Raw genomic sequence first — 54,864 nt, forward strand, 5'->3', positions numbered from 1 at the left:
TCGCGACCTCGGGATCGACCTCGACCTCGTGGCCGCGCACGGCGTCGACGGGATCATCACGCGCCAGGATGTCGAGGCGTACGCCGCCGAGACATCGGCCGCACCCCTCCCGGCGGCTCCGGCATCCGTTCGCTCGGTGGCCGCGACGACGGCGGACGAGCGGATACCGATCCGAGGCGTCCGCAAGCACACGGCGGACGCGATGGTGCGCTCCGCATTCACCGCCCCGCACGCGGCGACGTTCCTGACGGTCGACGTCACGGCATCCGTCGCGTTCGTCGCCGGCCTCCGCGAAGACCGGCGCTACGCGGAGCATCGAGTCGGGATCATGGCGGTCGCAGCGAAAGCCGTCTGCCTCGCGCTCCGGCGGACCCCGGAACTCAACTCGACCTGGGATGAGGCGGCAGGCGAGATCGTCCGGTTCGGACGGGTCAACCTCGGGATCGCCGCGGCGACCGAGCGAGGGCTCGTGGTCCCCTCGGTGAAGGATGCCGGCGCCCTGTCGCTCGTCGAGCTCGCTCGGGAGATCCGCACCCTCGCCGACACCGCGCGCGCGGGCAAGGCGACTCCGGCGGACCTGTCGGGCGGGACGTTCTCGATCACCAATTACGGGGTGTTCGGTGTGGATGCCGGAACTCCGATCCTCGTGCCCGGTGAAGCCGGGATCCTCGGACTCGGCGCGGTGCAGCGCCGACCGTGGGAGCACGACGGTGCCGTCGCCCTCCGCGACGTCATGACCTTGAGTTTGTCGTTCGACCACCGGGTGGTGGACGGGGCCGAGGCGGCCCGGTTCCTCACCGACGTGGCCGACGTGTTGCGGGAGCCGGGAAGGGCGATGGTGTTCGGATGAGTCTGCCGATGTCGGGATACAACCTCACTGAGGAGCAGGTCGAGCTGGCGGGACTCATCCGCTCGTTCGCCGACGAGGTGGTGGCGCCCGTCTCGTACGAGGCTGATCGCACCAAGACGCTGCCGCTGGACGTCGTGGCGCAGATGGGAGACATGGGGCTGTTCGGCCTGCCGTTCCCCGAAGAGGTCGGCGGCCAGGGCGGCGACTACGTCACCCTGGGTCTCGCCATCGAGGCGCTGGCCCGCGTGGACCAGTCGATCGCGATCACGCTGGAAGCCGGGGTGAGCCTCGGCGCCATGCCGATCTTCCGGTTCGGGACCGACTCGCAGCGCGAGGAGTACCTGCCCGATCTCCTGGCGGGTCGAGCGCTCGCCGGCTTCGGGCTGACCGAGCCGGAAGCGGGGTCGGATGCCGGGGCCACTCGCACGACCGCAAAGCTCGACGGCGGAGAGTGGGTCATCGACGGCGCCAAGCAGTTCATCACCAACTCCGGGACCGCGATCACCCGGTTCGTCACCGTCACTGCGGTGACGGGCGATCCCGGTGACGCGAAGCGCGAGATCTCGACGATCATCGTGCCGAGCGGCACCCCCGGCTTCGCCGTCGGGCCGGCGTACGACAAGGTCGGCTGGCATGCGAGCGACACGCACCCGCTCTCCTTCTCGGGAGTGCGGGTACCGGAGGAGAACCTCCTCGGGGAGCGGGGGCGCGGGTTCGCGAATTTCCTGCACATCCTCGACGAGGGCAGGGTTGCGATCGCGGCGCTCGCCACCGGTGCGGCGGAGGGATGCCTCGAGGCGGCGGTCGACTACGCGAAGAGCCGCGTGGTCTTCGGGGAGTCCCTCGGCAGCCGGCAGAGCATCCAGTTCATGCTCGCGCGCATGCAGCAGCGCGTGCACGTGTCGCGGCTCGCCTGGTTGCACGCGGCGCGTCTGCGTGATGCCGGCAAACCCTTCAAGACCGAAGCCGCCATCGCGAAGCTGACGTCGAGCGATGCCGCGATGGACAACGCCCGTGACGCGACGCAGATCTTCGGCGGCAACGGGTTCATGAACGAGTACCCCGTGGCGCGGCACTTCCGGGATTCGAAGATCCTCGAGGTGGGGGAGGGGACGACCGAGGTGCAGCTGCTCCTCATCGCCCGGTCGCTCGGACTCGCCTGACTCTCAGACGGGCAGCGCCGACGACGTCAGTAGCGACAGCCAGTCGTCCTCGACGCGGAAGGTGTGAGCCGACCCGTTGGCGAGTTTGTGGCCGGGCTCGGGGTATTCACCGGAGGTCGCGTGCGAGATCACGGTGCGGATGAGCGCACCGTGGGCGACAGCGATGACGCGCGGGGATGCCGGCTCGACCAGCGAGCGCGCGTCGGCGACGGCTTCCTGGATGCCCCGCAGCGCCCGGGCCGTCACGTCCGCCCAGGGTTCGGCATTCGGGACATCGGCCGTGTGCCAGGGCCCCCAGCGTTCGAAGACCTCGACGTCGGTGAGGCCTTCGGCATCCCCGTAGCCGCGCTCGCGCAGTGCCGGATAGGTGCGGGGTTCCGGGAGGTCGAGGATTCCGGCGATGATCCGTGCGGTCTCGTTCGCGCGGGAGAGATCGCTCGACACGACGACGGTGGGCGTGAGCGGGTCGAGCGCGGCGGCCAGTTCGAGACCCGCCGCGCGCGCCTGAGCGCGACCAGTGTCGTTGAGGGGGATGTCGCTGGAGCCCTGGATGCGGCGAGCGCGGTTCCAGTCGGTTTCGCCGTGGCGTACGAGGGTGATAGTCGTCACCTCTCGAGCGTACGTCGACCGCTTCGGCGGCTCAGACCGCGGCGAGCGCCTCGCCGAGGACCGTCAGCACCTCGGACGCGCCGGCGTCGATCTTCACGGTCGCGCGCTTGTCGCCGCGGGTCTCGCCCCGATTGACGATCACCACGGGAAGGCGGCGGCGGCGGGCGCGGTCGAGCAGACGAATGCCGGAGTTCACCACCAGCGACGATCCGGCGATGAGCAGTGCATCACTCGAGCGCAGGAGTTGCTCGGCCTCACGGAACTTCTCGAGCGGAATGTACTCACCGAAGAAGACCACCTCGGGCTTCAGCATCCCGCCGCAGACCGAGCAGTCGGGCACGATGAATCCGTCGCTCGCACCGGGCAACACGTCGCCGTCGGGACCCAACTCGACGTTCTCCGGCACCGTGATCCAGGGGTTGTCCCGCTCGATCCGGACGGCGAGGTCGCGACGGTCGAAGACCTGACCGCAGCGCAGGCACGAGACGCGCCGCATCGTCCCGTGGAGCTCGACCACTCGCCGACTGCCGGCGCGCACGTGCAGGCCGTCGACGTTCTGCGTGATGACGCCCGTCGCGATCCCGGCGCTCTCGAGGTCGGCGAGCGCGCGATGGCCCTGATTGGGAGAGGCGGCGGCGAAGGTCCGCCAGCCGAGGTGGCTACCGACCCAGTACCGACGACGGGAGGCGTCGTCGGCGAGGAAATCCTGCGCTGTCATGGGGGTGCGCACGGGGGCGCCCTTGCCGCGATAGTCGGGGATGCCCGAATCCGTCGACAGGCCGGCACCGGTGAGGACGGCGATGCGATGGCCGGCGAGCGCGGAAATCGCACGTTCCACGGCGGCCGTCGTCGCGGCATCCAGATCCAGCACGCTCATGGGCCTCCTCGGTGATCGAGCCTACGCCGTCGTCGTTTCGCGGAGGTCACGTCGGCCCCGTGACAGCATGGGCGGATGACCACGATCCGGATCGACGACGCGGGAGATCCGCGGCTGGCGGACTACCGCGGCCTCACCGACACCGCACTCCGGCGAGTGGCGGAACCGGCCGGGGGCCTCTACATCGCCGAGTCGGCCAAGGTCATCTCGCGTGCCGTCGCGGCGGGCCACCGCCCTCGTTCCCTCCTCGTGCAGGAGAAGTGGCTCGACGACGTGACGGCGCTCGCGGGCGACGCGCCCGTCTATGTCGTCCCCGACACGGTCGCCGAGCAGGTCACCGGCTTCGCGGTGCACCGGGGAGCGCTCGCTGCCATGCACCGCCCCGCAGAGCGCGACCCCGCACGCCTCCTCACCGACGCTCGAACCGTCGTCGTACTGGAGGACATCGTCGACCACACGAACGTCGGCGCCGCCTTCCGCGCGGCGGCGGCGCTGGGAGCCGACGCCGTCCTGGTCTCACCCCGCTGCGGCGATCCCCTCTACCGTCGCAGTGTGCGGGTGAGTATGGGAACGGTGTTCCAAGTGCCGTGGGCGCGTCTACCCGAGTGGGATGCCGCTCGTTCCCTGTTCGTGGACGCCGGTGTGCACCTCGCGGCGCTCGCGCTCGCCGCCGACGCCGTGTCGCTCGACGAGTTCGCCGCGGCGCGCCCAGCCCGCCTCGCCGTTCTCATGGGCTCGGAGGGCGACGGACTCTCCGCAGCGGCGCTCGCCGCCGCGGACACGGTCGTCACGATCCCCATGTCGGGCGGAGTCGACTCGCTCAACGTGGCGTCCGCCGCGGCGGTCGCGCTGTGGGCCCTCCGCTGACTCAGTCCCCGTGCGGGTGGCTGGAGAACGGGAGAGCCTCGGGGCGCTTCGCCGTGATCTCGTCGCCCGAGGACTGGTGCCGAAGACGCCGCAGCACCCAGGGCACGAAGTGTGTGCGTGCCCAGACGAGGTCGTTCGCGCGGGCAGCGCGCCACGTCGTCGGCGGAAGCGCCTCGGGAGCCATCGGCTGCAGCTCGTTCGGCACGTTCAGTGAGCGCAGCACCATGCGGGCGACCTCGTGGTGGCCGAGCGAGTTGTAGTGCAGGCGATCGTCGTCGAAGAAGCGCATGTCCTGCACCTCTTTGAGCGCCCACTGGTCGGCCACGATGCAGTCGTAGCGGTCTGCGATGGCGCGGATGTTCTCGTTGTAGATCGCCACACGACCTCGGATACCGCGGAAGACGGGGGTGAACTCGGTGTCGATGGCGGTGAACACGAGGAGTGTCGCGCCCTGCGACGAGAGGCGGGCGACGGCATCCTCGAACAATTCGGCGACGGCGTCCGGATCACCCTGGGGACGGATCACGTCGTTGCCGCCGGCGGAGAGCGTGATGAGATCGGGCTTGAGCGCGAGGGCCGGCTCGATCTGCGCGTCGACGATCTGGCGGATCAGCTTGCCCCGGATCGCGAGGTTCGCATACGCGAAGTCGTCGACCTGCGAGGACAGGACGGCGGCGACACGATCCGCCCAGCCGCGGTGCTGACCCGGGCGGTCGGGGTAGGGGTCGCCGATCCCCTCGGTGAAGGAGTCGCCGATCGACACCATTCGCCGCCAGGGATGGACGGTCGGATTGGGGATGTAGGGCGAACGGTTCTCGTCCGGGCCCGGGACGTTCTCGAGCATGGCACCTCCACATCGAGGCTACCCGCCGGAGGTCAGCAGTCCAGATCCCGGCGGGGACGACTGTCGGAATGCACGATTAGGGTGGATCGACGTGACGAGCGAGACGACGAACGAAGCGGGGGCGGCTTCAGAAGAGCCCCACTTCGGGAGTTTCGCCGCCGAGCATCTCTCCCCGGCGTTCCCGCAGCGCGCACCCTGGGGAACCGCGCAGAACCTCCGCGCCTGGCAGGCCGAAGCCCTCGAGCAGTACTTCGAGATGGACGGACCCGACGGCGTCGGCGGCGGGCCTCGCGACTTCCTCGCCGCCGCGACCCCGGGCGCCGGTAAGACCACGTTCGCGCTCCGCCTCGCGAGCGAGCTGCTCCGGCGCCGGATCATCGACCGCATCATCGTGGTCGCACCGACCGAGCACCTGAAGACCCAGTGGGCGGATGCCGCGGCCCGCGTCTCGATCCGCCTCGACCCGCGGTTCAGCAACAAGCACTTCTCGCCGGCGCGGCACTATCACGGGGTCGCGGTCACCTATGCGCAGGTCGCGGTCAAGGCATCCGTCCACGAACGACTCGTCCTCGACTCCCGGGCGCTCGTCATCCTCGACGAGGTGCACCACGGTGGTGACGCGCTCAGCTGGGGCGACGCACTCCGCGAGGCGTACGGGCGGGCGACGCGGCGTCTGCTCCTGTCGGGGACGCCCTTCCGCAGCGACACCGCGCCCATCCCCTTCGTCGAATACCACCCCAATGACAAGGGCATCCGTCTCTCGCGGACCGACTACAACTACGGTTACGGCCGCGCGCTCGCCGACGGCGTGGTCCGTCCCGTCCTCTTCCACGTCTATGCCGGCCAGATGAAGTGGCGCACGAAGGCGGGCGACGAGTACGAAGCCCACCTCGGTCAGGACAACACGAAGGACATCAACTCCCAGGCGTGGCGGACGGCGCTGAACCCGGAGGGGGAGTGGATCTCGGCCGTCCTGCGCTCCGCCGACAGGCGGCTCACCGAGGTCCGTCAGGACGTCCCGGATGCCGGGGGCCTCGTCATCGCGACGGATCAGACGGCCGCGCGCGCCTATGCGGCGATCCTCCGCGACATCACGGGGGAGCCGACGACGGTCGTCCTGTCCGACGACAAGGCGGCGTCGGGTCGCATCGAGACCTTCGGGCAGTCGACGACCCGGTGGATGGTCGCGGTCCGGATGGTGTCGGAAGGCGTCGACGTGCCCCGACTCGCGGTCGGCGTCTACGCGACCAGCGCATCGACACCACTGTTCTTCGCGCAGGCGATCGGTCGCTTCGTGCGAGCCCGCCGCCGGGGCGAAGCGGCATCCGTCTTCCTCCCCAACGTTCCGCAGCTGCTCGCCCTCGCGAACGAGATGGAACGCGAGCGAGACCACGCGCTCGACCGCGAGGAGAGCGACGACGACGGCCTCGAGGACTCCCTGCTCGAAGAGGCGGAGCGCGAGGACAAGGCATCCGATTCGCTCATCGAGGAGGGCAGCTACCAGGCCCTGGGCTCGACTGCGCACTTCGACCGGGTGCTCTACGACGGCAAGGAGTTCGGCCAGCTGGCCGTTCCGGGGACGCTGGAGGAGGAGGAGTTCCTCGGCATCCCGGGACTCCTCGAGCCCGAGCACGTGCACGAGCTCCTGATGCAGCGGCAGTCGCGGCAGACGCGCCACCGTCATGCGCGTGAAGCGCAGGAGAAGACGACCGCCGAGGCCACGGGCGAACCCGAGAACACGTTGCCCCCGGCCCTCCACCGGACGCTCCGCGAGCAGCGCCAACTCCTCAACAGCCTCGTCGGCCTGTACGCGCGCCAGAGCGGTGAGCCCCACGGGGCCGTGCACGCGGAGCTCCGGCGGGTGTGCGGCGGGCCTGAGGTCGCACGCGCCACCGTCGCCCAGCTGCAGGCGCGCATCGAGGTCCTGCGCCGTCGCGTCCACTCGTGACGCGATCTCCTTCGGAGCCCCGAAATGCTGGCAGTTCCGATGTTCTGACGGGTGCGGTCGTTGGTCGTGGCTACCGTGAGAGGGACATGAGCACGACGAATGCGACGCCCCTGCCAGACGCCACCCCTCGAATCCGGCGGCGGTGGGCTTCGTATCTCGCCGATGAACGGGCCGAAGCCCGGGTCTACCGCGAGCTCGCGGCGCGCCGATCCGGGGAGGAGCGTGAGATCCTCGAGGCGCTCGCCGAGGCCGAGGGCCGGCACGAGGCGCACTGGCTCGGCCTCCTCGGCGGCGAGCCCACGCGGTTGCCCCGAGCGTCGCTCCGGACCCGGATGCTCGCCGCCATGGCCCGCCGATTCGGCTCGATCTTCGTCCTGGCGCTCGCCCAGAATGCCGAGAACCGCTCGCCGTACGACGACGACCCGCACGCCACCGCGGCGATGCGCGCCGACGAGAAGATCCACGGCGAGGTCGTCCGCGGCCTCGCGGCGCGGGGACGGCTGCGTCTTTCGGGAACCTTCCGAGCCGCGGTGTTCGGGGCGAATGACGGACTCGTGTCGAACCTCGCCCTCGTCATGGGCATCGGGGCGACGGGAGTCGCGCCGCAGTTCGTCCTCTTCAGCGGCATTGCGGGCCTCCTCGCCGGTGCGCTGTCGATGGCGGCGGGGGAGTTCGTGTCGGTGCGCTCTCAGCGCGAGCTGATCGAGGCAACTCATCCGAACAACGACACCGACCACGTCCTGCCCGACCTCGACGTCGACGCGAACGAACTCGCCCTGGTCTACCGGACCCGCGGGTTGGACGAAGCGGCGGCTCTGGCGCGAGCGCGGAAGGTCATCGGGGCCGCGCAGGCGAGTGACCGGGCCACTCCCTACCGCCGTGCCGCGGAACCGCCCGCCGACCTGGAGTCCGTCGGCTCGGCCTTCGGGGCCGCGGCATCCAGTTTCGCGTTCTTCGCGTCGGGCGCCGTGATCCCCGTGCTGCCGTGGATCTTCGGGCTCTCGGGCGTCGCGGCCGTGGTCCTCGCCCTCGCCCTCGTGGGCCTCGCCCTGTTGCTCACCGGCGCGACGGTGGGGCTGCTGTCGGGTGCGCCGCCGCTTCGTCGCGGACTCCGTCAGCTGGCGATCGGATTCGGTGCGGCGGCGATCACCTACCTGCTGGGGCTTCTGTTCGGCGTATCCGCTGCGTAGGGGCGGTGATACCCCGCTCGATTATTCGGCGTGCACAGAACGTGCTACTGTCGATCCTCGGTTGCGAAACCGAAATCCCGGAGGAAACAACGGGAGAAAACTCTGCGCGGGTGGCGGAATAGGTAGACGCGCTAGCTTGAGGTGCTAGTGCCCGAATAGGGCGTGGGGGTTCAAGTCCCCCCTCGCGCACAGAGTGGAAATGGGTCCCGAAAGGGGCCCATTTCTCGTTTCCGGGCCGGCTCACGTCCCGCGGCTCTGGCCTTTGCCCACCGTGCGTCGGGCACGGCCGCGCGGGTAGCGTGGGCGCATGTCTGTTCACGACGATCTGCCCGAGGTCGCTCGCGTCGCCCGCGACCTGATCCGCTTCGACACGACCAACTACGGCGAGGGACGTGCGAACGGCGAGCGTGAGGCCGCCGAGTACGTGGGCGCGTACCTCGAGTCGATCGGGCTCACTCCGGAGTACTACGAGCCGGTGCCGCGCCGCACCAATGTGATGGCCAGGGTGCCCGGTCGCGACCCCGAGAAGCCCGCCCTCATCCTCCACGGGCACCTCGACGTCGTCCCCGCCGTGGCGGCGGACTGGAGCGTCGACCCCTTCGAGGGCGTCGTCAAGGACGGGATGCTGTGGGGTCGCGGTGCCGTCGACATGAAGGACATGAACGCCATGATCCTGACTTCGGTGGCGGAGCTGCTCCGGTCGGGCGAGCGACCCGAGCGCGACCTCATCCTCACGTTCTTCGCCGATGAGGAGAACGGCGGGGTCGAGGGCTCTCAGCTCGTCGTCCGTGACCGGGCCGAATGGTTCGCCGGCGCCACCGAAGCGATCAGTGAGGTCGGTGGCTACTCGATCGGAGTGGGGGATCAGCGGGCGTACCTGCTGCAGGTCGGCGAGAAGGCGCTCATCTGGATCCGCCTCCACGCGACAGGACAGGCCGGGCACGGCAGCCGCCACCACCCCGACAACGCCGTCACCCGCCTGGCCGAGGCGGTCGCCGCTCTCGGCCGCACCGGATGGCCGATCGAGCTCACCTCGACGACCCGTCAGCTCGTCGGCTCGCTCGCCGACCTGTCGGGCACCTTGGCCGACGATCCCGACGCGATCGCCGACACGGCGGGCGCGGCATCCGCCTTCCTCCGCTCCACCTTCCGGACGACTACCAACCCGACCGGTCTGACGGCGGGCTACAAGCACAACGTGATCCCGGATGCGGCAACCGCCGCGATCGACATCCGCACCCTCCCGGGGCACGAGGACGAGGTCCTCGCTCAGGTGCAGCGGATCGTCGGCGACGACATCCGCATCGAGGTCGTCCATCGCGACATCGGGCTCGAGGTGCCGTTCGCCGGAGACCTCGTCGACGCGATGGTCGCCGCGCTGGATCGCCACGATCCCGGAATCCCGGTCATCCCGTACCTTATGGGGGGAGGGACCGACAACAAGGCCCTCGCCGAGCTCGGCATCGCCGGGTTCGGGTTCGCGCCGTTGCGACTGCCCGCCGATCTCGACTTCACCGGGATGTTCCACGGTGTCGATGAGCGCGTCCCGATCGACGCCCTCGTGTTCGGGCAGCGCGTGCTCACCGATCTCATCCGCACGTACTGAAAGGCCCCCATGTCGATCCTCGACGCCATCATCCTGGGTATCGTCCAAGGCCTGACGGAGTTCCTCCCGATCTCGTCGAGCGCACATCTGCGCATCGTGGGAGAGTTCCTGCCCAACGCGCAGGACCCGGGCGCCACCTTCACCGCGATCACGCAGATCGGCACCGAGCTCGCTGTGCTGGTGTACTTCTGGACCCGCATCATGCGGATCATCGCGGCGTGGGCGAAGTCCCTCACCGGGCGGGTTCCGAGGAACGACCCGGACGCCCGCATGGGATGGATCGTCATCATCGGCACGATCCCGATCGGTGTGCTCGGCTTCCTCTTCCAGGACGTCATCCGCGACACGTTCCGCAACCTCTGGCTCGTCGCGATCGTCCTGATCGTGTTCGGCATCATCCTCGGCGTCGCGGACGCACTGGGAAAGCGTGTCCGCACCGAGAAGGACCTGACGATCGGCCACGGCCTCACCCTCGGCTTCGCACAGGCCCTCGCACTGATCCCGGGTGTCTCGCGGTCGGGTGCTACGACGACCGCCGGCCTGGCGATGGGCTACACCCGCCCGGCTGCCGCCGAGGTCGCGTTCCTCCTCGCGGTCCCGGCCGTGTTCGGCAGCGGGCTCTACGAGTTGGTCCAGGCGATCCGCGAACCCGGGCAGTCGCCCTTCACCCTGGGCGAGACCGCCATCGCGACGGTCGTCTCGTTCGGCGTCGGTCTCGCCGTGATCGCCTATCTGATGCGGTATCTGAAGCGCGGCAGCTTCCTGCCGTTCGTCCTCTACCGCGTGGTGCTCGGCGTCGTTCTGCTCATCCTGCTCGCCGCGGGAGTGCTGCAGGCCTACTGAGCCTCGCGGGCGTCAGCGGCGGGGATCGTCTTTCGGTCCTCGCGGTCCGTCGCCGCGGCGGCGGAGGTACCGCTCGAACTCCTGGGCGATGGCATCACCGGACGCTTCGGGCGAGTCCCATGCGTCGCGCGCGGTCTCGAGTTGATGGATGTACTCCGTCATCTCCTCGTCGTCGGCGGCGGCGGCATCCACGGATGCCTCCCACGCCAGCGCCTCCGCGGGCAGAACGCCGCGGGGGATCGAGGCTCCGGTGATCTCACCGAGCTTGTCGAGGAGCGCCAGCGTCGCCTTGGGCGACGGCGTGTGACCGGCGACGTAGTGGGGGATGCTCGCCCACAGGCCGGCGGTCGGGATGCCGGCGGCCTCGCCGGCCGCGGCGAGCGTCGAGAGGATGCCGACGGGACCCTCGTACGTCGATCGCTCGAGCCCGAGCGCACCACGGAGCTCCTCGTTCTCCGATCCGGCGAACACCGAGATCGGGCGGGTGTGGGGGACATCGCTCATCATCGATCCGAGCGCCACGATGCCGGTGATGTCTTCGCGAAGGGCGGCGTCGATGAACTCGGCCGAGAACGCCTGCCAGGCGCGCGCCGGCTCCGTGCCGGTGAGAAGCCAGAGGTCGGGACCGTCCTCACGGGGAGCCGCCGGCCGCCACAGCGTCGCGTCCGGCCAGACGAGTCGACGTGAACCGTCGGCATCCATCTGCATCTGCGGGCGCGTGTACTGGTAGTCGAAGTACAGCTCCGGATCGACGGCCAACACCTTCTCGAACGTCCCCGCGGTCCGCAACTGCGAGGCCGCAGCGGTCGCCGCCTCGCCGGCATCGTTCCAGCCGTCGACGGCGATCACGAGCACTCGCTGTCCCAGTCCCTGCACGGAGGTCCTCTCTGTCGGTACCCCCACGATACGCCGGTGGCCCCCGGCGGTGCGGGAGCCACCGCGTAGCATTGAGCGGTGATCTCCCCCCTTCCTGCCGCGGTCCTCTGGGACATGGACGGCACCCTCGTCGACACCGAGCCCTACTGGATGGCCGCCGAGACCCCATTGGTCGAACGGTTCGGCGGTACCTGGACACACGAGGACGGACTGGGGATGGTGGGACTCGGGCTCGAGGACGCCGCCCGCATCCTGCAGGGCGCCGGTGTCCGCATGGAGGTCGATGAGATCGTCGCCGACCTGACGGCCCAGGTCATGCGCCAGCTGCACGAGGACGGGGTCCCATTCCGTCCGGGCGCGCGCGAGCTGCTCCGCGAGCTTCGGGATGCCGGGGTTCCGACCGCTCTCGTCACGATGTCCATGAGCCGCATGGCCAAGGTCGTGACCGAGCTCATCGACTTCGACGCGTTCGACCTCGTCATCGGCGGTGACGACGTCGCCCGGCCGAAGCCGCATCCGGATCCGTACCTCCAGGCGTGCGAGGCGCTCGGGGTGGACCCCGCCGACACCGTCGCGTTCGAGGACTCGATCACGGGCGCCCGTTCGGCGATCGCCGCGGGGGCGGTGACCGTCGGCATCCCGAACATGGTCTCCCTCGACGAGGTCGGTGCCCACGTTCTGTGGCCGACCCTCGAGGGGCGGACGGTCGCCGACGTGGCGGACGTCCTCGCGCAGGCACGCCAGGGGGTCCGCGCATGAGCGTCGACCTTCGTCCGAGCGGCCCGTTCCGCCTCGGCGACCGGGTGCAGCTCACCGGCCCGAAGGGACGGTTGCACACCGTCACGCTCCGAGAGGGCGGCGAACTCCACACGCATCACGGCGTGCTCCGCCACGAAGCGATCATCGGACAGCCCGACGGCTCGGTGGTCGTCAACAGCGGCGGTCACGAGTACCTCGCCCTCCGCCCACTGCTGCGCGACTTCGTCATGTCGATGCCTCGCGGCGCGGCGATCGTCTACCCGAAGGATGCCGCGCAGATCCTCGCCTCCGCGGACATCTTCCCCGGGGCCACCGTTGTCGAAGCCGGAGTCGGGTCGGGGGCGCTGTCGATGTGGCTGCTCCGGGCGATCGGCCCCGCGGGTCGCCTGGTGTCCTTCGAGCGTCGCGAGGAGTTCTCCGAGGTCGCTCAGGCCAACGTCGAGACGTTCCTCGGCCACTACCCCGAGTCGTGGCAGGTCGTCGTGGGCGACCTTGTCGAACAGCTCCCGCAGGTGACCGAACCCGGCAGCGTCGACCGCGTCGTGCTCGACATGCTCGCGCCGTGGGAGTGCATCGACGCCGTCGCCGAAGCCCTGACGCCCGGTGGCGTCGTGCTCTGCTACATCGCGACGGCCACCCAGCTGAGCCGCGTCGCCGAGTACATCCGGCACTCCGGATTGTTCACCGAGCCCGAGGCGACCGAGACGATGATCCGCGGCTGGCACGTCGAAGGCCTCGCCGTCCGCCCCGATCACCGCATGGTCGCCCACACCGGCTTCCTGCTGACCGCGCGTCGGCTCGCGCCCGGCTCGATGCCCCCTGACGTCCGCAAGCGTGCGCTCAAGAAGCCCTCGTACGCGGATGCGGATGTCGAGACGTGGACTCCCGGCGCGGTGGGCGATCGCGAGATCACCGACAAGAACCTCCGCAAGCGCGTGCGCGATGCGCAGCGCGCCGCGGAGGGTGCGCGGCAGGCTGCCGGGGATCGCTCCGACGAGACCGTAGACTGAACCAATGCGTCAGATCCCCGCTGCCGTGGCCGTTCTCGGCCTGACCGCCCTGGCCCTCGTCGGGTGCGCCCCGACCGGACCCGCCGACAGCGGTTGCGAGCGCGTCACCGACCACGCCTCCTCCCTCGACCTCGTCGACGTGACGGGTGCCGAGGGCTCCCCGACGGCGAAGACGACCGACCCGGTCTACGTGTCGCGGACGTCCTTCACCGACCTCGCGAAGGGCAAGGGCACCCCGATCACGACGAGCAAGCAGGATGTGCAGTTGAGCATCACCCTGCTCAACGGGGCGACGGGTCAGACGGTGCTGTCCGCGCCGACGCGACTCATCCAGCTGAGCGTCCTCGAGCAGTCGTTCCCGACGATCGAGAAGGCCCTCGACTGCGCCCGCCCCGGCGCGCGGGTCGTTGCGGGCATCCCGGCGAAGGACCTGGACCCCGCCCTCGTCGACCAGATCGGACTGTCGAAGAATCAAGCGGCTGTCGTCGTCATCGATGTGAACACGGTCTTCCTGCCGGCGGCGAACGGCGTGCCGCAGTACGTCGACGGCAGCAACATCCCGACCGTCGTCCTCGCACCCGATGGCACCCCGGGCATCGTCGTCCCCGACGCCGCCCCGCCGAAGGATCTGATCGTCAAGACCCTGAAGAAGGGTGACGGCGAGAAGATCACCGCAACGTCGACCCCTCGACTCGCGTACACCGGCGTGCTCTGGAACACCGGAGAGGTGTTCGATTCGACGTGGCAGAAGGGCTCTCCGGTGACCCTTGCGATGGACAAGGTCGTCAAGGGCTTCTCGGAGGCGCTCGAGGGCCAGACCGTCGGTTCGCAGGTGCTCGTCGTCATCCCGCCGAAGCTCGGATACGGTGACAAGGCGTCGGGGTCCGTCCCGGCCAAGTCGACGCTTGTGTTCGTCATCGACGTCCTCGGGATCGACACGAGCGAGGACGCCGGTACCACGACACAGTGAGTCCCCGCGGGGCCGCGCGGCGGTCTCGCACCTAGGATTGCGATGTGTCCACCGATCCGATCCGCAGCGCCCCCGAGGAACGGCTCGTCAACCTCGTCGTCGCACTGTTGGCGACCGAGCAGGGGCTGACGAAGGACACGATCCTCTCGTCCGTGTCCGGCTACCGCGAGCAGGGTGCCGCCGGTGCGTCGAAGGATGCGCTCGAGAAGATGTTCGAACGCGACAAGGACAGCCTTCGATCTCTCGGCGTCCCCATCGAGACGATCGGCGACTACGCCGACCCGGACGATCTGCGCGAAGCGCGGTATCGCGTTCCCACATCGGAGTACGCGCTCCCCGTCGACATCGACTTCACCCCTGCGGAGATCGCCGTGCTGAACCTCGCCAGCGGGGTCTGGGGCGAGAGTTCGATGTCGGCGTCGGCCCGCAGCGGTCTCCGCAAGATCAGTGCGCTCGGCATCGAGGTCGACGCGCCCATCATCGGATATGCCCCGCGGATCAGTCTCCGCGAACCCTCCTTCGCCCCGCTGCAGCGTGCGATCGAACAGGGCCGGGTCGTCGAGTTCGACTACATCAAGGGCGGGTCGGATGCCGCGCATCGCCGCCGCCTGCAGCCGTGGGCGCTCGTCGAGTACGAAGGACGTTGGCACGTCTACGGGTTCGATCTCCTGCAGGACGCCGAACGCACCTTCCTGCTCTCGCGGGTCTCATCCGACGTGGTCGTGACGCGTGCTTCCTTCGACCTGTCGCTGCGCGACGGCGCGGGAGACAAGGCGATCACCGGGTTGACCGCCCTCGCCGGGCGTCAGCGCGGTCGGCTGCAGGTCGAGCCCGGCACCGAGGCGGCGCTTCGTCTGCACCGTCGCGCGATCACGGCGGATGACACGGGATGCCTGGTGCCCTACGTCGACGCCCAGATCTTCGCCGATGAGCTGGCTTCCTACGGTCCCGAGGTCCGTGTCATCGAGCCCCCGGTCCTCGTCGATCTGGTGGTGACGCGTCTGCGCCGCGCGCGCGAGCTCCATGACGAGGTGGCATCGTGAGCGCGCAGCCGCTGGTCGCGACCGACCGAGCGTCGCTCATCCTTCAACTCGTGCCCTATCTGATCTCTAAGGGCGAGGTCACCGTTGCTGAGGCCGCGCGGGACTTCGACGTCGCGCCGGACGAGATGCGTTCGATGGTCGAGAAGCTGACGGTGATCGGGCTTCCCGGCGACGGCGGCTTCTGGCAGATGGCGAACGATCTCTTCGACATCGACTGGGATCTGCTCGACGAGCAGGACACGATCTCCATCACGAATGCCGTCGCGCTCGAGCGGACCCCGCGGCTCACCGCCCGCGAGGCGGCAGCCCTCCTCGCCGGCCTGCAGCTTGCGGCGAGCCTCCCCGGCGTCGGCGACAGCGGTGTGGTTCAGGGACTCCTCGCGAAGCTCGCCTCCGGTGCCTCCAGCGCCCCCGCCGAGGTGATCGTCGCGACCTCCGGCGTCGACGATGTGCGGACGACGGTCGCCGAGGCCGTGCAGCGAGGTGTTGCGGTGTCGTTCGAGTATCGGGCTCCCGATGCGCCGGTGACGACGCGCACCGTGGACCCGGTCAAGGTCCACATCGCCGACGGGCAGTGGTACCTCCAGGGGTGGTGCCATCTCCGTCAGGCCGTCCGGACGTTCCATCTCGACCGGGTGTCGGACGTCGTCCTGAGCGAGATCGCCAGCACCCACGGAGCCGACGCGCTGCCGGGCCTGTTCGAGCCGACCGAGACGGACGTCGTCGTCGAGCTCCGCTGCCGCAAGGACGTGGTTCCGCTGCTGGGAGAGTTCGCCGCGCGCGCGGTCGTCCATGGCAAGGGGGAGTACCGCACGGTGAAGCTCCGCGTCGGCGACGAGCGCAGTCTCAAACGACTTGCCGCGCGTCTCGGCGGAGACGTCGAGATCGTCACACCGCAGCCCGCTCGCGAGGCAGCGCGCGCGTGGGCCGAGGCGGGGCTCGCCCTGTACACCTGAGGGTCCCCGTCCACCTGGGGCGGTTAGACTGACGTGAAACCCCGACCCAAGGAGCTTTTCATGGGCTTGCAAGGATGGCACCTTCTCATCGTTCTGGCGGTGATCCTGCTTCTGTTCGGTGCAGCGAAGTTGCCCGCACTGGCGAAGAGCGTCGGTCAGTCCGCCCGCGTCTTCAAGGGTGAGATGAAAGCGATGAAGGAAGAGGACGGACCGGCCGAGACGCCGGCCCATCAGCAGCCGCAGGCTCCCACTTCCGTCACCGGTCTGACGCCCCCGCCGGCGCAGGGCTCATCGCAGGGCCCCACCAGCTCCAGCTGAATCGGTGACCACCACCGAACGGGACGCCGCGACAGGCGACGCCCCTCTCCGGGACAAGCGGATGTCGCTTGGCGACCATCTCCGTGAGTTCCGCAAGCGGCTCATCATCGCCGCGATCGCTCTGGTCGTGGGGATGGTCGTCTCCTTTGCGCTGGGAGATGCGATTATCTGGGCGATCACGGAGCCCATCCGCATCGTGGCCGAACGTCGAGGCGACGAGAACGCCGTCACCCTCATGTTCGCGACCGTCACGTCCGCCTTCGACTTGCGTGTCCGCATCGCCTTTGCGGTCGGCGTGTTGATCTCCGCTCCCGTGTGGCTCTGGCAGATCTGGGCGTTCCTCATGCCGGGGCTCACCCGCAAGGAGGTTCGCTACACGATCGGATTCGTCGCCGCGGCGGTCCCGCTGTTCTTCGCCGGGGCGTTCACCGGATGGCTCATCCTGCCGCACCTGGTCGAGCTGATGGCCGGCTTCACGCCCAACGGTGCGTCGAACTTCTACGACGCGAAGTACTACTACGACTTCGTCTTCAAACTCCTGATCGTCGTCGGCGTCTCCTACGTCACTCCCGTCTTCCTCGTGGCGTTGAACCTCGCGGGCGTCATGACCGGCCGGGAGATCATGAAGGGGTGGCGCGTGGCGATCGTGATCGCGACCGTGTTCGCGGGGGCCGCCACGCCGTCCGCGGACGTCGTCAGCATGCTCATCCTCGCCGGCATCCTCACCGTCCTCTTCTTCGCCGCGGCGGGCCTGTCGATGCTCTTCGACCGCCGCAAGACCAAGCGCGAAGCCGCGCTTCTCGGCCCGATCGCATGACGGACTTCGCCGCCCGTTACGCACGCGCACAGTCCGACCGCCGGCATCCGATCTCCGCCTCTTTCGCCGACCTGCAGCGGTTCGATCTCGATCCGTTCCAGGTCGAGGGGTGCAACGCCCTCGAGGACGGTCGGAGCGTTCTCGTCGCGGCGCCCACCGGCGCGGGCAAGACGATCGTCGGCGAGTTCGCGATCCACCTCGCGATGCGTGAGCCGGGTGACAAGGCGTTCTATACGACCCCCATGAAGGCCCTCTCGAACCAGAAGTTCCGGGAGTTGCAGGAGGTCTACGGCGAGGACGAGGTCGGTCTCCTCACCGGAGACACGAACATCAACGGAAATGCCCGGGTGGTCGTCATGACGACCGAAGTGCTCCGAAACATGCTCTACGCGGACTCGCCGGCCCTCCGCGGGCTCCGCTACGTCGTCATGGACGAGGTGCATTACCTCGCTGACCGGTTCCGCGGGCCCGTGTGGGAAGAGGTCATCCTTCACCTCCCGCCCGCCGTGCGGCTCGTGTCGCTGTCGGCGACGGTGTCGAACGCGGAGGAGTTCGGCGACTGGCTCGACACCGTCCGCGGCGACACCGCCGTCATCGTCTCCGAGACGCGACCCGTTCCGCTGGAACAGCACGTGCTCGTCCGGGGCGACCTGTTGCCCCTCTTCGATGATCGCGCCGGCGTCGCGACCGCGCAGGTGAATCAGGAACTGACCCGCATCCGCTCACCGAAGGGTGCGACGTACGAGAACAACCGGCGCGCGTCCGAGTATCGGTCCCGCAGCGACCGCGAAGGGCGCCGACCGCACCGCGGCGGCTCCCGTCCTGTGCGTCCGTCTACGGCGGCGCGCATCGAGCGCATGGACCGTCCCCAGGTCGTCGAACTCCTGGGCCGCTCCAACCTGCTGCCGGCGATCTTCTTCATCTTCAGCCGCGTGGGCTGCGAGGCCGCCGTCCAGCAGGTGCGCCGTTCGGGAGTGCGGCTGACCGACACCGCCGAGCGCGACGAGATCCGCGCGATCATCGACGAGCGGCTGCGTCCCCTTCAGGATGAGGACCTCAGCGTCCTCGGCTACTGGGAGTGGCGCGAGAACCTCGAGCGGGGAGTCGCCTCACACCACGCCGGAATGCTGCCGGCCTTCAAGGAGGTCGTCGAGGAGCTCTTCCGTCGCAAGCTCGTCAAGGTGGTCTTCGCCACCGAGACGCTTGCGCTCGGCATCAACATGCCCGCGCGAACGGTCGTCCTCGAGAAGCTCGAGAAGTTCAACGGCGAGGCACGCGTCGCGATCACGTCGGGGGAGTACACGCAGCTCACCGGTCGCGCCGGACGCCGAGGCATCGACGTCGAAGGGCACGCAGTGGTCCAGTGGACCGAGGCGCTCGACCCGCAGGCAGTCGCCGCGCTCGCCTCGCGCCGCACCTATCCGCTCAACTCCAGCTTCCGGCCGACGTACAACATGGCGGTCAACCTGATCGACCAGTTCGGTCGCGAGCGGGCCCGCGAGATCCTCGAGTCCTCGTTCGCCCAGTTCCAGGCGGACCGCGCCGTCGTGGGCCTCGCCCGTCAGGTGAAGGATGCCGAGGCATCCCTCGCGGGCTACGAGAAGTCGATGACGTGCGACCGGGGAGACTTCGCCGAGTACTCCGGCATCCGTCGTGACCTCAGCGATGCCGAGAAGCTGAACCGTGCCGATCGAACGGCGCCGGCGCGCATCCGGCAGCAGCGGCAGAACGAGATCCAGTCGCTGCGGCGGCGGATGCAGCGGCATCCCTGTCACAGCTGTCCGGACCGCGAGAACCACGCCCGGTGGGCGGAGCGGTACTGGAAGCTGCGGCGCCGTACCGATCGCACCCGCCGCGACATCGAGACCCGCACCGGCACCGTGGCGCGGATCTTCGACCGGATCATCGATGTTCTCGCCGAACTGAACTACGTCTCCTTCGACGATGGCGCCGCTTCCCTGACGGCGGCCGGGCGGACGATGCGTCGCATCTACGGCGAGCGGGACCTCCTCGTCGCGGAGTCGCTGCGCCGAGGGCTGTGGGCGAACCTCGACCCCGCCGGCCTCGCCGCCCTCGCGTGCTGCCTCGTGTACGAACCGCGCCGCGATGAGGCGGGGGAGTACCGCTTGCCCCGCGGGCCGTTCCGCGACGCCCTGACGAAGACGCAGGAGCTCTGGAGCCGCCTCGACGACCTCGAGCAGGAGCACCACCTGCCCGGCACGGAACCGCTCGCGACGGGTCTGGCCCAAGCGATGAATTCGTGGGCCCGAGGCGCGTCCCTCGACGTGGTGCTGTCGGAGGCCGACCTCGCCGCCGGCGATTTCGTGCGCTGGACGAAGCAGACGATCGATCTGCTCGACCAGCTCTCGATCGTGGCGGATGCCGACGTCGCGGTGACGGCGCGGAAGGCGCTGGATGCCGTCCGCCGGGGGATCGTCGCCTACAGCTCCGTGTGACGGCGAGGCGTCTCGTCGGTCGTGCGTGCGAGTTCCCGCTTCACCCCGGCGAGGACGAGGGCTCCGATACCGGCGATCGCACCCAGCCCGGCGATCCCGGCGCCCCAGACAACCTGGGCCGCGCGACGGGCTTCCTCGTCCCACGCGTCATCCCACCCGGGAGACGTATCCACGACACCCATCGACAACACGACGAGTCCGACGGTGAGCGCGAGCCCTGCCACCGCCGTGAGTGTGAGCAGTTCGGGCGACCCGCGGTAGGCGCTGATCCGGGCCGTTTCGTTCGTCATGGCGTGAGGCTATCGGAGGGTGTCACGACGTGGCGCGTCGCGCAGGGCTGCAGATGAACCGGTGACCCGACGAGGCGGTGTGTGGAGGGGATGACGGGAATCGAACCCGCGTAATCAGTTTGGAAGACTGAGGCTCTACCATTGAGCTACATCCCCGACGACGCTGTCATCAGCGCCTCGACGAGTGTACCGGACATGGTCGGCTAGACTTACCAACGGCCGTTTTTCGGCGCCCGCCAGCGTGCGCGCCCGGGGCGTAGCTCAGCTTGGTAGAGCGCCCGCTTTGGGAGCGGGAGGTCGCAGGTTCAAATCCTGTCGCCCCGACCAACGGCCCCACGAACCCAGATCACCGAACGGACGCGCACGTGCGCGGCCGGACAAGGAGAACGACAGGCATGGTCACCAGCACCGTCGAGCAGCTCACCCCGACCCGGGTGAAGCTCCACATCACGGTCACCCCGGACGAGCTCAAGCCGAGCATCGCCCACGCGTACGAGCACATCGCGCAGGACGTGCAGATTCCGGGCTTCCGCAAGGGCAAGGTCCCCGCGCCGATCATCGATCAGCGCATCGGCCGCGAGGCCGTCCTCGAGCACGCCGTGAGCGAAGGCCTCGACGTGTTCTACCGCGAGGCCGTGACGGCGAACGACGTGCGTATCGTCGGGCGTCCCGCCGCGGAGATCGTCGAGTGGCCGAGCACGAAGGACTTCTCCGGTGACCTCAAGGTCGAGGTCGAGGTGGATGTCCGCCCCGAGTTCGAGCTTCCTTCTTACGACGACATCACCATCGAGGTCGACGCCGTCGAGACCGATGAGGCCGCCGTCGACGCCGAGCTCGACAAGCTCCGGAGCCGTTTCGGCACGCTCGTGACGGTCGATCGTCCCGCCAAGGCCGGCGACTTCGTCGAGCTCGACCTCGTCGCCACGATCGACGGCGCCGAGATCGACCGTGCCGAGGGCGTGTCCTACGAGGTCGGCTCCGGTGAGCTCCTCGAGGGCATCGACGAGGCGGTCGACTCGCTCACCGCCGGTGAGGACACCACGTTCCGTTCGAAGCTCGTCGGCGGCGACCACGCCGGTGAAGAGGCCGAGGTCGCCGTGACCGTCAAGGCCGTCAAGGAGCGCGAGCTCCCCGAGGCCGACGACGACTTCGCGCAGGTCGCCTCCGAGTTCGACACCATCGGCGAGCTCCGCGAGAGCCTCGTCGAGCGCGTCTCCGAGCAGGCCGTGTTCACCCAGGGCTCCGCAGCGCGCGACAAGCTCGTCGACGCCCTCATCGAGAAGGCCGACATCCCCGTCCCCGCCAAGCTCGTCGAGGACGAGGTGCACACCCACCTCGAGGGCGAAGGCCGCCTCGAGGACGACGTTCACCGCGCCGAGGTCACCGAAGCGAGCGAGAAGCAGTTCCGCACGCAGATGATCCTCGACAAGATCGCCGAGAAGCACGAGGTCCAGGTCTCCCAGGAGGAGCTCACCCAGTACCTCATCCAGTCGTCGGCGCAGTACGGAATGTCCCCGCAGGACTTCGTCAACGCGCTTCAGGAGGGCAACCAGATCCCGATGATGGTCGGTGAAGTGGCCCGCAACAAGGCCCTCGCCGTCGCCCTCGGCAAGGTCAAGGTCGTCGACACCAACGGCAAGACGGTCGACCTGGCCGGCTTCGCCGCCGAGGACGACGAGGCAGCCGATGAGGTCGCCGAGGCCGCGGACGAGAAGCCCGCCGCCACGAAGACCCCCGCGAAGAAGGCTCCCGCCAAGAAGCCGGCTGCGAAGAAGGCGGATGCCGCCGACGACGCTGAGGCAACGGACGAGAAGCCCGCGGCCAAGAAGGCGCCGGCGCGCAAGCCCGCGGCCAAGAAGGCCGACGCGGACACCGCTGAGGAGCCCGCGAAGAAGGCCCCCGCCAAGCGTGCCCCCAAGAAGGCCGCCGACAGCGAGTGACCCTCGAAGAAGGGCGGCGGGTGCCTTCGGGCCCCGCCGCCCTTCTTCGTTTCCGGACGCGTGCCACGATGCTCGGGCGAAGGATGCCGCCGATGGTATGCCCACGGCGAACACGGGCGAGACGCTCGGAACGCGCCACTAGATTCGAAACACGAACACGAATCCAGGAGAGCATCCATGGCTGAACCCCTTATGGCGACCAGTGTCTTCGACCGGCTGCTGAAGGACCGAATCATCTGGCTCGGTTCCGAGGTGCGCGACGAGAACGCGAACGAGATCTGCGCCAAGATCCTGCTGCTCGCGGCCGAGGATTCCGAGAAGGACATCTACCTCTACATCAACTCGCCGGGTGGCTCGATCACCGCGGGTATGGCGATCTACGACACGATGCAGTTCGTCCCGAACGACATCGTCACGGTCGGCATCGGCATGGCCGCGTCGATGGGGCAGCTGCTGCTGACCAGCGGCACGAAGGGCAAGCGTTACATCACGCCCAACGCCCGTGTCCTGTTGCACCAGCCCCATGGTGGCTTCGGTGGCACCTCGAGCGACATCCAGACCCAGGCGCAGCTCATCGTCTCGATGAAGAACCGACTCGCGGAGATCACCTCGGCCCAGACCGGCAAGTCGGTCGAGCAGATCAACGCCGACGGTGACCGCGACCGCTGGTTCACCGCCGATGAGGCCCTCGAGTACGGCTTCGTCGACCACATCCGCGAGCACGCCGCCGACGTCACCGGTGGCGGCGGGACCGAGAACTGAGCGTCCGGAGGACAGACGAATGAACACCCCCACTTTCGGTCGCCCTCAGGGCGACATGATGCCCTCGAGCCGGTACATCCTGCCGCAGTTCGAAGAGCGCACCGCTTACGGCTACAAGCGCCAGGACCCGTACAACAAGCTGTTCGAAGACCGCGTGATCTTCCTCGGCGTGCAGGTCGACGATGCATCGGCCGATGACGTGATGGCACAGTTGCTGGTCCTCGAATCGATGGACCCCGACCGCGACATCATCATGTACATCAACTCGCCTGGTGGCTCCTTCACCGCCATGACCGCGATCTACGACACCATGCAGTACATCTCGCCCCAGGTGTCGACGGTCGTGCTCGGTCAGGCGGCTTCGGCGGCATCCGTTCTGCTCGCCGCAGGTGCTCCCGGCAAGCGTCTCGCACTGCCCAACGCCCGCATCCTGATGCACCAGCCCGCCGTCGGCGAGTCCGGACATGGGCAGGCGTCCGACATCGAGATCCAGGCGGCGGAGATCCTCCGCATGCGCAACTGGCTCGAGGAGACGATGGCGCACCACTCGAACCGGTCGGTCGAGCAGGTCAACAAGGACATCGACCGCGACAAGATCCTCTCCGCCCACGAGGCGCTGGAGTACGGTCTCGTCGACCAGGTCCTCACCTCGCGAAAGCGCACTCCGGCCGCCATCACGGCCTGATGCTCGAAGCCGATGCCCCGCCGATCCGTCGGCGGGGCATCGTCGTCCACACTCGCGTCGCAATCCACCCCGCGTCGAGATCTGCGATTAGGCTCGACTCCACCGTACGAATCCTGAGGGGGACACCATGGCACGCATCGGAGAAAGCGCTGACCTGTTCAAGTGTTCCTTCTGCGGCAAGAGCCAGAAGCAGGTTCAGCAGCTGATCGCCGGCCCCGGCGTCTACATCTGCGACGAATGCGTCGAACTCTGCAACGAGATCATCGAAGAGCGGATGGCCGAATCCGGTGATGGCGAGGTCAAGGACTTCGACCTCCCGAAGCCGCGCGAGATCTTCAGCTTCCTCGAGGAGTACGTCGTCGGTCAGGACCCTGCCAAGCGGGCCCTCGCCGTCGCTGTGTACAACCATTACAAGCGCGTACGCGCCCGCAGCACGATCCAGTCCGCAGAGCAGCGGGCGGATGAGATCGAGATCGCGAAGAGCAACATCCTGCTCCTCGGGCCGACCGGTTGCGGCAAGACCTACCTGGCGCAGACTCTCGCCAAGCGGCTGAACGTCCCCTTCGCGGTGGCGGATGCCACGGCTCTGACCGAGGCCGGCTACGTCGGTGAAGACGTCGAGAACATCCTCCTGAAGCTCCTTCAGGCCGCGGACTTCGACGTCAAGCGCGCGGAGACCGGCATCATCTACATCGACGAGGTCGACAAGATCGCCCGCAAGGCCGAGAACCCCTCGATCACCCGCGACGTCTCGGGTGAGGGCGTGCAGCAGGCGCTCCTGAAGATCCTCGAGGGCACCGTTGCTTCCGTGCCGCCGCAGGGCGGGCGCAAGCACCCGCACCAGGAGTTCATCCAGATCGACACGACGAACGTTCTGTTCATCGTCGCCGGTGCGTTCGCCGGCCTCGAGGACATCATCTCGTCCCGCGTCGGCAAGCACGGCGTCGGCTTCGGCGCCCCGCTGCAGGACAAAGAGCAAGAACTCGACGTCTTCCGTGACGTTCTTCCGGAAGACCTCCACAAGTTCGGCCTGATCCCCGAGTTCATCGGCCGCCTGCCCGTCGTGACGACTGTGTCACCGCTCGACCAGACCGCGCTCATCGAGATCCTCACGGGTCCGAAGAACGCCTTCGTGAAGCAGTACCAGCGCATGTTCGAGCTGGACGGTGTCGAACTCGAGTTCGAGGAAGATGCACTTCGCTCGATCGCCGACCTCGCTGTTGCGCGCAAGACCGGCGCGCGTGGTCTCCGCGCGATCCTCGAGGACGTCCTCGGCCCGATCATGTTCGAGATCCCCTCGGCGGAAGACGTCGACAAGGTCATCGTGACGCGTGCGGCCGTCGACGAGGGTGCGCCTCCGACGCTGGTTCTGCGGCAGAAGCGCAAGAGCGCCTGACGCCCATTCACGAAACGAAGGGCGCCGCCTCCGGAGGGAAACGGCGCCCTTCGTTTCGTGGCGTCAGCCGGTGAGACCGCGTCGCTCGAGGAGCGGCTCGATGCGCGCATCGCGGCCACGGAAGTCGCGGTAGGCCTCGAGCGGGTCCTTCGACCCGCCGACGCCCAGAAGGCGCTGCCGGAATCGATCTCCGTTCTCTCGGGTCAGGCCGCCGTTCTCGCGGAACCATTCGACGGTGTCGGCGTCGAGGACCTCGCTCCAGATGTAGGAGTAGTACCCGGCGCTGTACCCGCCCGAGAAGATGTGGGCGAAGTACGTCGATGAGTAGCGCGTCGGCACCGCCGGGTTGTCGAGGCCGATGTCGGAGAGCGCGGTCGCCTCGAAGGCGTCGACATCGATCCCGCCGGCCGTGTCCTCCGAGTCGAGGCTGTGCCACGCCTGGTCGATCCAGGATGCAGCGAGGTATTCGCTGGTGGCGAAGCCCTGGTTGAAGGCCTCCGACTCGCGGAGCTTCTCGACCACCTCGGCGGGGAGCGGCTCGTCGGTGTCGATGTGGCGGGCGTATGCCGCGAGCACTTCGGGCCAGAAGATCCACATTTCGTTGACCTGGCTCGGAAACTCCACGAAGTCGCGGAAGACCGATGTGCCGGCGAAGTGCGGGTAGGTGACCGTGGCGAACAGCCCATGCAGCGCGTGGCCGAACTCGTGGAAGAGCGTCGTCACCTCGTCCAGGGTCAGAAGCGTCGGGCTGCCGGGGGCGGGCTGCGGAACGTTGAGGTTGTTGACGACGATGGGTGCCGTGCCGCGGAGGGTGGACTGCGACACGATCGAGTTCATCCACGCGCCGCCCCGCTTGGAGTCGCGGGTGTAGAGGTCGAGGATGTAGAGCCCGAGGTGCGAGCCGTCTTCGTTCCGGACCTCGAAGACGCGAGCACCGGGGTGGTAGGCGGGCAGATCGGCGCGCTCGGTGAACGTGATCCCGTAGAGATCGGTGGCGGCCCGGAACACACCGTCGATCAGGACGCGCTCCGCCTCGAACCAGGGGCGCAGTGCCGTGCGGTCGAGGTCGTAGCGGGCCGCCCGCACGCGCTCCGTGTAGAACGCCCAGTCGTGCGCCTCGAGGGTGAACGCGGCGTCGTCGGCGTCGATGATCTCCTGCAGTGCGGCTTGCTCCTGGCGTGCATTCGCCGCTGCGGGGACGGCAAGGCGACGGAGGAGCGCCTGCACAGCCTCCGGGGATCCCGCCGTCTCGTCGGCCGTGACGTACGCCGCGTGCGAGTCGTAGCCGAGAACGCGCGCCCGCTCGGACCGGAGCCGGACGATCTCGGTGAGGACTTCGCGGTTGTCGTTGTCGTTGCCGCGGCGGCCGCGCGAACGGGATGCTGTCATGAGGCGTTCGCGGCTCGTCCGAGACGTGAGCGACGACAGGTACGGGTGTCCCGTGAAGAGGGTCAGCGTAACGACGTACTTCCCGTCGAGGCCACGATCCGACGCGTTGCGGGCAGCCGCGGAGAGCTCGCCTTCGGTGAGCCCGTCGAGCTCGGCGGCGTCGTCGAAGACGACGGCGAGGTCGTTCGTGTCGGCCAGCAGGTTCTTCTCGAACGTCGTCGTGAGCATCGACAGCTGCTGGTTGAGTTCGGTGAGGACGGTTTTGTCGGAGTCGTCGAGTCCGGCACCGGCGTTGGTCATCTCCCGGTAGGTGCGCTCGACGAGGTAGCGGTCTTCGCCTTCGAGTCCGAGTTCGCCGAGGCGGGCGAAGACGTCTGCGACGCGGGTGTAGAGGCGCGAATCGAGTGTCACGGCGTCGTGGTGTGCGGCCATGAGGGGTGCGAGCTTCTCGTCGATCTCCTGGATCGCGGCCGTCGCATCGGCGGAGCTCACCGTGTAGAAGGTGCGTGCGATGCGTCCCAGAGCCTCCCCGGAGCGTTCGAGGGCCACGAGCGTGTTCTCGAACGTCGGGGCCGCTGTCTCGGTCGCGATCTGCTCGATCTCCGCCCGATGCTCGGCGAACGCCTGCTCGAACGCCGGCAGGTAATGCTCCGGCCGGATGCTCGGGTAGTCGGGTAGGTCGAACGGGAGGGGGGTAGGGGAGAGGAGCGGGTTCAGAGCGGCATCCGTCATCGTCCCAGCGTACGTCGCCCGCGAATCGGTCAGCGCGCGATCACAAATGCAAAGGAAACCTTGCAAAGAAGTAGTTGCAAAGGTATCTTTGGAGTATGACCGAACTTCCGGAGCGGCGCGAGGACCGCAAGATGGATGCCGGCGCACTCCGCGCCCTGGCGCATCCGCTGCGCGTGCAACTCTTCGACATCCTGTCGCAGTACGGGCCGCAGACGGCGAGCTCACTCGCGGAGCGGACCGGGGAGTCCTCCGGCTCGACCAGCTACCACCTGCGCGCCCTGGCGAAGCAGGAGTTGATCCGAGAGATCCCCGGGCGCGGCTCGGCGCGTGAGCGCTGGTGGGAGCGCGCCGACCGGGCTGTCTCGTTCGACAGCCCTGAGGCGCTGGCGACACCATCGGGCAAAGCCGCGACGCAGCTGATCATGAACGAGTTCCTCGGCCGCCGGCAGCAGCAGCTCATGCGCCACGTGAGTGAGCAGATTGCTGCGGCCGACCACGCCGACGACGGCACGTCCTCGATCACGACCGCCCACATCCACCTCACGCCCGACCAGGCGAAGGACTTGATCGGACGCCTGTCCGTCATCGTCGACGAGGTCGTCGCCGGCGCGCGTGGTCACGAGCAAGAACCCGATCGATCGCCGTTCACCGTGAGGGTGGACGTATTCGCACTACCCGAGGACGGAGACGCACGATGACCACCATCACGATCCCCACGCTGGACGTCAGCGCACGCCCGACCCGCCTGGAGGTTGCTCTGTGGGCTGCCGCCGCATTCGTCCAGCATGCCGTCGCAGCCAGGGTGCTCCGTCGTGCCGGGCGCTCGATCGTCCGCTCAGCGGCGACCGCGCACGCCGACGCGACACGCGCGCACGTGCTGGCTCACCTGGCGAGTCACCCCGGGTTCTGAGTCCGACTCAGGACATCCCGTCGTCGTCCAAGTGTCCGACGACGACCTCTCCGTCACGGTCGACCCGGACGACGACGCCGGTGTCGAGTTCGGCGACGGGGCGTCCCTCGAGCCAGGTCAACGTCCAGCGCGGACGGGGCTGACCGAGAGGATCCTGATCGATCGATGCGTCGACCGCCGCGATCTGTTCGCGGAGGATCTCCGGCACAGCAGCCGGCGGCTGATCTCCGCTGGTCCATCGTGTTCCGAGCTGCATGTCAGGCCTCCTGCGGGGTGAGGACGATGTCGCTGACCGACACGGCATCTCCGGGGGTGTACGACACCTGCGCGATGCGTCCCACTGCCGCGAGGTCGCCCTCCGCCGAGCGGATCGCGTCGAGTGCAGCCTCCGGCCCGGTGATCGTGAGCGAGTCGACCGGCGTCTTCTGCGAGGCCTTCGCTTCGGTCTTCGCACGCCGCACCGAGATGAGCGCTTCGCCGACTGTGCGGAGCACGGCGGGGTCGCCGTCGATGCCCACCGGTTCGGGCCACGCAGTGGTGTGCACAGAACCCTCTTCGAACCACGACCACGCTTCTTCTGCCGCGAACGACAGGACGGGGGCCAGCAGGCGGAGCAGTGTCGACAGCGCCATCCGGAGTGCGAGAGCAGCCGACGCCTGGCCCGAATCCGCCTGGTTGTAGGCGCGTTCCTTCACGAGTTCGAGGTAGTCGTCGCAGAACGTCCAGAAGAACGACTCGGTGATCTCGAGGGCGCGCGCGTGGTCGAACGCGTCGAATGCCTTCGTCGCGTCGCGGACCACCTGGTCGAGGGTCGCCAGCATCGACGCGTCGAGAGCGTGCGTGATGCGAGCGCCCTCGGGGACGGGGAACGACAGCACGAACTTCGCCGCGTTGAGGACCTTGATCGCCAGGCGGCGACCGATCTTCACCTGCGTCGGGTTCTGCGGGTCGAAGGCGGCGTCGGCGCCGAGCCGGCTCGAGGCCGCCCAATACCGCACGGCATCCGTCCCGTGCGCGTCGAGGATGTCGGCGGGCGTCACGACGTTGCCCTTCGACTTCGACATCTTCTTGCGGTCGGGGTCGACGATGAAGCCCGAGATGGAGGCATCCGTCCACGGCGCGCGGCCGTCCTCGAGAACCGAACGCACCATGGTCGAGAACAGCCACGTGCGGATGATGTCCTGGCCCTGGGGGCGCACGTCGAACGGAGCGACGAGGTTCCAGAGTTCGTCGTCGCGCTGCCAGCCGCCGGCGAGCTGCGGGGTCAGCGAGGACGTCGCCCAGGTGTCGAAGATGTCGCGCTCGGCGTCGAAGCCGCCCGCCACGCCGCGCTGATCCTCGGTGTAGCCGTCGGGCACGTCGGTGGTGGGGTCGACGGGGAGGCGGGACACGTCGGGGGTGAGCACGCGGTCGTAGTCGCGGTCGCCGTTCTCGTCGAGCCCGTACCAGACCGGGATCGGCACGCCGAAGAAGCGCTGCCGCGACACCAGCCAGTCGCCGGTGAGGCCGTTGGTCCAGTTCTCGTATCGCACCCGCATGAAGTCGGGGTGCCACCCCATGCCGCGACCCATCTCGATGAGCTTCTCGCGGAGGTCCGCATCGCGCGCGCCATTGCGGAGGTACCACTGGCGGGTCGAGACGATCTCGAGCGGCCGGTCGCCCTTCTCGTAGAACTTCACCGGGTGGGTGAACGGCTTCGAGACCTCGAGCAGCTCGCCGGATTCCTCGAGCAGCTCGGCGATGCGCTTCTTGGCGCTGAAGACGGTCTTGCCGGCGAGTTCCGCATAGGCCGCCTTCGCGGCATCCGTCACGAGCACGTCGGGAGCCTCATCGATGATGCGACCGTCGCGGCCGAGGATCGTACGGTTCGGAAGGTCGAGCTCGCGCCACCAGATGATGTCGGTCACGTCGCCGAAGGTGCAGATCATGGCGATGCCCGTGCCCTTGTCCTTCACCGCGAGCGGGTGGGCGAGGACGGGCACCTCGACGTCGAAGAGGGGGGTGCGCACCGTGGTGCCGAAGTACGGCTGGTAGCGCTCGTCGTCGGGGTTCGCGACGAGGGCCACGCAGGCGGCCAGCAGCTCGGGCCGGGTCGTCTCGATGTGGATGTCGCCGGAGCCGTCGCTCTTGTGGAAGGCGACGCGGTGGTACGACGCCTGCTGCTCGCGGTCCTCGAGTTCGGCCTGCGCGATCGCGGAGCGGAAGTCGATGTCCCAGAGCGTCGGCGCCATGGCCTGATACGCCTCGCCACGGTCGAGGTTGCGGAGGAAGGCGAGCTGGCTCGTGCGGATCGTGTCGTCGGAGATCGTCCGGTAGGTCTGCGTCCAGTCGACCGAGAGGCCGAGCTTGCGGAACAGGTCCTCGAACTGCTTCTCGTCCTCGAGGGTCAGCTCCTCGCAGAGCTCGATGAAGTTGCGGCGGCTGATCGGCACCTGATCGGCCGGCTTCAGGCTCTTCGCGTCGCCGCGGAACGGCGGCGTGAAATCGGGGTCGTAGGGGAGCGAGGTGTCGCACCGCACGCCGTAGTAGTTCTGCACGCGACGCTCGGTCGGCAGGCCGTTGTCGTCCCAGCCCATCGGGTAGAACACGGTCTTGCCGCGCATGCGCTCGTAGCGCACCTTGACGTCGGTGTGTGTGTAGCTGAACACGTGCCCGATGTGGAGCGACCCGGATGCCGTCGGGGGAGGCGTGTCGATCGAGAAGACGCCCGCGCGGCCCTTGGCTTTGGCCGCGTTGCGGTCGAACAGGTACGTGCCGGCGTCAGACCACGCGGCATCCCACTTCTGCTCGAGGCCTTCCAGGGCGGGCTTGTCGGGAATGTGCGCGTTCGTCATGGTGATGCTCCTCGAGCGATATGTGCGGCACTGTGTGAGCGTGCCTGAGTGTGGGTGGCAGACAGTCTACCGCCGGGGTGCTGGTGGGACCGAGGCGCGACGCGGCTTCGCGAGGAGATGGAGGTTCCCGAGGAGCGGATGCCGGGATCCGGCCCTCGGGACGCGTCATCTCCTCGCGAAGCGACGCGCGGCCTCCTCCCGGGCGGATGGGTCGGTCTGTCTGTGCACACCGTCCCGCCGTGCGCGCCGCAGGAAGGTCGGGGCGCCCAGGCTGTGCGGATGAGGGTGACGGATGCGGTGGCGCAGGGCGGCGGGATCGTTCGATCGGCGGTGTTGCGCCGACAGGGCTTCAGCGATCGAGCGGTGCGAGTGGCGGTGGACGCCGGCGAGCTGGTGAGGCCGAGGCGGGGCTGGGTCGCGACGCTGCGGAGCGATCCCGCGCTCCGAGCGGCAGCCGCCGCGGGAGTGGTCCTCTCGTGCGCGACGCAGGCGCAGCGGCTCGGGTTGTGGGTGCTTCGGGCGGATGCCGTGCACGTTGCGGCTTCCGCTCATTCGGGCTCGGTCCGGATCGAGGACCCGAATACGGTCGTCCACTGGGCGGAACCGATCGTGCCCCGCGCGCCCGACGCGCTCGTCGATCCGATCGAGAACGTGCTCGCGCTGACCGCCTCGTGCCTACCGTTCGAGGAGGCCCTCGCGATCTGGGAGTCGGCCCTCGAGCGCGGGATGGTGCAGCTACCGGTTCTGCGTCGGCTCCCGTTCCCCGGGCGGGCTCGGGAGGTCTTGGCGCAGGCGACGCCGTTCGCCGGATCGGGTCTCGAGTCTTTCATCCCGCCGCGGCTCGCGTGGCTGCGCGTGCACATCGTCCCGCAGGCGTGGATCGCCGGACACCGCGTGGACTTCCTGATCGGCGATCGCCTCGTTCTGCAGATCGACGGCGGCACTCACGTGGGAGCCCAGCGCGACGGCGATAACGCTCACGATGCCGAACTGATGCTCCTCGGCTATCACGTGGTCCGTGTCGGATACGCCCAGGTGGTCCACCGCTGGCACGTCGTGCAGGACACGATCACCCGCGCCGTGGCACAGGGATTGCACCTCGCCGAGGGGTGACGCTTCGCGAGGAGATGGAGGTTTCCCGAGGAGCGGATGCCGGGATCCGGCCCTCGGGACGCGTCATCTCCTCGCGAAGCGACGCGCAAGGCTCAGAAAGCGGTCTCGATGGTCTTGTTGCCGTCGATGATCTTCCGGACCGGTTCGCTCGTGAACGCGTCGACCAGAGCCTTGGTCGAGGCGGCATCCTTCTCTGTGCCGGGGACGACGAGCTGCAGCGCGAAGCGGTCGTCGAGCTCGGTGAGCAGGCCGTCGTCCTGCGGAGTGAGGCCGAGAGTGGCGATGTGCGACGGCCACTGGAAGACGAGGTCGGCCTCGTCGTAGGCCGTGTTGAGCTGGTTGATCTGCAGCTCGAGGAACTGCAGGTCCTTCGGGTTCTCGGCGATGTCGTCGACGGTCGCGGCGTACGGGTCGACGCCCTCGGCGAGGGTGATGATCTTCGCGTCGGCGAGCATCTTCAGCGCTCGCCCGGTGTTCGACGCGTCGTTCGGAATCGCGACGGTCGCGCCCTTCGGCAGATCGGCGATGTCGTCGAGGGTCTTCGAGTAGAACGCGATCGTGAAGTTGTAGATCGGCTGCACGGCGGTGAGGTCCGCGTCGTTGGCGGCGTTGAACTCCTCCATGTAGGGCTTGTGCTGCGAGAAGTTCGCGTCGATGTCTCCCGCGGCGAGCATCTTGTTGATCGTGACGTAGTCGGCGACCTCGACGAGGTCGATCTTGTAGCCGTCTTCGATCTCGTCGGCGGCGGCCTCCACGATGTCGGTCATGGGTGAGGTGACGGCGCCGACACGGAGGGTCTGGACCTCGCCGGTGCCGGGCGCGGCGGGGGAGGCGCAGCCGGCGAGGAGGGCGACGGCGGCAGCGGTGAGTGCGGCGGCGAGGGTGATGCGGCGCGGGGACATGGTGCTCCTTGTGGGATGGGGGTGGATGTCGATGGTCACCGGTGGTCGAGGCGGACCGAGATCCGCTGGCCGACCGCCTGGATGACGAGGACGATGATGAGGATGACGAGGATCGTGAAGTACATGAGCACGTCGTCGTACTCCTGGTAGCCGTACCGCAGCGCGAAGTCGCCGATACCGCCGCCGCCGACGACCCCGAGCACCGTCGAGTACGAGAGCAGGCTGATCGACGCCGAGGTCAGTGCGTACACGAGACCGGGCAGGGCTTCGGGCAGCAGGAAGCGCCAGACGGTCTGCGGCACCGTCGCGCCGAGGGTCTCGGCGACCCGTGGGATGCCGGGGCTCACTTCGCGGAGGATCTGCTCCACCAGCCGGCCGTAGACGGCGACGGCGACGACGCAGAGGGAGAAGGTCGCGGCGGGCGTCCCGAAGGTCGTGCCGTACACGGCGCGCGTCACGGGGACGAGGAAGACGACCAGCAGCAGGAACGGGAAGGAGCGGATGACGTTGATGAGGAAGTTCGCGATCGACCACACCACGCGCTGGGGAACGATTCCGCCGGGGCGGGTCAGATAGACCGCCGCTCCGAGTGGCAGGCCGATCAGCACGGCCGCGGCGAGGGAGACGCCGAGCATGTAGCCCGTCTCGCCGAGGGCCTCGATGAGGTCGTCGCCGCGTGCCGCGAGCGATGCTCCGAGCGACGCGAGGATGTCGTCCTGCCCGGTCATGCGCCGAGCTCCCGTCGGGCGCGGTCGAGGTAGGACTCCCGCTCGCGGCGTGCCGCGGGTGCGATGGTGAGAACGTCGACGAGCCTGCCGTCGTCGAAGAGAGCCACCCGGTCGCAGACGTCGCGGACGACGTCGAGGTCGTGGGTGACGATGATGACCGTCGTCCCGAAGCGGTCCCGTGCGTCTCGGAGCAGATCGAGGACCTCCCCCGCCGTCGCCGCGTCAAGCGCAGAGGTGGGCTCGTCGCACAGCAGCAGGCGGGGGCGCGTCACGAGGGCCCGGGCGATGCCGACGCGCTGGCGCTGACCACCGCTGAGTTGGGCCGGATAGGCATCCGCTCGCTGGTCGAGTCCGACGAAGCGCAGCGCGTCGTCGACAGCCTCCGCCGATCGCTCTTTACGTGGGCGGAGAGCGAGGGCGACTTCGACGTTCTGCCGCACCGTCCGGTTCGACAGCAGATGCACGCCCTGGAAGACGACGCCGATGTCTCGCCGCAGCCGACGGAGCCCCGCTCGATCGAGCCGTCCGACATTCTGGCCGAGCACGCTGACTGTGCCGGAGGTGGCGGACACCTCACCCGTCAGCGCAGTCAGCAGAGTGCTCTTGCCCGCACCGCTCTCACCGATCACGCCGAGGATCTCTCCTGCCGCGACGGTCAGGTCCACCTCGTCGAGGCCCTGCACGCCGCCCGGGTACTCCACACCCGCGCGGGCGAGCGCGATGGGTGAAGTGGCCAGCACGGAAGGACCTCAAGACGTTGTTGGATGCCGTCCAACTATAGTTCTGCCATGAGCACCAGGTATCGGACCGCAGCAATCAACGACGACGGCGGAACCGGCGTTTCCCGGGTCGTCGGAGGCCTCGAGGTCGCCGTCTCGAACCCGCTCAGCCCCGACGCCGACCTCTCGCGCAGCAATCCGGAACAGCTTCTCGCCCTGGCCTGGGCCACCTGCCTCGACGCGACCCTGCAGGCGATCGTGGCGGGCGCGCACCGCACGCGGGTCCGCGTCGAGGTCGAACTCCACGACTCCGTCGAGCGCGGCGGGTACGAGTTCCACGTCACCGCTTTCGTCTCCGCAGAGGGCCGCACGCTCGCCGAGACGGACGAGCTCGTCGCGGCTGCGCACGACCGGTGCCCGATCTCGCGCCTGTTGCAGGGAGCAGCGACCGTCGGCATCCGTGCGGAGGAGTGGGCTTCCTAGCGGTCGACGGCGAACCCGAAGTGCGGCATGTCCACGCCGCGGTAGTGCGTGACGAAGCGGCGACGGATCGTCATCCCGAGGCGGATGGCGACGTTCATCGACGCGACGTTCGTGTCGCGGACCTTCGCCCAGACGGTCGGGGCGTCCAGCTTCCGGAACGCCCAGTCGCGGGACGCCGCGGCGGCCTCGGTCGCATACCCCCGGTGCCAATGCGCGCGCTGGAAGAGATACCCGACCTCGAGGACGTCGTCGTCGTCGATGCGCTGCCGCGTGATGCCGCACTGCCCGATCATCTCGCCCGGCGCGTCGGCGAGTTCGACGGCCCAGAGTCCGAACCCGTCGTCCGCATAGCGCTGGAGGTTGCGCTCGAGCCACGCCCGGCACTCCGCGTCGGTGAATGCTCCCTCGTAGGCGGTCATCGCGGCCGGGTCGGTGAGGATCGTGCGGAGCGCCGGCAGGTCCTCCTCGCCCATGTCGCGGAGGACCAGCCGGGCCGTCCGCAGCGTCACGAGTCCGTCCTCACATCGAGCCCGAGGGATGCCGCCAGCGCGAGCGCGTGCGTCGTCGCCTGGTCGGCCGTCAGAGTGACGCCGCGCAGCATCCGTATGTCCGTGAACGAGAGCACCTCGGCGCCTCGCAGATCGACGTCGCTCGCCTGCCACTCCCGGACGTCCATCTCGTCGACCGTCGAACTGTCGACACGCAGCCGCTCGACGCGGGCGCCGGGGAGGTCGAGGGTGCCGATGCGGCATCCGGTCACGTCGACGTCGCGGAGCGTCGCGCCGCCCGCCGAGAGGTAGTCGATGCGCACGCCGTCGAGGATGAGCCCGTCGCACCGGGCTCGCGAGAGGTCCAGGGTGCCGATGCGGCCGCCCCGGACGACGACCGTTCGCCACGCGGCATCCCGCGCGAGGACCTCCGCAGCCGACAGGGTGTCGATCACGACGTCCGACAGGATCGATCCGGTCACATCCAGGGTCTGAACGGATGCCGCCTTGACGACGCACTCGCTCATTCGGGCGAAGGCGGCATCCGTGTTCCCGGGGTCGAGGGTGATCCGCGCCTCCGACACCTCGCCGGAGCGGGTCAGGGTCGCCGGAGTGAAGTGGTCCGGGAGATCCGGATCCGGGATGCGGGGCGGCTCGGGACGGATACGGGTGCGGGCCATTACGCCAGGCTATGCCGACGGTATGATCGACGCATCAGCACCGATCCGGCCATCACCGGGGAGCTCTCGGAAGAACAGCGGTCCGCCGCCCAGTAGAACCGAGCGGGGCAGGCCCGTCATCGCCGCAGGTGAGTGGGTGCACCCGGATCCGGGTCGCGCCAAGCGGGGTGGTACCGCGGTCCTCGGATCGTCCTCGCAGGACCAGACCTGCAGGAGCGACATGACCTACCCCCGACCTTCCGCCTTCGGCCCCGCCGCCGACGCGACCACCCCGGTCGTCCCGAGCCCGCGGTTCCCCGACGTCGAGCGCGACGTCCTCGCCTTCTGGGAACACGACGACACGTTCCGCGCCTCGATCGCCCAGCGCGACGGCGCCGACGAGTGGGTCTTCTACGATGGCCCGCCGTTCGCCAACGGTTTGCCGCACTACGGCCACCTGCTCACCGGGTACGCGAAGGACCTCTTCCCGCGTTTCCAGACCATGCGCGGCAAGAAGGTCGACCGGGTCTTCGGCTGGGACACCCACGGGCTCCCCGCAGAGCTCGAGGCGATGAAGCAACTCGGCATCACCGAGAAGAGCGAGATCGAGGACATGGGGATCGCAGCCTTCAACGCGAAGGCGCGATCGTCCGTCCTGGAGTACACGCAGGAGTGGGAGAGCTACGTCACCCGCCAGGCGCGCTGGGTCGACTTCGAGCGCGGCTACAAGACGCTCGACACCGGGTACATGGAGTCCGTCCTCTGGGCGTTCAAGGAGCTCTACGAGAAGGACCTCGCGTACGAGGGTCACCGCGTGCTGCCCTACTGCTGGCGCGACGAGACCCCGCTCTCCAACCATGAGCTGCGGATGGACGATGACGTCTACAAGATGCGTCAGGACCCCTCCGTGACGGTCACGTTCCCGCTCGTCGGGGCGAAGGCGGAAGCACTCGGCCTGACCGCCGTCAGGGCGCTCGCCTGGACGACCACCCCGTGGACCCTCCCGACCAACCTCGCGCTCGCCGTCGGCCCCGACATCGAGTACGTCGTCCTGCCCGGCGGTCCGGCCGGTGCCGCCGACGTCCACGAGGACGCGCTCGAGGGCGAGTCCCACCGCTACCTGCTGGCCGCGGAGCTCTTGGCGAACTACGCGAAGGACCTCGGATACGCGTCGGCTGAGGAGGCCCGCGAGGCCGTCGACCAGACCGTCCGCGGTGCGGACCTCGCCGACGTCTCCTACGACCGCCTCTTCGACTACTACGCCGATGAGGAGACCTGGGGCACGCAGAACGCGTGGCGCATCCTCGTCGACGACTACGTCACGACGACCGACGGTACCGGCATCGTCCATCAGGCCCCGGCCTACGGTGAGGACGACCAGCGCGTGACGGCGGCGGCCGGCATCCCGCTCATCATGAGCCTCGACGACGGGGGTCGCTTCCTGTCGCCGGTGACCGACGTCGCCGGCGAGCTCTGGATGGACGCCAACCGTCCGCTCATCCGCCTGTTGAAGGGTGAGGGCAGACTGCTCCGCGAAGCGAGCTATGAGCACTCGTACCCGCACTGCTGGCGCTGCCGGAACCCTCTCATCTACAAGGCCGTCTCGAGCTGGTTCGTCCGGGTGACCTCGATTAAGGACCGCCTCGTCGAGCTCAACGACCAGATCACCTGGGCGCCCGAGAACGTCAAGCACGGCCAGTTCGGCAAGTGGCTCGAGGGTGCGCGCGACTGGTCGATCAGCCGCAACCGCTTCTGGGGATCACCGATCCCGGTCTGGAAGAGCGACGACCCCGAGTACCCGCGGGTCGACGTCTACGGCTCGCTCGCCGACCTCGAGCGCGACTTCGGACGGCTGCCCGTGAACGACGAGGGCGAAGTCGACCTGCACCGTCCGTTCATCGATGAGCTCACCCGACCGAACCCCGACGACCCGACCGGCAACTCAACGATGCGCCGCATCGAGGACGTCTTCGACGTCTGGTTCGACTCCGGATCGATGCCGTACGCCCAGGTGCACTACCCGTTCGAGAACCGCGACTGGTTCGACGAGCATGCGCCGGCCGACTTCATCGTCGAGTACATCGGGCAGACGCGCGGCTGGTTCTACGTCATGCACGTGCTGTCGGGTGCGCTGTTCGACCGACCCGCGTTCGCCGGCGTCGCCTGCCATGGCATCGTCCTCGGCAGCGACGGGCAGAAGATGTCGAAGTCGCTCCGCAACTACCCGGACGTCAGCGAGGTCTTCGATCGCGACGGCTCCGACGCGATGCGCTGGTTCCTGATGAGCTCGTCCGTCCTCCGCGGCGGCAACCTCGTCGTGACCGAGGAGGGCATCCGTTCGGGTGTCCGCGAGTTCCTCTTGCCGCTGTGGAACGCGTGGTACTTCTTCTCGACGTACGCCAACGCTGCGGGGGGACAAGACGGCACCGGGTACGAGGCGGCGCGTCGGACGGACTCGACGAACGTCCTCGACCGCCACATCCTCGCCCTGCTCGGCGACCTCGTCCGCGACGTGGCCACCGACCTCGAGGCGCTCGACTCGACGATGGCTGCGGCCAAGCTCCGCGACTTCGCCGAGGCGCTCACGAACTGGTACATCCGGCGTTCGCGCGACCGGTTCTGGGTGGGGGTGGATGCCGCCGACCCCACCACGACCGAGGCGTTCGACACCCTCTACACGGTGCTCGAGACGCTCACCCGCGTCGCGGCACCGCTCATCCCGCTCGTCTCCGAGCGCGTGTGGCAGGGCCTGACCGGCGGACGCAGCGTGCACCTGGCGGACTGGCCCGACGCCGACGAGTTCGCGCCCGCATCCGACATCCGCGAGGCCATGGACACCGTCCGTGAGGTCTCGTCGGTCGCGAACGCCCTCCGCAAGAAGGAAGGCAAGCGCGTTCGCCTGCCGCTCGCGTCGCTGACCGTCGCCGTCGCCGGAGCCGACGCTCTCGCGCAGTTCGAGGACATCGTCCGCGAGGAGCTGAATGTGAAGGCGGTCGAGGTCATCGAGCTGACCGAGGGCCTCGCCGAGCAGTACGGCATCAGCCAGCGCCTCGCGGTCAACGCGCGTGCCGCTGGCCCGCGCCTCGGCAAGCAGGTGCAGCACGTCATCAAGGGTGCCAAGGCCGGCCTCTGGACCGAGGAGGACGGCGTGGTCGTCGTCGACGGCATCGCGCTGGAGCCCGGGGAGTACGACCTCACGCTCGAGGCCGGTGGTGTCGCGGAGGGCACGGCGATCGCGCTTCTCCCGCGTGCCGGGTTCGTCCTGCTCGACACGACCACGACGCCCGAGCTCGAGGCCGAGGGTCTGGCGCGCGACGTCATCCGCGCCGTGCAGGATGCCCGCAAGGCCGCCGGGTTCGAGGTGAGCGACCGCATCGCGCTGCAGCTCACCTTCGACCACAGCGCCGACGCCGAGGCGGTCGCAGGCGCGTTCGACGTTGCCGATGTCGCGGGGGAGACCCTCGCGGTGGCCGACCTCGTCGCCACCGCGGACGGCGCCACCCTCCGGGGCGAGGCGCTCCGCTCGAGCCCCGAGCACACAGCATCCGTCCCCGCCGGCACGTATGCGAACGCCGGCGACTTCACGATCGGCGTCCGCCGGATCGGAGCGACCTCATGAGCGACAGGACACGAGCGGATGCCGTCTACGCGGCGCTCCTGGAACGCCAGGGGGAGCGCTGGGTCGAGCCGCGCGTCGAGCGCACGCGGCGCGCCCTCGAGCTCCTCGGCGACCCGCAGCGGACGTACCGCGTCATCCATGTGACGGGCACGAACGGGAAGACCTCGACGAGCCGGATCGCCGAGTCGATCGTCCGAGCACACGGGCTCCGGACCGGACTGTTCACGAGCCCGCACCTGCAGCGCTTCACCGAGCGGATCATGGTCGACGGCGAGCCGATCGCCGACGCCGCGATCGCCGACGCCTGGGATGAGATCGCCCCCATCGTCGCGCTCGTCGACGACGAGCTCGAGCAGAAGGATGAGCCGCCGCTCACGTTCTTCGAGCTGCTCACGGTGCTCGCGTTCGTTTCGTTCGCCGACGCTCCGGTCGACGTCGCGGTGATCGAAGTCGGCATGGGGGGATCGTGGGATGCCACGAACACCGCCGACGGCGACGTCGCCGTGTTCGCGCCGATCGACATCGACCACGCCGACAAGCTCGGCGACACCATCGGAGAGATCGCGACCGTCAAGGCCGGGATCATCAAGCAGGGCGCTGCCGCCGTCTCCGCCGCGCAGACGCCCGCTGCGGCGAGCGTGCTCGCCTCGGCGGCTCGCGCTAAGGGCGCTTCGCTCGCGGTGGAGGGGGAGCAGTTCGGCTTGCTTGACCAGAAGCTCGCCGTGGGTGGTCAACTGTTCACCCTGCGCGGTCTGGCGGCGACCTACGAGGAGCTCTACCTGCCGCTCTACGGCGCGCACCAGGGGCACAACGCGGCGCTGGCGATCACCGCGGTCGAATCGCTGATCGGCGGCGGCACGCAGCCGATCGCGGCGGACGTCCTCGCCGACGGCCTCGGCAACGTGACGTCCCCGGGGCGGCTCCAGCTCGTCGGCATCGCCCCGACGGTGATCGTCGACAGCGCGCACAACCCGCACGGCGCCCGCGCGCTGGTGTCTGCGCTCGGCGACTCGTTCGACTTCGACGAGTGGGGTCTCGTGCTCGGGGCCTTCGCCGACAAGGACGTGGCCGGAATCGTCGGGACCCTCGCCCCGGCGGTCGCGCACGTGTTCGCGACGGCGCCCGAGTCCGACCGGGCTGAAGAGCCGGATGCCGTCGCCGACCTCGTCGAGCAGACCGAGACGCCCGTCACCGTGCACCGCGACCTCGCTGAGGCCGCCGAGGCTGCGCGCGCCTGGGCCGCGGAGTCCGATCGCCGCGCGGTCGTCATCGCGGGTAGCGTCGTCCTGGCCGGCGAGGCCGTCGTCCTCGCCGAGGCGGAGGACTGGAAGTCGGGGTACCGCTCATGAGTCGGAAGCCGCGCGTCCGCCGTCAGCGCGGTGCTCAGGAGTCGCTCCTCTCGGTGATCCTCGGCTTCGAGTCGATCGTCGCGTTCCTCGCGGGCCTCTCGGTCTACGGATTGAAGGCACTGCCGGCGGGGATCGAGCCGTGGTGGGGCATCGTCGGCGGTGTCGTCCTCGGCATCCTGATGATCGTTCTCAGCGCGTTCACCCGGTACCGCTGGGGTGTCATCGCGGGCGGAGCACTGCAAGTGCTCATCGCGCTCGGTGCGTTCCTCGTGCCGGCGCTCCTCATCGCGGCGGCCGTTTTCGGCGCGTTGTACGTGTATGGCACCATCAAGGGCGGCGCGCTCGACGAGCGCAACGCCACACTCGCCGCCGAGGCGGAGAAGAACGGAGACTGACATGGCCACCGAACAGACACTCGTCCTCGTGAAGCCCGACGGTGTCGCGCGCGGGCTCACCGGTGCGATCCTGGCGCGCATCGAAGCGAAGGGGTACTCGCTCGTCGACATCCGCCTCGTGGAGCCCGACCGCGAGCGCCTCGAGCAGCACTACGCCGAGCACGAGGGCAAGCCCTTCTACGAGCCGCTCCTGGAGTTCATGATGTCGGGGCCGGCCGTGGCCATCCGCCTCGCCGGCAACCGCGTCATCGAGGGATTCCGCTCGCTCGCGGGCACGACCGACCCGACGACGGCCGCTCCCGGCACCATCCGTGGCGACTTCGGCCGCGACTGGGGCCTCGCCGTGCAGCAGAACCTCGTGCACGGCAGCGACAGCGTCGAATCCGCGAACCGCGAGCTCGCGATCTGGTTCGACTGATCAGAGCCCTGCATGCGCCCGTCCCGGTTTCGGGGCGGGCGCATCGTCGTCTCAGCGGGTGAACTCCGAGATCCAGTCCAGTCGCACCTGCGCGATCACGCCGACCACGGCGAAGGCGACGATCGCCATGAGAGGCGTCCACGCCATGAGGGCGTCGGCCTTGCGGCGGACAGCGGCGGATGCCGGTATCGCGCCTTCTCGGACGAGGTGGACGGCGACCGCGAAGAACGTGGGGATCGTGACCGACCACGTCACCATGCACCACGGGCAGAGCGTCGCGAGCACGAAGACGCTCTGGGTGATGAGCCACAGGACGAACGCGAAGGCAGCGGTCACACCGAGCCCGAACAGCAGCCAGAACCAGCGCGCGAAGCGGGCGCCGGCGAGAAGTGCCGCCCCGACGACGATCGGCGCCATCCAGCCCGTCAGGCCGAGGATCGGGTTCGGAAAGCCGAACACGGAACCCTGCGCGGACTCCAGGTTCTTGCCGCACTGGACGAGCAGGCTGATGTCGCACGATGCCGACGCGCCCGGGTTCTCGAGCAGGCGGAAGCGCTCCGTGGTCAGTTCGAAAGCCGCGAACCACCCCACGACACCGGCGAAGATCAGCCAGATCGCGAAGAGGGTCGGGCGGGGGGAGCGGGTCCGCGTGGTCATGCGGGCGATTATCGCACCGCCGCTGATCCCTCTCCTGAGGCGCCGGCCGTGCATATCGGAGTGCGTCGGTCACGGTTCCCCCGTCGAAAGTGGGATAATGGGGGTCGACGTCCCCGCGGCCGCGCCGCCAAGATGTCACCAGAAGACTTCGGGCGATCAACGCCCGCGCAGCATCACCCCGCCGAGTGTGCGGGGATCCGCTGCAGACCGAATGAGTTCGCGGCACCCCCGACACCGGAGCGTAGCCGCCCGATTTTCGCCGGACGGCACGCGGGGCCGTCGGCTAGGAGTAGGCCAGAGATGGCAGATGACACGAACGACACAGCAGCATCCGAAGCGGTCGACGGCGAACTGACGGTCGTCCCCGCCGCAGAGCCTGAGCGGGCCGAGACCGAGCAGGCCGCCGCGTCCGACCAGGCCGCGGCGCCTGAGGAATCCGTCCAGCCGGAGACGCCCGCCGCGGCTGAACAGGCTGCCGAACCGGAGACGCCCGCCGAGCCGGAAGCGCACGCCGAGCCGGAAGCACACGCTGAGCCGGCGATCCCGACGGCGGTGAGCCTGGGCCTTCTCCCCGAGCAGTTCGTCTCCTCCGTCTCGACGGCCCTGTACTTCTACGCTCCCGAGGTCCCGCCGCTTCCTGCCTTGCCGCGCGACGAGCGTGACGACCGGTACGACCGAGACGACCGCGGCGAGTCCTCGTCCGAGTCGGTCGGCAGCTCACGTCGCCGCAACCGCCGCCGGGGCGGCAACGCTCCCGAGCAGCAGGAGGAGCCCGCTCCCCGCCGACGCGCGGTCGAGGTCATCACCGAGCCGCAGCGGATCAAGGGATCGACGCGTCTCGAGGCCAAGAAGCAGCGCCGCCGAGACGGTCGCGAGGCCGGTCGTCGCCGCCCGGTGGTCACCGAGGCCGAGTTCCTCGCCCGCCGTGAGTCCGTCGATCGCGACATGATCGTCCGCACTCGTGGCGGCCGCATCCAGATCGGCGTCCTCGAAGACAACGTCCTCGTCGAGCACTACGTCGCGCGAAACCAGGATGCCTCGCTCATCGGCAACGTGTATCTCGGGCGGGTGCAGAACGTCCTCCCGAGCATGGAGGCGGCGTTCGTCGACATCGGTCGGGGCCGCAACGCCGTGCTCTACTCCGGCGAGGTGGATTGGGATGCCGTCGAGACCGGCAACCAGCCCCGCCGCATCGAACTCGCGCTCAAGTCCGGTGACCGCGTCCTCGTGCAGGTCACGAAGGACCCCGTCGGACACAAGGGTGCGCGCCTGACGAGTCAGATCTCGCTCCCCGGTCGGTACCTCGTGTACGTGCCGGCGGGTTCGATGAACGGCATCTCGCGCAAGCTCCCCGACACCGAGCGCGCCCGTCTCAAGAAGATCCTCAAGGAGGTCCTGCCGGAGTCGTCGGGCGTCATCGTCCGGACGGCGGCGGAAGGTGCGACGGAGGAGCAGCTCACGCGCGATGTGCAGCGGCTCACCTCGCAGTGGGATCACATCAGCACGCAGGCGCAGACAGGGCAGGCCCCGGCGCTCCTGCACTCGGAGCCCGACCTCCTGGTGAAGATCGTCCGCGATGTCTTCAACGAGGACTTCCGGAAGATGCTCATCCAGGGTGACGACGCCTACGAGACGATCACGTCATACCTCACGGGAGTGGCCCCCGACCTCCTCGAGCGCATCGAGAAGTACGAAGGCGAGCAGGACCCGTTCGACGTCTTCCGCGTCACCGAGCAGATCGAGAAGGCGCTGGATCGCAAGGTCTGGCTGCCCTCCGGTGGTTCGCTCGTCATCGACCGCACCGAGGCGATGACGGTCGTCGACGTCAACACCGGCAAGTTCGTCGGCACCGGCGGAAACCTCGAAGAGACGGTCACGAAGAACAACCTCGAGGCCGCGGAGGAGATCGTCCGCCAGCTGCGCCTTCGCGACATCGGCGGCATCATCGTCGTCGACTTCATCGACATGGTGCTCGAGTCCAACCGCGACCTCGTGCTCCGCCGCCTCGTCGAGTGCCTGAGCCGCGACCGGACGAAGCACCAGGTCGCCGAGGTCACCTCGCTCGGCCTCGTGCAGATGACCCGCAAGAAGATCGGGCTGGGTCTGCTCGAGACGTTCAGCGAAGCGTGCGAGGTGTGCGCCGGCCGCGGCGTCATCGTCCACCACGATCCGGTCGTCAAGCATCGCTCGCAGAACGGCAACGGCAACGGCAACCCGGCTGGCGGCAACCGTCGTCCCCGTCAGGGCGGCGGTGCGTCGCAGAACCAGGGCGGCGGTGCGGCTGCGCCTGCGCCGGGTGGCACCCACGTGATCACCGAGGGTGTGAAGTCCGCGCTCGCGCAGATCGCCGCATCCACCATCCAGCCCCACGAGGAGCCCGCTGCCGTCGTCGCCGAGGAGCCCGCTGCAGAGCGGTCCGAACGCCCGAAGCGCGCGCGTCGCAAGAAGGCGGAACCGCCCAAGAGCGACGCCGATCGGCTACTCGACTCCGTCCTCGAGGCGCTTCCCGAGCCCAAGGCCCCGGGCCAGGGCCGCGCGCGTCGCCGCGTCTCGACGGCTGCCCTCACCGGCACGCCGGTTCAGACCACGCCGGAAGACTGATTCAGCGCGTCACCGCCCGCGTCGCTCGCGGGTGGTGACGCGCAGTCCGGACGCGATCAGCCGGCGGACGAGTTCGTGCGCACCGACCTGCTCTGCGCCGCCCGCCACGAGCCGCTCGATCGCGTCGTCCGGAACGTCGTAATGGTCGCGGTCGAACGCTCGCGGGGGGATGCCGTGGGCCGCCGCGAAGGCGTGCAACTCGTCGAGATCGCTGTCCGAGACGAGATGAGCCCACAACCTGCCATGAGCCGGCCACATCGCGGTGTCGACGAGGATGGCCATCCGCCGATCATAAGCGGGACGCCGTGCGGCGGGATCGGCGGCGACGCGCCGGGGGGTGCTTTTGCCCTCACTGCAGGGATCGGGTATTCTGGTCCCTTGGTGCGTCACGTGTCGCAGGCAGTTGCGATACAGAGCCTGGCTTCCGCACCAAGACTTCCAGTCTCATCAGACAATCGGAGCCGTGCGCTCCACAGAAGAAACAAGGTGTGAAGTGGTTTACGCAGTTGTGCGCGCCGGTGGCCGTCAGGAGAAGGTTCAGGTCGGCACCATCGTCGTCCTCGACCGTCAGTCGGCCAAGGTCGGCGACAAGATCGAGCTTCCCGCTGTCCTCTTCGTCGACGGCGACGCCGTGACGACCGACGCCGACAAGCTCGCCAAGGTCAAGGTCACCGCCGAGGTTGTCGGCGAAGAGCGTGGTCCGAAGATCATCATCCAGAAGTTCAAGAACAAGACCGGCTACAAGAAGCGCCAGGGCCACCGCCAGGACCTCACGCGCGTCAAGATCACCGGCATCAAGTAAGCAGCCGAGAGGACACGAGAGATGGCACATAAAAAGGGCGCAAGCTCCACCCGTAACGGTCGTGACTCCAACGCCCAGCGCCTCGGCGTGAAGCGCTTCGGTGGTCAGAAGGTCCTCGCCGGCGAGATCATCGTCCGCCAGCGTGGCACCCACTTCCACCCCGGCGCCGATGTCGGTCGCGGTGGCGACGACACGCTGTTCGCTCTGGCCGCCGGCGCGGTCGAGTTCGGCACGAAGGGCGGCCGCAAGGTCGTCAACATCGTGTCGGTCGCTGAGTGACCACACACATTCCTTGACGAGGGGCGGGCTGCGGCCCGCCCCTCGTTTTTTCCCCGCCGACCCCCGTCGGCTTCCCCGTCAGGAGACACCGCATGGTGACGTTCGTCGATCGCGTGACGCTGCATTTGAGCGCAGGCAAGGGCGGCAACGGCTGCGTGTCCGTGAAGCGCGAGAAGTTCAAGCCCCTCGCCGGTCCTGACGGCGGCAATGGTGGGAACGGCGGCGACATCACCCTCGTCGCCGACCCGCAGGTCACGACGCTCCTGTCGTACCACCACGCACCGCACCGCTCCGCCGGCAACGGCGGGTTCGGCATGGGCGACCACCGCTCCGGTGCCGCCGGCGAAGACCTCGAACTCGCGGTGCCCGTGGGCACGGTGGTCAAGGACGAGAACGGCGAGACCCTCGTCGACATGGCGACGCCCGGCATCCGCTTCGTCGTCGCTCCCGGTGGTCAGGGCGGTCTCGGCAACGCATCGCTCGCGAACCCGAAGCGCAAGGCGCCCGGCTTCGCGCTCCTCGGCACCCCCGGGTGGGAGGGCGATGTCCACCTCGAGCTGAAGACCGTCGCCGACATCGCGCTCGTCGGGTTCCCGTCCGCGGGCAAGTCGAGCCTGATCGCCGCGATCTCTGCGGCTCGCCCCAAGATCGCCGACTACCCCTTCACGACGCTCCACCCGAACCTCGGCGTCGTCCAGGCGGGCGATGCTCGCTACACCGTCGCCGACGTCCCCGGACTGATCGAGGGTGCGAGCGAGGGTAAGGGTCTCGGCCTGGAGTTCCTCCGCCACGTCGAGCGTTGCACCGCACTCGTGCACGTGCTCGACTGCGCGACGCTGGAGCCTGACCGCGACCCGATCAGCGACCTCGACGTCATCCTCGCCGAGCTCGCGGCGTACCCGGTTCCCGAGGGGCAGATCCCGCTGCTGGAACGCCCGCAGCTCATCGCGCTGAACAAGCTCGATGTCCCCGAGGCGAAGGACCTGGCCGACCTTGTGCGGCCCGAGCTGGAAGCCCGCGGCTTCCGCGTGTTCGACATCTCCACGGTCAGCCGTGATGGCCTCCGTCAGCTGACCTTCGCCCTCGGCGAGGTCGTCGAGGAACACCGCGCTGCGCTGGCCGCCGCTCCCGCCCCCGAGCGCGTCGTCATCCGCCCGAAGGGGTCGAAGAAGGACTTCGAGATCCGCGTCGAGGGTGGCACGTACGGCAACATCTACCGCATCCTGGGCGACAAGCCGGTGCGCTGGGTCCAGCAGACCGACTTCCAGAATGAGGAGGCCGTCGGCTTCCTGGCCGACCGCCTCGAGAAACTGGGCGTCGAAGACGGTCTCCTGAAGGCCGGCGCCGAAGCGGGCTCGACGGTGGTCATCGGCCCCGGTGACGGCATCGTCTTCGACTGGCACCCCTCGCTCGGCTCCGCTGCCGAGCTGATGACCGCTCCCCGTGGCACCGACCCTCGCCTCGACCTCAACCCGCGTCGCACCACCTCGCAGCGCCGTGACCGCTATCACGAGCGCATGGACGCGAAGGCCGAAGCGCGCGCCGAGCTCGAGTCCGAGCGCATCGCCGCCACGCGCGGGGAGGACGAGGACGCCTCGTGACCCTGCAGGACCGTGCCGGGCTCGCCGGCGCACGCCGTGTGGTCGTGAAGGTCGGTTCTTCCTCGATCAGTGGTGAGAACGCCGAGAAGATCGCACCGATCGTCGATGCTCTCGCCGAGGCGCACGCGCGCGGCACAGAGGTCGTGCTGGTCTCCTCCGGAGCCATCGCCACGGGGATGCCGTTCCTCCTCCTCGACGCTCGTCCGAGCGACCTCGCAACGCAGCAGGCGGCCGCCGCCGTCGGGCAGAACATGCTCGTCTACCGCTATCAAGAGGCGCTCCGGCCGTTCGACATCGTCGCCGGTCAGGTGCTCCTGACCGCGGGCGACCTCGAGAACCCCACGCATCGCTCCAATGCCCGCCGCGCGATGGAACGGCTTCTCGGCCTCCGCATCCTTCCGATCGTCAACGAGAACGACACGGTCGCGACCCACGAGATCCGCTTCGGCGACAACGATCGGCTGGCCGCACTCGTCGCCCAGCTGGTGGGAGCCGATGCGCTCGTGCTGCTGAGCGACATCGAGACCCTGTACACGCGTCCGCCGGACGAGCCGGGTGCCACCCCGATCATCGACGTCGCGTTCGGCGATGACCTCTCCGGGTATCAGTTCGGATCCGTCGTGGTGAACAGCGTCGGCACCGGGGGAGCGGCGACGAAAGCGTCGGCCGCGCGACTCGCGTCATCCGCGGGGATCGCCGTGCTCGTCACGAGTGCCGACCTCGTCCACGCCGCCCTTCGCGGCGAGCAGGTGGGAACGTGGTTCTCGCCGAACCCCCAGCCGGTTGCTCCGGTGACGACGGCGTCGGTGCGCGTCGACGGTCCCTGAGCGGGGTCAGAGGCATCCGCCGCCCTAGACTTGGCGGATGACGATGACCACGGCGACGCCTCAGGAGCGCATGCACTCCGCACGGACCGCATCGCGGTCGCTCGGGCTGATGACGGATGCCGCCAAGGCCGACCTCCTGCGCGGGATCGCGGCTGCGATCGACGCGAACACCGGGGCCATCGTGGCGGCGAACGCCGAGGACGTGGTCCGCGGCCGGGCGGACGGCCTGACGACCGGCCTCATCGATCGCCTGACGCTCGACGAGGTTCGCGTGCAGGCGCTGGCAACGGCGGTGCGCGACGTCGCGGAGCTGCCCGATCCCGTCGGTCGGGTGCTGGATGACCGCGTGCTCGAGAACGGACTGCACCTGCAGAAGGTGTCGGTCCCGTTCGGTGTCATTGGCTCCATCTACGAAGCGCGCCCGAACGTGACCGTCGACATCGCGGCGCTCGCGCTGCGCTCGGGGAACGCCGTCGTCTTGCGCGGAGGGAGCGCCGCCCAATCGACCAACGCGGCCCTGATTTCGGTCATGCGGGGCGCACTGTCCGATGCCGGCGTCGACCCCGAAGCGATCCAGACGGTGGACGACTTCGGCCGAGATGGGGCACGGGCGCTGATGCGGGCCCGTGGCCTGGTCGACGTACTCGTTCCGCGGGGGAGTGCTCAGCTGATCGAGACAGTCGTGACGGAGTCGTCCGTCCCGGTCATCGAGACCGGCGCGGGGGTCGTGCACATCGTCCTCGACGCGTCCGCTCCCGCGGAATGGGCGACCGACATCGTCGTCAATGCGAAGGTCCAGCGACCGAGCGTCTGCAACGCCGTCGAGACGGTGCTCGTGCATCGCGACGCTGCCGCCCGCTTGGTTCCGCCGGTCGTCGCGGCGCTGCAGGAGCGCGGGGTCACGGTGCACGGCGATCCCGTCACCGTCGCGCTGAGTCCGGGCGTCGTGCCGGCGACGCTTGAGGACTGGGCTACCGAGCACATGAGCCTCGACATATCGATCCGTGTGGTCGAGGATCTCGACGACGCCCTGGCGCACATCCGGCAGTACTCGACCCAGCACACCGAGTCGATCATCACGACGGACGACGCCGTCGCCGAGCGGTTCCTGGCCGAGGTGGATGCCGCGGTGGTCATGGTGAATGCATCGACCCGGTTCACCGACGGCGGTGAGTTCGGCTTCGGCGCCGAGGTGGGAATCTCGACCCAGAAGCTGCACGCCCGTGGTCCGATGGGCCTCCCCGAGCTGACGACGACCAAGTGGCTGGCGCGGGGCGCCGGGCAGATCCGATCCTGACCGCCTAAACTGGACCTCGACCCGACCCCTCGAACGGAGCCTGAATGAATCTCGCGACGACCATCGTCCTCGCCGCAGCGGAGACCGAGCACCATGGTGGCAATGTCATGGCGACGACGTACGGCTACGGCATCCTGGCCTTCGCGCTGTTCATGCTCCTCGGCCTCGTGAGCCTCTCGTACCGCAACGTGGCGAATCGCCACGCCCACAAGGCGGAGGCCTACGCTGCGAAGAACCCCGTGCAGCAGACGGGCCACGGCCACCACTGAGGCCGTGTCCATGGTAACCACGCGCGCACCGCGCATCGGTGTGATGGGCGGCACGTTCGACCCGATCCACCACGGCCACCTCGTGGCAGCGAGCGAGGTCGCGCAGTCGTTCGATCTCGACGAGGTCGTGTTCGTGCCGACCGGTCAGCCATGGCAGAAGTCCGGCGTCTCCTCGTCGGAGCACCGTTACCTGATGACCGTCATCGCGACGGCATCCAACCCGATGTTCACGGTCAGCCGAGTGGACGTCGACCGTACCGGGGCGACCTACACCATCGACACGTTGCGAGATCTCAAAGCGCAGCGGCCGGACGCTCAGCTGTTCTTCATCACCGGCGCGGACGCGATCGCCCAGATTCTCGGGTGGCGCGATGTCGCCGAGCTGTGGGACCTCGCTCACTTCGTCGCGGTCTCGCGCCCGGGGCACACGCTGAGCGTGGACGGGTTGCCGTCCGAGGACGTCAGCGTCCTCGAGATCCCGGCGCTGTCCATCTCCTCCACCGACTGCCGCGCCCGCGTGAGCCGTGGACACCCCGTCTGGTACCTCGTGCCTGACGGCGTCGTCCAATACATTGCGAAGCACCACCTGTATCGGAGCAAGGCATGAGCACACCAGACCAGCCGAGCACCCCACCGCTGACCCGGCGGCAGTTGCGTGAACTGCGCAACACGGCATCCACGCCCATCATCACCCCGGAAGAGGCGCAGGCGGATGCCGAGGCATCCCACTCTGCCGTCGACGATGCGCCTGTCGCCGAGGCCGACCACACCGACGTCATCGAGACCGAGCGAGCGCCGATCTTGCCGGCCGCTGACGCTGACCTCGACCACGATGCGCACCCGGTCACCCGTCGCCAGGCCAGGCACCTCGCGAAGCTGCGGACGGGGACCGTGGACGTCATCGAAGCGGAGTTCGTCACGGGCGAGCAGCCGACGGTGGATGCCGCGGAGTCCGAGTCCGCCGGGGAAGAAGGCGCGCAGACAGAGTCCTCCGACGAGCTCGAAGAAGTCGTCGTGCCGGTCGACGACGACGAGCCTGTCGAGGCTGACGAGCCCGTTGAGCCGGACGAGCCCGTCGAGTCCGAAGAGCCCGCCGAGTCTGAAGAGCCCGCGGAGGTCGACGAGCCCGCCCAGACCGACCAGGCCGATGAACGCGTCGAGGACGAGCGCGGCGGTCAGCCCGGTGCGGGGGAGGAGCCGTCCGCCGCCCACAACGTCGAACGCACGGCTGAGGGAGAACCGGCGCGCGTCGTCGCTCCCGGCCTCGGCGCTCAGCTGCTCGCGGACGGCGCCGCGCCGGTGGACCTCCCCCCCTCCTTCGATCACCTCTTGACGCGAGGGGGCAGTGGTTCCTCGTCCGCTCCGAACGCCCTCATCCTGTCGCAGAGCCCCGAGACCGGCTCGCTGTCCGTGCCGATCCTCGGCACGGGTGAGCTCATCATCACCGGTAGCTACGCGCTCCCCGAGAGTTACGGGTCGACCGGGAGCGCTCCGGGAAGCTCCGACGGCAAGGACGTCGACGCCACGCTGATGGACGGCGAGCTCCCGCTCGCATCCTCACCTACCCCGATCGCGGCATCGTCAGCGATCAGTACGATTAAGAGTGCGGATGACATCATCCGCCCTCCGGCTCCCGAAAAAGGCAGCCGCCTCATCATGACCCTCGCGATCTGCGCCGGTGCCCTCGGGTTGGCCCTCGCGACGGTGCTCATTCTCACCCTTGTGAACGGATCTTTCTGATGGTCGCTGCAGAGCACACGCACGAACTCGTCCAGGTGGCCGCCGCCGCCGCCGACAGCAAAGGTGGCACGGATCTCGTCGCTTTCGACGTTTCCGGTCCGCTTCCGCTGATCGATGCCTTCCTTCTCGTCACCGGTAACAGCGAGCGAAACGTCGCCGCGATCGCCGACGAGATCGAGGACAAGATGCTCGAGGCCGGCCAGAAGCGCCTCCGCCGCGAGGGCCGCGCCGAGTCGCGCTGGGTCCTCATCGACTTCGGTGACGTCGTCGTCCACGTCTTCCACGAGGAGGAGCGGGTGTTCTACGGCCTGGAGCGCCTTTGGAAGGATTGCCCGATCATCCCCGTGACGATCGCGGAGCCCACTCCGCAGGAGTGACATCCCGCAGTCATGTTCAGAGCACTCCTCCGGCTGTAGTAAGCTGGATGAGTTGCCGCGAGCGGTGACCAAGGGCCTGTGGCGCAGCTGGTAGCGCACCTGCATGGCATGCAGGGGGTCAGGGGTTCGAGTCCCCTCAGGTCCACCAAACACCCCGGTTCGCCGGGGTTTTTGTGTTTCCGACGTCGGCGTTCTCGATGCCGTACGCTCGGCGCATGCACACCGACAGGCCTCGACGAGGGGCCTTCTCATGATGACGTCACCGGGGCGCCCGGCATCCTGGCGTCTCGTCCCGATGACACCGCGCGATCCCCACGAGCCGGGGAGGGTTGCCTCGTCGTTGGAGCTGTTCTTCGACCTCGTCTTCGTCGTCGCGGTGAGCATCTCTGCCGTCGAACTGCATTATGCGCTCACCGACGGCTATATCGTGTCCGGAGTCCTCAGCTACGCTGCCGTCTTCTTCAGCATCTGGTGGGCGTGGATGAACTTCACCTGGTTCGCCACCGCGTTCGACACGGATGACTGGCTGTATCGGGTGCTCACCATCGTCCAGATGAGCGGAGTGCTGGTTCTCGCAGCCGGGGTTCACTCCGCCTTCACCGAGTCCGACTTCCGCATCGTCACCGCAGGCTACGTGCTCATGCGGCTTGCGATGGTCGCGCAGTGGCTGCGCGCGTCTCGCGGCGCGGGCCCCGCTCGGCCGGCGACGCTCGTCTACGCCGTCGGTATCGCCTTCGTGCAGGTTCTCTGGGTTGCGGCCCTTCTGCTTCCCGGCGAGGTCTTTCGCATCGTCATCGTCGCGCTGTTCCTGGCGGAACTTGCGGTACCGGTCATCGCCGAAAGCCGCGGTGCGACGCCGCGGAACGCGCACCACATCACCGAACGTTACGGTCTGTTCACCCTGATCCTCCTCGGCGAGAGCCTTCTCGCCTCGGCGAACGCGATCATTCACGCAGTGCAGGATGCCGAAGCGCTGGCGCCTCTCGTCGGCATCGCCGTCTTGACCCTCGCCGTCACGGCGGCTCTCTGGTGGATCTACTTCTGGCCGCCGCATCACCTTGCGATCGACCGTGTGCGCAGTCCGCTGATCTACGGCTACGGGCACTTCTTCATCTTCGCCGCTGCCGGAGCGTTCTCGGCGGGGATAGAGGTCGAGATCGACGTGCTGACGGGGAACAGTGCGCTGAGCTCGCCTGCGGCATCTTTCACCTACACCGTGCCGGTCGCTGTCTTCATCGGCGTCGTCTGGTTGCTGGCGATCCGACCCCACGCGACCCGCGTCGTGAACACCGTCGTCGCCGCCGGGGCGTTGCTCGTCCTCGTCGACCCGGTCATCCCGGTGCCCGTCGCGTTGACGGCGGTCGTCCTCACAGCGGTCGTTGCAGTGCTGGTCGCCTACGGACAGACAGACCGCGAGCAGGAATCACTCGTCGACGTCTGATGCGTCAGCGACGAGCCCTCGTCCGCCCTGTCGAGCGCACCGTTCGGACACCACGTCCTCAGAGATCGTCGAGGTCGCGCGTCCGGTCGCTGGCGTGGGCCACGATGTCGCGCGCGACGTCGGCGAGGCGCTGTTGACTGCTGCGTGCTTGAGCTCGCAGGCGTTGGAAGGCCTCATCCATGTCGATGTTGTGCTGATGCGCCAGGACGCCCTTGGCCTGTTCGATGACGACCCGACTGTCGAGCGCCTGCTGCAACTGAGTGCGCGCGAGATCCGCCTCTCGGAACGCCTGTTCGTGGAGGATCCCGATCGTCGCGATGTCGGCCAAGCCACGTGCCGCTCGGGCGTCCTCGGCGCTCAGGCTCTCGGATCCGTCGCCGAAGAGGTTCAGCGAGCCGATCACTTCATCGCGCAGACGCAGCGGAACCGCGTGCATCCAGTTGTAGCCCAGAGCCCCTGCCCGCTCCGCGAAGTCCGGCCATCGTTCGCGGATGGACGCGATGTCGTTGACCGTCACCGGCTCACCGGAACGGTACGCATCGACGCACGGACCTTCATCCGCACTGAGTTGGAGGAGACTGACGAGCTGGCTCCGCTCCGTCGTCGAGGCGACGACTTCCAGCGGTTGCCCGTCGATCCGCAGAAGGATGCCGGCATCCGCTGCCGCGAAGATGACCGAGCAGCGCGACACCAGGCGATACAGCAGATCGACGACGTCGTATCCGCCCACCATGGTGTCCGCGATCTCCACGAACGTGTCGATGAGTTGCTTCTCCCGCATTTCCCTGCTCATGTCTGCAACCTCTTCCGAACCAACCTGATCACACCGTGAAGTCGATCTCGCGACTGACGATCAACTCCGCTATCTGGATGACCGACTGCCCGGAGGCGAACGCGTGCGCACGGATGACCACGAGAGCGTCATCCGGATTCACTCGCAGCTGGGCGCAGACCATCCCCGTCGCCTGGTGCACGACCCTTCGTGACGATCCACCGGACCCCACGGAGGCATCGTCGCCCGCCAGGATCCGCTCGAAGATGCGGATCGCGGCGGCATCCGCCATTGCGGACGCGAGAGCGACATCGCGCTGTTTCAACGCACCGAGGTCATCGGCGTAGAGATCGACGACTCCGACCTCGACCGCACCGACCGTCATCGG

Annotated in this window: 55 protein-coding genes and 4 tRNA genes (2 of these 59 only partly in view); 41 read left to right on the forward strand and 18 right to left on the reverse strand. The window is 68.6% G+C overall.

The window, feature by feature from the left end; genetic code table 11:
• Nucleotides 1-850 carry the 3' portion of a dihydrolipoamide acetyltransferase family protein gene (locus ABQ271_RS06050; protein WP_349310589.1) on the forward strand. Its footprint begins 479 nt before the window's first position, so 850 of the gene's 1,329 nt are visible here — the last part of the coding sequence; its start codon lies beyond the left edge, outside the window; it ends in the stop codon at nt 848-850.
• 8 nt (nt 851-858) lie between these two features.
• On the forward strand, nt 859-2,013 hold the full coding sequence (locus ABQ271_RS06055; protein WP_349310862.1) for an acyl-CoA dehydrogenase family protein: 1,155 nt from the start codon (nt 859-861) through the stop codon (nt 2,011-2,013).
• Between the two features lie 3 nt (nt 2,014-2,016).
• Here ABQ271_RS06055 and ABQ271_RS06060 read toward each other — a convergent pair whose 3' ends face one another.
• Together ABQ271_RS06060 and ABQ271_RS06065 are read right to left on the reverse strand one after the other, a co-directional pair.
• Nucleotides 2,017-2,622, reverse strand: a complete 606-nt coding sequence (locus ABQ271_RS06060; protein WP_349310590.1) for a histidine phosphatase family protein — start codon at nt 2,620-2,622, stop codon at nt 2,017-2,019.
• 31 nt (nt 2,623-2,653) lie between these two features.
• On the reverse strand, nt 2,654-3,499 hold the full coding sequence (locus ABQ271_RS06065) for a Sir2 family NAD-dependent protein deacetylase (protein WP_349310591.1): 846 nt from the start codon (nt 3,497-3,499) through the stop codon (nt 2,654-2,656).
• Between the two features lie 75 nt (nt 3,500-3,574).
• Here ABQ271_RS06065 and ABQ271_RS06070 point away from each other — a divergent pair, with 75 nt between their 5' ends.
• Nucleotides 3,575-4,366, forward strand: coding sequence for a TrmH family RNA methyltransferase (locus ABQ271_RS06070; RefSeq protein ID WP_349310592.1), 792 nt, complete (start codon nt 3,575-3,577; stop codon nt 4,364-4,366).
• 1 nt (nt 4,367) lies between these two features.
• Here the strand turns inward: ABQ271_RS06070 and ABQ271_RS06075 are convergent, their stop codons facing one another.
• Nucleotides 4,368-5,210, reverse strand: a complete 843-nt coding sequence (locus ABQ271_RS06075; RefSeq protein ID WP_349310593.1) for an SGNH/GDSL hydrolase family protein — start codon at nt 5,208-5,210, stop codon at nt 4,368-4,370.
• Between the two features lie 91 nt (nt 5,211-5,301).
• Here ABQ271_RS06075 and ABQ271_RS06080 point away from each other — a divergent pair, with 91 nt between their 5' ends.
• From ABQ271_RS06080 to ABQ271_RS06100, 5 genes are all read left to right on the forward strand, one after another.
• A complete protein-coding gene (locus tag ABQ271_RS06080; protein ID WP_349310594.1) occupies nt 5,302-7,158 on the forward strand; it encodes a DEAD/DEAH box helicase in 1,857 nt (618 codons plus the stop codon).
• A gap of 86 nt (nt 7,159-7,244) precedes the next feature.
• Nucleotides 7,245-8,348: a VIT1/CCC1 family protein gene (locus tag ABQ271_RS06085; protein ID WP_349310595.1), complete on the forward strand. Its 1,104-nt coding sequence runs from the start codon at nt 7,245-7,247 to the stop codon at nt 8,346-8,348.
• A gap of 104 nt (nt 8,349-8,452) precedes the next feature.
• Nucleotides 8,453-8,537 (forward strand) — tRNA-Leu (locus ABQ271_RS06090).
• A gap of 118 nt (nt 8,538-8,655) precedes the next feature.
• The gene (locus ABQ271_RS06095) at nt 8,656-9,954 is read left to right on the forward strand and encodes a M20/M25/M40 family metallo-hydrolase (RefSeq protein WP_349310596.1); all 1,299 of its coding nucleotides are present in this window, start codon (nt 8,656-8,658) and stop codon (nt 9,952-9,954) included.
• A 9-nt stretch (nt 9,955-9,963) separates the two neighbouring features.
• Complete coding sequence (locus ABQ271_RS06100) at nt 9,964-10,797, forward strand: undecaprenyl-diphosphate phosphatase (protein ID WP_349310597.1); 834 nt, start codon at nt 9,964-9,966, stop codon at nt 10,795-10,797.
• Between the two features lie 12 nt (nt 10,798-10,809).
• On the opposite strand, the gene ABQ271_RS06105 is transcribed toward ABQ271_RS06100, so the two are convergent.
• Nucleotides 10,810-11,673, reverse strand: a complete 864-nt coding sequence (locus ABQ271_RS06105; RefSeq protein WP_349310598.1) for a PAC2 family protein — start codon at nt 11,671-11,673, stop codon at nt 10,810-10,812.
• A gap of 78 nt (nt 11,674-11,751) precedes the next feature.
• Between ABQ271_RS06105 and ABQ271_RS06110 the strand changes: the two genes are divergently transcribed.
• The 8 genes from ABQ271_RS06110 to ABQ271_RS06145 all read left to right on the forward strand — a co-directional run bounded on the left by ABQ271_RS06110 (nt 11,752) and on the right by ABQ271_RS06145 (nt 20,002).
• Nucleotides 11,752-12,432, forward strand: a complete 681-nt coding sequence (locus tag ABQ271_RS06110; RefSeq protein WP_349310599.1) for an HAD family phosphatase — start codon at nt 11,752-11,754, stop codon at nt 12,430-12,432.
• Nucleotides 12,429-13,442: a tRNA (adenine-N1)-methyltransferase gene (locus tag ABQ271_RS06115; RefSeq protein ID WP_349310600.1), complete on the forward strand. Its 1,014-nt coding sequence runs from the start codon at nt 12,429-12,431 to the stop codon at nt 13,440-13,442. The genes ABQ271_RS06110 and ABQ271_RS06115 overlap by 4 nt, the downstream gene beginning before the upstream one ends.
• 4 nt (nt 13,443-13,446) lie before the next feature.
• Entirely contained in the window at nt 13,447-14,412 is a 966-nt protein-coding gene (locus ABQ271_RS06120) for an FKBP-type peptidyl-prolyl cis-trans isomerase (protein WP_349310601.1), read from the forward strand.
• Between the two features lie 44 nt (nt 14,413-14,456).
• Nucleotides 14,457-15,455, forward strand: a complete 999-nt coding sequence (locus ABQ271_RS06125; protein ID WP_349310602.1) for a WYL domain-containing protein — start codon at nt 14,457-14,459, stop codon at nt 15,453-15,455.
• Nucleotides 15,452-16,411, forward strand: coding sequence for a WYL domain-containing protein (locus ABQ271_RS06130; protein ID WP_349310603.1), 960 nt, complete (start codon nt 15,452-15,454; stop codon nt 16,409-16,411). Before ABQ271_RS06125 ends, ABQ271_RS06130 begins: the two co-directional genes overlap by 4 nt.
• Before the next feature lie 60 nt (nt 16,412-16,471).
• Nucleotides 16,472-16,729, forward strand: a complete 258-nt coding sequence (tatA, locus tag ABQ271_RS06135; protein ID WP_060916272.1) for a Sec-independent protein translocase subunit TatA — start codon at nt 16,472-16,474, stop codon at nt 16,727-16,729.
• Nucleotides 16,730-16,790: 61 nt separating this feature from the next.
• Nucleotides 16,791-17,546 (forward strand): twin-arginine translocase subunit TatC, encoded by a 756-nt coding sequence (gene tatC / locus ABQ271_RS06140; protein WP_349310863.1) that lies wholly within the window; start codon nt 16,791-16,793, stop codon nt 17,544-17,546.
• Nucleotides 17,543-20,002, forward strand: coding sequence for a DEAD/DEAH box helicase (locus ABQ271_RS06145; protein ID WP_349310604.1), 2,460 nt, complete (start codon nt 17,543-17,545; stop codon nt 20,000-20,002). Before tatC ends, ABQ271_RS06145 begins: the two co-directional genes overlap by 4 nt.
• Here ABQ271_RS06145 and ABQ271_RS06150 read toward each other — a convergent pair.
• Nucleotides 19,987-20,292: a hypothetical protein gene (locus ABQ271_RS06150; protein ID WP_349310605.1), complete on the reverse strand. Its 306-nt coding sequence runs from the start codon at nt 20,290-20,292 to the stop codon at nt 19,987-19,989. The genes ABQ271_RS06145 and ABQ271_RS06150 overlap by 16 nt on opposite strands.
• Before the next feature lie 82 nt (nt 20,293-20,374).
• Nucleotides 20,375-20,448 (reverse strand) — tRNA-Gly (locus ABQ271_RS06155).
• A gap of 94 nt (nt 20,449-20,542) precedes the next feature.
• Here ABQ271_RS06155 and ABQ271_RS06160 point away from each other — a divergent pair.
• The 5 genes from ABQ271_RS06160 (at nt 20,543) to clpX (ending at nt 25,075) form a co-directional block, all read left to right on the forward strand.
• Nucleotides 20,543-20,619: transfer RNA gene (locus tag ABQ271_RS06160), tRNA-Pro, on the forward strand.
• 68 nt (nt 20,620-20,687) lie between these two features.
• Complete coding sequence (tig, locus tag ABQ271_RS06165) at nt 20,688-22,232, forward strand: trigger factor (RefSeq protein WP_349310606.1); 1,545 nt, start codon at nt 20,688-20,690, stop codon at nt 22,230-22,232.
• Nucleotides 22,233-22,292: 60 nt separating this feature from the next.
• On the forward strand, nt 22,293-22,994 hold the full coding sequence (locus ABQ271_RS06170; protein ID WP_349310607.1) for an ATP-dependent Clp protease proteolytic subunit: 702 nt from the start codon (nt 22,293-22,295) through the stop codon (nt 22,992-22,994).
• Between the two features lie 19 nt (nt 22,995-23,013).
• Nucleotides 23,014-23,679 carry an ATP-dependent Clp protease proteolytic subunit gene (locus ABQ271_RS06175; RefSeq protein WP_349310608.1) on the forward strand — a complete coding sequence of 222 codons (666 nt, stop codon included), beginning with the start codon at nt 23,014-23,016 and terminating at the stop codon, nt 23,677-23,679.
• 127 nt (nt 23,680-23,806) lie between these two features.
• A complete protein-coding gene (gene clpX, locus ABQ271_RS06180) occupies nt 23,807-25,075 on the forward strand; it encodes an ATP-dependent Clp protease ATP-binding subunit ClpX (RefSeq protein WP_036308694.1) in 1,269 nt (422 codons plus the stop codon).
• A gap of 63 nt (nt 25,076-25,138) precedes the next feature.
• On the opposite strand, the gene ABQ271_RS06185 is transcribed toward clpX, so the two are convergent.
• On the reverse strand, nt 25,139-27,196 hold the full coding sequence (locus tag ABQ271_RS06185) for a M3 family metallopeptidase (protein WP_349310609.1): 2,058 nt from the start codon (nt 27,194-27,196) through the stop codon (nt 25,139-25,141).
• Nucleotides 27,197-27,291: 95 nt separating this feature from the next.
• On the opposite strand from ABQ271_RS06185, the gene ABQ271_RS06190 reads away from it, so the two are divergent.
• Both ABQ271_RS06190 and ABQ271_RS06195 read left to right on the forward strand, forming a co-directional pair.
• Nucleotides 27,292-27,894 carry a helix-turn-helix transcriptional regulator gene (locus tag ABQ271_RS06190; protein WP_036308697.1) on the forward strand — a complete coding sequence of 201 codons (603 nt, stop codon included), beginning with the start codon at nt 27,292-27,294 and terminating at the stop codon, nt 27,892-27,894.
• Complete coding sequence (locus ABQ271_RS06195) at nt 27,891-28,106, forward strand: hypothetical protein (protein ID WP_036308699.1); 216 nt, start codon at nt 27,891-27,893, stop codon at nt 28,104-28,106. The genes ABQ271_RS06190 and ABQ271_RS06195 overlap by 4 nt, the downstream gene beginning before the upstream one ends.
• A gap of 7 nt (nt 28,107-28,113) precedes the next feature.
• On the opposite strand, the gene ABQ271_RS06200 is transcribed toward ABQ271_RS06195, so the two are convergent.
• Together ABQ271_RS06200 and valS are read right to left on the reverse strand one after the other, a co-directional pair.
• Nucleotides 28,114-28,362: a hypothetical protein gene (locus ABQ271_RS06200; RefSeq protein WP_349310610.1), complete on the reverse strand. Its 249-nt coding sequence runs from the start codon at nt 28,360-28,362 to the stop codon at nt 28,114-28,116.
• Between the two features lies 1 nt (nt 28,363).
• Nucleotides 28,364-30,940, reverse strand: a complete 2,577-nt coding sequence (gene valS, locus ABQ271_RS06205) for a valine--tRNA ligase (protein WP_349310611.1) — start codon at nt 30,938-30,940, stop codon at nt 28,364-28,366.
• A gap of 279 nt (nt 30,941-31,219) precedes the next feature.
• On the opposite strand from valS, the gene ABQ271_RS06210 reads away from it, so the two are divergent.
• Nucleotides 31,220-32,053: a type IV toxin-antitoxin system AbiEi family antitoxin domain-containing protein gene (locus tag ABQ271_RS06210; protein WP_349310612.1), complete on the forward strand. Its 834-nt coding sequence runs from the start codon at nt 31,220-31,222 to the stop codon at nt 32,051-32,053.
• 92 nt (nt 32,054-32,145) lie between these two features.
• Here the strand turns inward: ABQ271_RS06210 and ABQ271_RS06215 are convergent, their stop codons facing one another.
• Genes ABQ271_RS06215 through ABQ271_RS06225 form a run of 3 tightly spaced genes read right to left on the reverse strand, consistent with a single transcriptional unit; the run spans nt 32,146 to nt 34,423 of the window.
• Nucleotides 32,146-32,955, reverse strand: coding sequence for a MetQ/NlpA family ABC transporter substrate-binding protein (locus tag ABQ271_RS06215; RefSeq protein ID WP_349310613.1), 810 nt, complete (start codon nt 32,953-32,955; stop codon nt 32,146-32,148).
• 35 nt (nt 32,956-32,990) lie between these two features.
• A complete protein-coding gene (locus ABQ271_RS06220; RefSeq protein WP_349310614.1) occupies nt 32,991-33,683 on the reverse strand; it encodes an ABC transporter permease subunit in 693 nt (230 codons plus the stop codon).
• On the reverse strand, nt 33,680-34,423 hold the full coding sequence (locus tag ABQ271_RS06225; RefSeq protein ID WP_349310615.1) for an ATP-binding cassette domain-containing protein: 744 nt from the start codon (nt 34,421-34,423) through the stop codon (nt 33,680-33,682). Before ABQ271_RS06225 ends, ABQ271_RS06220 begins: the two co-directional genes overlap by 4 nt.
• 48 nt (nt 34,424-34,471) lie before the next feature.
• Between ABQ271_RS06225 and ABQ271_RS06230 the strand changes: the two genes are divergently transcribed.
• The gene (locus tag ABQ271_RS06230; RefSeq protein WP_349310616.1) at nt 34,472-34,885 is read left to right on the forward strand and encodes an OsmC family protein; all 414 of its coding nucleotides are present in this window, start codon (nt 34,472-34,474) and stop codon (nt 34,883-34,885) included.
• Here ABQ271_RS06230 and ABQ271_RS06235 read toward each other — a convergent pair.
• Nucleotides 34,882-35,394 carry a GNAT family N-acetyltransferase gene (locus ABQ271_RS06235; protein ID WP_349310617.1) on the reverse strand — a complete coding sequence of 171 codons (513 nt, stop codon included), beginning with the start codon at nt 35,392-35,394 and terminating at the stop codon, nt 34,882-34,884. The two genes, ABQ271_RS06230 and ABQ271_RS06235, sit on opposite strands and share 4 nt — an antisense overlap.
• Complete coding sequence (locus ABQ271_RS06240; protein ID WP_349310618.1) at nt 35,391-36,053, reverse strand: hypothetical protein; 663 nt, start codon at nt 36,051-36,053, stop codon at nt 35,391-35,393. Before ABQ271_RS06240 ends, ABQ271_RS06235 begins: the two co-directional genes overlap by 4 nt.
• Nucleotides 36,054-36,273: 220 nt before the next feature.
• Between ABQ271_RS06240 and ileS the strand changes: the two genes are divergently transcribed.
• Genes ileS through ndk form a run of 4 tightly spaced genes read left to right on the forward strand, consistent with a single transcriptional unit; the run spans nt 36,274 to nt 41,813 of the window.
• Nucleotides 36,274-39,651: an isoleucine--tRNA ligase gene (gene ileS / locus ABQ271_RS06245; RefSeq protein WP_349310619.1), complete on the forward strand. Its 3,378-nt coding sequence runs from the start codon at nt 36,274-36,276 to the stop codon at nt 39,649-39,651.
• On the forward strand, nt 39,648-41,000 hold the full coding sequence (locus ABQ271_RS06250) for a folylpolyglutamate synthase/dihydrofolate synthase family protein (RefSeq protein WP_349310620.1): 1,353 nt from the start codon (nt 39,648-39,650) through the stop codon (nt 40,998-41,000). The genes ileS and ABQ271_RS06250 overlap by 4 nt, the downstream gene beginning before the upstream one ends.
• Nucleotides 40,997-41,395, forward strand: a complete 399-nt coding sequence (locus ABQ271_RS06255) for a DUF4233 domain-containing protein (RefSeq protein WP_349310621.1) — start codon at nt 40,997-40,999, stop codon at nt 41,393-41,395. Before ABQ271_RS06250 ends, ABQ271_RS06255 begins: the two co-directional genes overlap by 4 nt.
• Before the next feature lies 1 nt (nt 41,396).
• Nucleotides 41,397-41,813 (forward strand): nucleoside-diphosphate kinase, encoded by a 417-nt coding sequence (ndk, locus tag ABQ271_RS06260; RefSeq protein ID WP_349310622.1) that lies wholly within the window; start codon nt 41,397-41,399, stop codon nt 41,811-41,813.
• 51 nt (nt 41,814-41,864) lie between these two features.
• On the opposite strand, the gene ABQ271_RS06265 is transcribed toward ndk, so the two are convergent.
• Nucleotides 41,865-42,470: a vitamin K epoxide reductase family protein gene (locus tag ABQ271_RS06265; protein ID WP_349310623.1), complete on the reverse strand. Its 606-nt coding sequence runs from the start codon at nt 42,468-42,470 to the stop codon at nt 41,865-41,867.
• Between the two features lie 300 nt (nt 42,471-42,770).
• Between ABQ271_RS06265 and ABQ271_RS06270 the strand changes: the two genes are divergently transcribed.
• On the forward strand, nt 42,771-45,071 hold the full coding sequence (locus tag ABQ271_RS06270; RefSeq protein ID WP_349310624.1) for an Rne/Rng family ribonuclease: 2,301 nt from the start codon (nt 42,771-42,773) through the stop codon (nt 45,069-45,071).
• Between the two features lie 9 nt (nt 45,072-45,080).
• Here the strand turns inward: ABQ271_RS06270 and ABQ271_RS06275 are convergent, their stop codons facing one another.
• The gene (locus tag ABQ271_RS06275) at nt 45,081-45,353 is read right to left on the reverse strand and encodes a DUF4031 domain-containing protein (RefSeq protein WP_349310625.1); all 273 of its coding nucleotides are present in this window, start codon (nt 45,351-45,353) and stop codon (nt 45,081-45,083) included.
• A 211-nt stretch (nt 45,354-45,564) separates the two neighbouring features.
• On the opposite strand from ABQ271_RS06275, the gene rplU reads away from it, so the two are divergent.
• The 11 genes from rplU (at nt 45,565) to ABQ271_RS06330 (ending at nt 53,704) form a co-directional block, all read left to right on the forward strand.
• Nucleotides 45,565-45,873, forward strand: coding sequence for a 50S ribosomal protein L21 (gene rplU, locus ABQ271_RS06280; protein ID WP_036308731.1), 309 nt, complete (start codon nt 45,565-45,567; stop codon nt 45,871-45,873).
• 21 nt (nt 45,874-45,894) lie between these two features.
• A complete protein-coding gene (gene rpmA, locus ABQ271_RS06285) occupies nt 45,895-46,152 on the forward strand; it encodes a 50S ribosomal protein L27 (RefSeq protein ID WP_349310626.1) in 258 nt (85 codons plus the stop codon).
• 92 nt (nt 46,153-46,244) lie between these two features.
• Nucleotides 46,245-47,753, forward strand: coding sequence for a GTPase ObgE (gene obgE / locus ABQ271_RS06290; RefSeq protein ID WP_349310627.1), 1,509 nt, complete (start codon nt 46,245-46,247; stop codon nt 47,751-47,753).
• Nucleotides 47,750-48,580 carry a glutamate 5-kinase gene (gene proB, locus ABQ271_RS06295; protein ID WP_349310628.1) on the forward strand — a complete coding sequence of 277 codons (831 nt, stop codon included), beginning with the start codon at nt 47,750-47,752 and terminating at the stop codon, nt 48,578-48,580. Before obgE ends, proB begins: the two co-directional genes overlap by 4 nt.
• Nucleotides 48,581-48,617: 37 nt before the next feature.
• On the forward strand, nt 48,618-49,877 hold the full coding sequence (locus ABQ271_RS06300; RefSeq protein WP_349310629.1) for a glutamate-5-semialdehyde dehydrogenase: 1,260 nt from the start codon (nt 48,618-48,620) through the stop codon (nt 49,875-49,877).
• Between the two features lie 44 nt (nt 49,878-49,921).
• Entirely contained in the window at nt 49,922-50,146 is a 225-nt protein-coding gene (locus tag ABQ271_RS06305) for a hypothetical protein (protein WP_349310630.1), read from the forward strand.
• Nucleotides 50,147-50,156: 10 nt separating this feature from the next.
• On the forward strand, nt 50,157-50,753 hold the full coding sequence (nadD, locus tag ABQ271_RS06310; RefSeq protein WP_349310631.1) for a nicotinate-nucleotide adenylyltransferase: 597 nt from the start codon (nt 50,157-50,159) through the stop codon (nt 50,751-50,753).
• Nucleotides 50,750-51,886 carry a hypothetical protein gene (locus tag ABQ271_RS06315; protein ID WP_349310632.1) on the forward strand — a complete coding sequence of 379 codons (1,137 nt, stop codon included), beginning with the start codon at nt 50,750-50,752 and terminating at the stop codon, nt 51,884-51,886. Before nadD ends, ABQ271_RS06315 begins: the two co-directional genes overlap by 4 nt.
• Nucleotides 51,886-52,263, forward strand: a complete 378-nt coding sequence (gene rsfS / locus ABQ271_RS06320) for a ribosome silencing factor (RefSeq protein ID WP_349310633.1) — start codon at nt 51,886-51,888, stop codon at nt 52,261-52,263. Before ABQ271_RS06315 ends, rsfS begins: the two co-directional genes overlap by 1 nt.
• 72 nt (nt 52,264-52,335) lie before the next feature.
• Nucleotides 52,336-52,411 (forward strand) — tRNA-Ala (locus ABQ271_RS06325).
• A gap of 105 nt (nt 52,412-52,516) precedes the next feature.
• Entirely contained in the window at nt 52,517-53,704 is a 1,188-nt protein-coding gene (locus ABQ271_RS06330; protein ID WP_349310864.1) for a low temperature requirement protein A, read from the forward strand.
• 58 nt (nt 53,705-53,762) lie between these two features.
• On the opposite strand, the gene ABQ271_RS06335 is transcribed toward ABQ271_RS06330, so the two are convergent.
• The gene (locus tag ABQ271_RS06335; protein WP_349310634.1) at nt 53,763-54,497 is read right to left on the reverse strand and encodes a GAF and ANTAR domain-containing protein; all 735 of its coding nucleotides are present in this window, start codon (nt 54,495-54,497) and stop codon (nt 53,763-53,765) included.
• Between the two features lie 28 nt (nt 54,498-54,525).
• Nucleotides 54,526-54,864, reverse strand: partial view of a GAF and ANTAR domain-containing protein gene (locus tag ABQ271_RS06340; protein ID WP_349310635.1) — the 3' portion only. It continues 306 nt past the right edge of the window; 339 of the gene's 645 nt are visible here — the last part of the coding sequence; its start codon lies off the right edge, out of view; its stop codon occupies nt 54,526-54,528.

Source organism: Microbacterium sp. MM2322, from assembly GCF_964186585.1.
GTDB lineage: Bacteria > Actinomycetota > Actinomycetes > Actinomycetales > Microbacteriaceae > Microbacterium.

What these genes read in the sequence shown, in the direction of transcription:
- ABQ271_RS06055 (WP_349310862.1), top strand. Translation starts at nt 859, where the DNA reads ATGTCGGGATACAACCTCACTGAGGAGCAGGTCGAGCTGGCGGGACTC.
- ABQ271_RS06065 (WP_349310591.1), bottom strand. Translation starts at nt 3,499, where the DNA reads ATGAGCGTGCTGGATCTGGATGCCGCGACGACGGCCGCCGTGGAACGT.
- ABQ271_RS06070 (WP_349310592.1), top strand. Translation starts at nt 3,575, where the DNA reads ATGACCACGATCCGGATCGACGACGCGGGAGATCCGCGGCTGGCGGAC.
- ABQ271_RS06075 (WP_349310593.1), bottom strand. Translation starts at nt 5,210, where the DNA reads ATGCTCGAGAACGTCCCGGGCCCGGACGAGAACCGTTCGCCCTACATC.
- ABQ271_RS06085 (WP_349310595.1), top strand. Translation starts at nt 7,245, where the DNA reads ATGAGCACGACGAATGCGACGCCCCTGCCAGACGCCACCCCTCGAATC.
- ABQ271_RS06095 (WP_349310596.1), top strand. Translation starts at nt 8,656, where the DNA reads ATGTCTGTTCACGACGATCTGCCCGAGGTCGCTCGCGTCGCCCGCGAC.
- ABQ271_RS06100 (WP_349310597.1), top strand. Translation starts at nt 9,964, where the DNA reads ATGTCGATCCTCGACGCCATCATCCTGGGTATCGTCCAAGGCCTGACG.
- ABQ271_RS06115 (WP_349310600.1), top strand. Translation starts at nt 12,429, where the DNA reads ATGAGCGTCGACCTTCGTCCGAGCGGCCCGTTCCGCCTCGGCGACCGG.
- ABQ271_RS06120 (WP_349310601.1), top strand. Translation starts at nt 13,447, where the DNA reads ATGCGTCAGATCCCCGCTGCCGTGGCCGTTCTCGGCCTGACCGCCCTG.
- tatA (WP_060916272.1), top strand. Translation starts at nt 16,472, where the DNA reads ATGGGCTTGCAAGGATGGCACCTTCTCATCGTTCTGGCGGTGATCCTG.
- tatC (WP_349310863.1), top strand. Translation starts at nt 16,791, where the DNA reads ATGTCGCTTGGCGACCATCTCCGTGAGTTCCGCAAGCGGCTCATCATC.
- ABQ271_RS06145 (WP_349310604.1), top strand. Translation starts at nt 17,543, where the DNA reads ATGACGGACTTCGCCGCCCGTTACGCACGCGCACAGTCCGACCGCCGG.
- ABQ271_RS06150 (WP_349310605.1), bottom strand. Translation starts at nt 20,292, where the DNA reads ATGACGAACGAAACGGCCCGGATCAGCGCCTACCGCGGGTCGCCCGAA.
- tig (WP_349310606.1), top strand. Translation starts at nt 20,688, where the DNA reads ATGGTCACCAGCACCGTCGAGCAGCTCACCCCGACCCGGGTGAAGCTC.
- ABQ271_RS06175 (WP_349310608.1), top strand. Translation starts at nt 23,014, where the DNA reads ATGAACACCCCCACTTTCGGTCGCCCTCAGGGCGACATGATGCCCTCG.
- clpX (WP_036308694.1), top strand. Translation starts at nt 23,807, where the DNA reads ATGGCACGCATCGGAGAAAGCGCTGACCTGTTCAAGTGTTCCTTCTGC.
- ABQ271_RS06185 (WP_349310609.1), bottom strand. Translation starts at nt 27,196, where the DNA reads ATGACGGATGCCGCTCTGAACCCGCTCCTCTCCCCTACCCCCCTCCCG.
- ABQ271_RS06190 (WP_036308697.1), top strand. Translation starts at nt 27,292, where the DNA reads ATGACCGAACTTCCGGAGCGGCGCGAGGACCGCAAGATGGATGCCGGC.
- ABQ271_RS06195 (WP_036308699.1), top strand. Translation starts at nt 27,891, where the DNA reads ATGACCACCATCACGATCCCCACGCTGGACGTCAGCGCACGCCCGACC.
- ABQ271_RS06200 (WP_349310610.1), bottom strand. Translation starts at nt 28,362, where the DNA reads ATGCAGCTCGGAACACGATGGACCAGCGGAGATCAGCCGCCGGCTGCT.
- valS (WP_349310611.1), bottom strand. Translation starts at nt 30,940, where the DNA reads ATGACGAACGCGCACATTCCCGACAAGCCCGCCCTGGAAGGCCTCGAG.
- ABQ271_RS06210 (WP_349310612.1), top strand. Translation starts at nt 31,220, where the DNA reads ATGAGGGTGACGGATGCGGTGGCGCAGGGCGGCGGGATCGTTCGATCG.
- ABQ271_RS06215 (WP_349310613.1), bottom strand. Translation starts at nt 32,955, where the DNA reads ATGTCCCCGCGCCGCATCACCCTCGCCGCCGCACTCACCGCTGCCGCC.
- ABQ271_RS06220 (WP_349310614.1), bottom strand. Translation starts at nt 33,683, where the DNA reads ATGACCGGGCAGGACGACATCCTCGCGTCGCTCGGAGCATCGCTCGCG.
- ABQ271_RS06230 (WP_349310616.1), top strand. Translation starts at nt 34,472, where the DNA reads ATGAGCACCAGGTATCGGACCGCAGCAATCAACGACGACGGCGGAACC.
- ABQ271_RS06240 (WP_349310618.1), bottom strand. Translation starts at nt 36,053, where the DNA reads ATGGCCCGCACCCGTATCCGTCCCGAGCCGCCCCGCATCCCGGATCCG.
- ileS (WP_349310619.1), top strand. Translation starts at nt 36,274, where the DNA reads ATGACCTACCCCCGACCTTCCGCCTTCGGCCCCGCCGCCGACGCGACC.
- ABQ271_RS06250 (WP_349310620.1), top strand. Translation starts at nt 39,648, where the DNA reads ATGAGCGACAGGACACGAGCGGATGCCGTCTACGCGGCGCTCCTGGAA.
- ABQ271_RS06255 (WP_349310621.1), top strand. Translation starts at nt 40,997, where the DNA reads ATGAGTCGGAAGCCGCGCGTCCGCCGTCAGCGCGGTGCTCAGGAGTCG.
- ndk (WP_349310622.1), top strand. Translation starts at nt 41,397, where the DNA reads ATGGCCACCGAACAGACACTCGTCCTCGTGAAGCCCGACGGTGTCGCG.
- ABQ271_RS06265 (WP_349310623.1), bottom strand. Translation starts at nt 42,470, where the DNA reads ATGACCACGCGGACCCGCTCCCCCCGCCCGACCCTCTTCGCGATCTGG.
- ABQ271_RS06270 (WP_349310624.1), top strand. Translation starts at nt 42,771, where the DNA reads ATGGCAGATGACACGAACGACACAGCAGCATCCGAAGCGGTCGACGGC.
- ABQ271_RS06275 (WP_349310625.1), bottom strand. Translation starts at nt 45,353, where the DNA reads ATGGCCATCCTCGTCGACACCGCGATGTGGCCGGCTCATGGCAGGTTG.
- rpmA (WP_349310626.1), top strand. Translation starts at nt 45,895, where the DNA reads ATGGCACATAAAAAGGGCGCAAGCTCCACCCGTAACGGTCGTGACTCC.
- obgE (WP_349310627.1), top strand. Translation starts at nt 46,245, where the DNA reads ATGGTGACGTTCGTCGATCGCGTGACGCTGCATTTGAGCGCAGGCAAG.
- ABQ271_RS06300 (WP_349310629.1), top strand. Translation starts at nt 48,618, where the DNA reads ATGACGATGACCACGGCGACGCCTCAGGAGCGCATGCACTCCGCACGG.
- ABQ271_RS06305 (WP_349310630.1), top strand. Translation starts at nt 49,922, where the DNA reads ATGAATCTCGCGACGACCATCGTCCTCGCCGCAGCGGAGACCGAGCAC.
- nadD (WP_349310631.1), top strand. Translation starts at nt 50,157, where the DNA reads ATGGTAACCACGCGCGCACCGCGCATCGGTGTGATGGGCGGCACGTTC.
- ABQ271_RS06315 (WP_349310632.1), top strand. Translation starts at nt 50,750, where the DNA reads ATGAGCACACCAGACCAGCCGAGCACCCCACCGCTGACCCGGCGGCAG.
- rsfS (WP_349310633.1), top strand. Translation starts at nt 51,886, where the DNA reads ATGGTCGCTGCAGAGCACACGCACGAACTCGTCCAGGTGGCCGCCGCC.
- ABQ271_RS06330 (WP_349310864.1), top strand. Translation starts at nt 52,517, where the DNA reads ATGACGTCACCGGGGCGCCCGGCATCCTGGCGTCTCGTCCCGATGACA.
- ABQ271_RS06335 (WP_349310634.1), bottom strand. Translation starts at nt 54,497, where the DNA reads ATGAGCAGGGAAATGCGGGAGAAGCAACTCATCGACACGTTCGTGGAG.